Here is a 57,671-nt window from a genome sequence, read left to right on the forward strand (position 1 = left end):
GGCTATAGTTCGATGCTTATCCTGTAAGTGCCCACACAGATTGCTTGGCTTGATATATTGTTAAAGAACGTTGCTTCTGCTCGAAGCGAGGTGCGCATTCTACACACCCATTTTTTTATGTCAACTCATTGATGAAAACTTTTTTCATTTTTCTATGTTTGAGCTAACCATTTGCACCTGTTAAGTAAATGTTACCTTCTACTTTTGGGTGCTTTAATCTGAAATTTGGATAAAGCCGCTAATTAGTAGCTTTTAACAATCCTTAATTTTCCAGATAACTCTTCAATCGCTTGCTATTTCTAGCTTTGCTCCCGAAGAAGTGGGGCGCATTATATCGATCAATTTACAATTCACAAGGGCTTTTTTAAGGTTTTTGTCGATTTAAATGTCGAATGGATGATTTTCCACCAGGTTGGTGGAAATAAGCACACTATAAATGCTTAGAGCCAAGCGTTAGAATATAAGCACACATTATTATTGAGAGGATCAGGAATGAATACTGGCCGATCTTACAAAGGTATTAAGCCAACCTTAGGCAACAATGTTTATATAGACGAGTCTTCAGTTATTGTAGGTGACATTCAGATAGGCGACGACAGTAGTATATGGCCATTGGTAGCTGCGCGCGGAGACGTGAACTATATTCGCATTGGTACCCGAACAAATGTACAAGACGGATGCATTCTTCACGTCACCCGAACTAGCAATAGTAATGAAGAGGGCTTTCCATTGATTATTGGTGACGACGTTACGCTTGGTCACCAAGTAATGCTACACGGTTGTCGCCTTGGCAATCGCATCTTAGTTGGCATGTCTGCAGTAATTATGGACAACGCTGTCGTAGAAGATGACGTGATTATAGGCGCAGGCTCTTTAGTTCCGCCGGGTAAAACATTAGAGAGTGGATTCTTATATGTAGGCAGCCCAGTGAAAAAGGCGAGAGCACTCACCAAAGAAGAGCTCGCATTTTTACCGAAGTCTGCAGAGAACTACGTAGAACTTAAAAACGATTATTTAAACGAGCCTTCCTAATAAACATAGAAGCTCGTATTAATGAAAGTTGCGCGAACGAATGTGCGCAGCAGGAAGCCGGTCGGTGTAGTCTCGCATACGACCGGCGATAACATGAATAACATCCCCGTGAATTTCTAGAATTCCTCTCACTAACAATAAACGTGCATGTAACCACTCTTGCCGCTGCTCCCTAGCTCTGTCTTGCCAAAGCACCACATTAATATTCCCAGTGTCGTCTTCTAAAGTAATGAAAGTTACTCCTTTACTTGTGCCTGGTCTTTGTCTTCCTGTAACTAATCCTAATGCAGTAATAATTTGACCATGCCGAAGTTGAGGCAGTTCATTAGCTTTTCTATGTTTGGGTAAACTATCTTTGCCTTTTAAGTATTGGCGGAGTAATGCGACGGGGTGCGCTCCTAAGGTTAACCCCATAGAGTTATAATCTTCTTTCATTGACTCTATGGGATGCGGAGCAGGTAAATTTATTTGCGCCTTTTCATCTAAAGATTCGAGCAACGGCAATTGCTCGCCTAACTCAGTAAGCTCCCAACGACTTTGGTAACGATGATTCGCTAAAACAGAAAATGCATCTGCACTTGCTAACGCTTCAATACTTCCTTGTTGTATTTGGATACGCTGTATTTCACGCATACAAGAAAACCCAGCACTCGGACGACTCGCAAGCAGTAATTCTATGTCTTGGTACCGTACGCCTTTTACCAGTCGAAAACCTAGTCTAATTTCTGGTCCGCGACTGCCATGGTGTAATGCATGGTCCCAACCACTTTGGTTAATGCATACCGGGTGAATAACAACGCCATGCCTTTTAGCGTCTTGAATAAGCTGAGAAGGAGAATAGAAACCCATAGGCAAACTATTGAGTAGCCCTACGTAGAATGCGGCAGGGTAATGATACTTCAACCAAGCAGAAGCATACGCAAGAATAGCGAAACTAGCTGCATGAGACTCGGGAAAGCCATATTCACCAAAACCCAGAATTTGTGCGTACAAGCGCTCAGCAAATGACTCGGGGTAACCTCGCGCAAGCATGCCTTTAACTAATTTATACCGAAAAGGCTCTAGTTGACCGTGACTTTTCCAGCTTGCCATTGCTCGCCGTAATTGATCAGCCTCGCCACCTGAAAAACCAGCAGCAACCATAGCCAGCTTAATCACTTGCTCTTGAAAAATGGGAACACCTAGCGTTCTTCTTAATACATCAGCAACTTCATCGCTTGGATACTCGATAGGCTCTAGCCCATCTCGACGTCTTAAATAAGGATGAACCATGTCTCCTTGAATAGGTCCGGGGCGAACAATGGCGACTTGAATAACAAGATCGTAGAACGTTGCCGGCTTTAAACGTGGCAGCATACTCATTTGCGCGCGCGACTCTATTTGAAATACACCAATAGAGTCTGCTTTTTGTAGCATTCCATAAACTTGCTTATCTTCTTGTGGAATAGAAGCAAGATCATAGGAGTCACCATAAAACTCAGGTAACGAAGACAGCCCTTTACGTAAGGCCGTTAACATTCCTAAAGCCAAAACATCTACTTTTAACAAGCACAAACTTTCTAAGTCGTCCTTGTCCCACTGAATTACAGTTCGCTCTGGCATAGAAGCATTTTCGACCGGCACTAACTCGGACAGCGGACCTGATGAAATAATAAAGCCGCCTACATGCTGAGATAAATGCCTAGGTGTACCTAATAGCATGGAGACAAGTTTCACTAACATAGAGCCGCGAGGATGTTTTTCAATGCCTAATGCCATTAACTGCTGCGCCCAACCTTCCTGGCTATCTCGACGATCAAGCCTAGCAAGCAGTTCTGCCAACATACCCTCTGAAAAGCCTAGAGCTTTGCCGACATCTCGAATAGCACTACGCAAACGATAAGTAATCACCGTAGCGGCAAGCGCCGCCCGTTCTCTACCATACTTCTGGTAAATATATTGAATCACTTCTTCACGACGCTCGTGCTCAAAGTCTACGTCGATATCTGGTGGTTCATTACGTTCTTTAGAAATAAACCGTTCGAATAATAGGTCAGACTGAGCAGGGTTTACCGCAGTAATACCTAGGCAATAACACACCGAGGAGTTTGCTGCCGAACCACGGCCTTGATGCAAAATTCCTTGGGCTCTCGCGAAGCTTACAATGTCGTGAATCGTTAAAAAGAAATGTGCGTAACCAAGTTCTCGTACCAACTTTAATTCGTACTCAATTTGCTTTCGCACTTTACTAGGCAAGCCTTCAGGGTAACGATCCTTTGCTCCTTGCAAAGTTAACTTACGTAGCCATTGGTCTGGAGTGTAATCTGGCGGTACTACTTCACTGGGATACTCGTAACGTAAACTCCCCAAGTCGAAGCTACATAAATCAGCAACATTTAACGTTTCTTTTATGTACTCAGGCGCATATAAAGACTTAATGTCACCTAACGTTCGTAACGTACGTTCTGCATTTCTCTCTGCTTTTGTACCTAACTCATCAATTTTGCATCCTTCACGAATAGCCGACATAACTTCGTGAAGCGGTACACTACTAGAATGATGAAACAAAGCACCGGAACAGCTGACTAAAGGACATTTATATTGCTGACTTATGGTTATTAATTCTTTGTGCCGCTTAATATCGCTTTCTGCAAGACTTCGTAAATAACCTATCCACAACCTACCCTGGAACGCTGTAGACATTTTCTGCATAAAATGATGAGCACGAGTGTCTAGTTCAGAGGGAGGAAGCCAAATACATAAGCAACAAGATAAGGGCACTTGTAGTAGCCATTCAGGTATAAATTGATAACTTCCCTTTTCCGCTGCTCTACGACATTTTGTAATGAAGGCACTCAATTGCGCATAGCCTTCTCTGTTTTGACAGAGTAAAACCCAGCGCCCTAAGCTTTGTGTTCTAAACTCACTTCCTATGATCACTTTAATAGAACTATGTTTGGCCGCTTGCCAAGCCTTAACGGCGCCAGCTACTGAACACTCATCAGTAATGGCTAACGCTTGATAACCTAGGCTCTCAGCTTGCTTCACAAGTTGTTCTGGCGAAGAAGCACCCCGCAAAAAAGAGTAGTGGGACAAACAGTAAAGCTCTGCATAACTCATTAGCTAAACCATCCTTGCAACCACCAGCAGCTTTGACGGTAACAATAAAACACCCAGCCAAGCCGACCACTTAAGTGGCGCGCTTGATAATAATCTCGCGTACTTTCTTCGCCCGTTTGCCACCAGCTCGTTCTTATACGCTCGGGTCCTAAACCCAGCTGCCATTCATGAATATCAATTCGCTGGGCATGTAGGCATAACCAAGCAGGGCGACGAATAACCTCTTCTCGATCATGCGAAGGTTGTATGGGCTGCCCAGCTAACCGTCTCTGCCAACTCAGTTCTGGTAACCAATAATGCTGTGTTTGTATGGCATAAACCCGCTCGGTTCCCATACGAAGCTGCAACTGATTTAAAAGCTGATGCAAAGGAACTGACGTTGAAGTGTGCTGATTCCATAGATCGGCCATTACAGCTTCATGGTTTTTCCAACCCTTCGCATGAACACTTAATTCAACAACGGGCGCTTTCAACACTTCATGCTCTGCTTTTAACTGACATAACGACAAAAATTCATCTGTAGTAACACAGCCATGTGGAGCACTCACGACCAGTTCTTGTTTCGGCTGCTCTCTGAAATATAAATGAATAACTAACTTTGTAGCCGCTTTACCTCGACCTTGTAAAAAGCGTTCTAATTCTCGAAAAACGCGTTTCAATGAAAACTGTAAGCCTTGCCAACTTTCAGCTTCTGAAGGCAAAACAATACGCTGATAAAAACTATGGGGTGGTTGGTAGGGTGCTAAACGCATGCGATGGTGCCCTTCCAGTTGTGCCAATAAAAGCACAATGTCTTGCCCCAACTTTCTACCTATTTCCTTTCGAGGAATAGCTTTTAAGTCTTCTAACGTATGTAAACCGAAGCGTACTAATTTCTCGATTTGCTTATGCTCGCAGGGCAACTGCTCAATCAGAATTTCATCTATATGAGACGCTTCAAACCTTGCTAATAAACGTGCGGCGGCAGGTGACACATGCACACCTTGTTTTACATGAACGGCAAATGGATGTAGCTGAACATGTAAAGCTTTTTGCCAAGCTGCTGCGTTAGGGTATACACGACGCATAGGCTGCAAGTTCAGCCATAAGCCATCGGGCGGGTCGAGATAAATATCAGAAAAGCCTTGGTAGATGTGTGTCGCTAACTGCCGTAACTGCTGGTTCTGCTCTAACTCTTTCCATGGGTAGGCTGCCATATCTTCAGCTAACAACCATGCTCGCGCTAACGGAGTACCGCTGTATACGCCACACTCCCGCGCTTTCGTATTACTTTGAACGACAGCTTGTTTGCGGTCTTGAGGGTCATATAGAACCGTAGCTCTACTTTCTAAAGCAGGTGTTAGAGCTTGCAAACGATCAAGCTGCAACTGAGGAAAATAAAGATACAACCAATGCATAGGTTCACTACTAAGCCGTAGCTCGCAACCAGTGAAGAGGTTTATGTAGCTCTACCTGCACAGGCCAACCTTGTGCGCGTTTTATGACTTCGATATTACGACAGTCGGTAGACAAGCGCAGGCGTGTAGTGAAAGGCCTAGCCTCTTCTGGTTGTATGTCGCTGATGACAAAAGCAATAGCACCACTGTTTTGCACCGCAAGGTGAAGCCTGCGGCACGCCGGCTGGCTTAAACTTGAGCTCCATAAAATAACCATTCCCGCTGAGCCGGAACGCAATATATGCTCCGCAGACCATAAAGCGTCTGCTTCGGTTTGCGGCGTCAGTACAATGTGCTGACTTTGTGGGTCTACGTAGCGAGCTAACCCAGAAGCGCAGGGCAGAGCGGGCGGAGCAATCCAAAATACTGGACGTTTTTGCGCGCCACTCCATGCTAATGCATTTTTAAGTAACACCACCTCTCCCGAAAAAGGTTGTTTCACCTGTATTTCATGCAGCTTTTGCCATTGCCACCCGCCGTGTAGCTTGTCGTCGAGCTCGCCGACCCCCGTAGCAATATTGTGCCCGCCGCTATTTTCTGCCGAACCTTGCTGAACACGACCTTGCCACACGTCTCCGCGTGACATAAGGCGGTTAAGAGAAACACTATTTACAGCCATAAACCTCACCAATAACTGTATATTTATACAGTATATTCTAGAGGTATTTTGTGGATGATCAAGAGAATTCGCACGGCGAATTGAGAAGCGGTATGATATGCAGGTTTTTTACTAGCTAAGGCATTGAAAGCATGCTTCGTTTTTTACCCGGGCCAATCAAAGTTATTATTAATTTCACATGGGCAGCACTAGCAACCGCGATTATTGGGCTGCTTATTATTGTTGTAGGAATATTCAAGTTACTACTGCCTATTCCCCCTATAAAAAGGCTCACCAGTAGTATTGCCAACGGTTTGTTCCGACTTTGGGCTTATTCGGTTTCAGGGCTTTTCAGCCTGACACATAAAACCGAATGGGTTATTGAAGGCGACTTACCCGACAATAGAAATGGTTGGTACATGATTCTTTGCAACCATTTAAGCTGGGTCGACATTCCTTTACTTATGCATTTGTCTCGCAAGCAGCTGCCTATGCCGCGCTTCTTCTTGAAGCAAGAGTTATTCTGGGTGCCGGTTATTGGTTTGGGCTGCTGGGTTTTAGACATGCCATTTATGAAACGCTACAGCCGCGAACAAATTGCGAAAAAGCCTGAGCTAAAAGGCAAAGATATAGAAACCACGCGAGAAAAATGTGAGAAGTTTAGAGACATTCCCACAACCATCATCAACTTCTGTGAGGGTACTCGACTTACCCCTGAAAAGCACAAGCGCAAGCAAAGTGAATTTCAAAACTTGCTCCCGCCAAAGGCTGGTGGAACGTCTTTCACTTTGCAAGCCATGGGTGAGCAATTTCAAGAGATCTTAGATGTAACGGTGGTATACCCAGGCATTCAACCGGGCGAGTCGGTGGTTTACCCATTGCTTTCAGGTAAGTTAAAGAAAATCTATGTGCATATCGATCGCATTCCGGTAACACCAGACTTACGCGGTGACTACTTTAACGACGAAGCATTTAGAGGTCACTTTCAAGCTTGGCTAAACGAACGCTGGAAAAAGAAAGACCAGCGTATTAGTCAGTACCGTTCTGATCACGAGTAATTCCGTTCTCGCCTAACAACTGCCCAAGTTCACGCACGTCGCGTCCACTTGGGCTTTGGAATACGCGCAAACCAAACTCAGGAAGAATAGCGAGCAAATGGTCGAAAATATCCGACTGAATACCTTCATATTTTGCCCATTCCGTGGTGTTGGTAAAAGCATAAACCTGTAACGGCAAGCCTTCAGAAGTAGGGCTTAATTGCCGCACCATAACCAACATATCCTGATGAATACCTTGGTGGCTCTGCAAGTAACGACGAACATAAGCTCGGAACGTACCAATATTCGTAATTCGGCGAGTATTTACTGGCTCTTTGCCCGCTTCTTTCAGTTCAGCGTTCCAGGCATCAATTTCTTGCTGCTTTTCTGCCATATAATCATGTAGCAAACGAAAGCGTTGTAAACCCTTTTTCTCATCGGCGGATAAGAACCCAATACTTTGCTGGTCGAGCAGGATATTGCGCATAATGCGGCGCCCACCCGACTCTTGCATGCCTCTCCAATTCTTAAAGCCGTCAGTAATAAAACGTCGGGTTGGAATAGAACAAATGGTGCGGTCCCAGTTTTGAACCTTCACCGTATGCAATGCAATATCGATGACTTCGCCGTCGGCACTTAAGTGCGGCATTTCCACCCAATCGCCCACACGAATGATGTCGTTCGAGGAAATTTGCATACTTGCCACAAGTGACAGCAACGTGTCCTGGAACACAAGCAGCAATACTGCTGCCATTGCGCCTAAACCAGAAAGCAATATAAGCGGCGAGCGATCAATAAGTGTGGCGATCATTAAAATAGCGGCAATCACATACACTGCTATTTTAAAAACCTGGATATAACCTTTTATAGGTTTGCGGGCGGCGTCGTATTTACGCTCATAAACAAGATTCGCCAATGTAAGCGAGCCGTTAATCGCAAGCGCTATGGTTAATACAATAAAAGCGTTAACCACGTTATGCACCACGGTGATCACGACCTCCGGCATTTGCGGAACGCGGTGAACACCAAAATACAGCACAAGTGCCGGTATAATATTCGCCAAACGAGCAATGATGGTCGACTTCATTACTCGCTTGTCTTCTTCTAATTGCAGCGCATCCAAGCCTTTTACAATAACTCGAATTAAAGCGTGTTTAACCACGAAGTTACTCACCGCGGCAACAGTGAGTAACACAAAAATTCCAAAGGTCAGTTCAAGATTCGGGTGCTCGGCAATTTTCGCGTAAAAAGACTGCCAAGCTTCCGTTAATCCTTCCATTGAATGCGCTCCAGGGGTCGCTTATTGGTCTTTATTCAGCAAGAAGCGAGCAAGTTCCATGTAGTCGTTGAAGAAATTCGTGCTATCGCGGAAACCTTGCTGAATCATGCGGTATTTACCATTCACAACGAATGTTGGCGTGCTACGAATATTGAAGTCGCGTGATGCGCTGCGCATACGGTTTCCTAAGCTACGCGCCGCAAAGCTCCCATAAGCTTGCTCGAACTGAGGCCCTGCAATGCCCATTTGCTCAAAGATACCTTTCACATCTTCAAATGTATTACTTTGATTACGGTTTACGAAATGCTCGTGGAAAATACGTTGCTTATATTCGCTTGCAACGTCTAGCATTTCCGCAACAGCCCAAGCACGAACAATAACTTCACCCATGTCGCGCGGAGCAATAAAGTCTACTTGGTAAGCTTTGTATGCTTCTGGGAATTCACTCGCCAACTGTCTGCTGAACGGTTGGAACTGATAACAAGCACCACAGTAAACAGAGAAAAAGTCGATGATTTCCGGTTCACTGGTCGCTTCGTCTGAAATGACTTCGTAATGCACGCCTTCTTCAAAGTCCATCGCAAACGCAGGAATGCTTAACATGCTAAGTACCGCAGCGGCGGCCAATAAAAACTTCTTCATAAACGTTTATTCCATTAGTTTTTCAAAAAATCGGAGGCATTATGCCCACACACACATTAAGGCTGCAAGCGCAGAGGCGGTTCTTGCATATTCGCCAACTGCTCTTTTAATGCGAGAATTTGCTGCTCCCAATAACGAGCTTCGGCAAACCACGCAAAAGAGAACGTAAATGCAGGGTCTCCCCAGCGCTTTGCTAACCAGGCCATATATTGAATGATTCTAAAACTGCGCAAAGGTTCAATTAATCTTAATTGAGAAGCGTCAAAAGATGTAAATTCTTCGTAAGCCGACACCAAAGTGTCCAGTTGCAAAGTCTGTTGCTGCCGGTCGCCGCTAAGCATCATCCACAAGTCTTGAATTGCAGGACCTTGCCTTGCGTCGTCAAAGTCGACAAAGGTTAAACCATCGTCGCGAACCAACAAGTTTCCCACGTGGCAGTCGCCATGAAGTCGAATGGTGTCGTAACGCTCCCACTCAATCTCCAGTAACTGCTTCACTACTGGCTGTAAAATGGCTTCAAAAGCGGTACGCAAACTATCGGGCATTAAGGGGCAAGCTAAAAGCGTCTCTTGAATATCTTTCAGAATAGCTTTATCGATTAAAGTGGGGCGTTGCTGAAATTGTTTTACTTTTGCCACTTGGTGCATGCGCCCCAACTGTCTTCCAAGCTCGTCTAAATGATCAAGGTTGTCACTTTCGAGGGCTCTACCGCCAACACTTGGAAATACCGAAAACCGATAGCCCTGATACTCAAATAAGGAAACACCATTTTCTCGAATGGGCTGCACCACAGGGATGTCGACGTCATGTAGTTCACTTAAAAAGTCGTGCTCTTCTTGAATTTGTGCATTGCTCCAACGCGCAGGGCGGTAAAACTTCACCACGTAACGCTGCCCGCCGTCGTTCAAGAATTGGTAAACCCGGTTTTCGTAGCTATTAAGTGCCAGTAACCCCGAGCTAGGGTAGTAACCTACCGACTCCAAGGCATCCAGAATCAGCTCTGGGCTGAGCGAAGAAAAAGTAAAGTCACTCATGGGTTACCGATAAATAAAGTTCGATTCAACGGTCATATTCACGCGTTCTTCGTTTATCGACTGCACAGTGAAGGTCACTTCTTTCATGGGCGTATCAAGAAAATAGGGGTCTATGGCCAAACTAATCGGTATGGTTTCCGTACTTCCGCCCTCTAACGTAATTTCTGTTGGCCCGTGCCATTGCAGGTCTTCAACTCCCTCGGCTTGTGCACTCAACGTATATATTTGAGCTTCTTGCGACTTGTTGATCACACGTAGGGTGTACACGTTTTCAATATAACCTTGCTGATTTTCTCTAAATAGTGAGTTTCGATCACGAATAACGTCGAACTCGAGTGGAATGCGAAGCAGTATGTCGAGCACCAATAAGCCTGTTAATACGGTTAACGCCAACCCATAGCCTACACTTTTAAAACGAAATAACTTGGTGCGTTTACCTTCCAGCTGATTTTCCGTGGTAAAGCTAATCAGCTTGCGAGGGTAATTCATTTTATCCATGACGCCGTCGCAAGCATCAATGCAAGCACCACAGTTTATACATTCGTATTGCAGCCCATTTCTAATGTCGATACCCGTTGGGCATACCTGCACACATAATTGGCAATCGATGCAATGACCTAATCCGACTTCGTCTAAGTCCGCTTTACGCTTACGCGGCCCTCGTGGTTCGCCTCGCTTCTCATCGTAAGCCACTATAAACGTGTCTTTGTCGAACATTGCAGACTGGAACCTTGCGTATGGGCAAATGTGCGTGCACATGATTTCACGCATCCAACCCGCATTTCCATAAGTCGCAAAGGTGAAAAATAAAACACAGCCAGTTGCCCAAGCACTGCTGTTCCATAAGAAAAACTCTTGGAATAGGGCGCGTATGTCCGTGAAGTAACCAACAAAGGTCATCGAGGTGAGTACAGCAACAACCAACCAAGCAGAATGTTTGGCTGTTTTACGCCAGAACTTGTCGAAGTCCATGGGGCGAGCATCTAGCTTCATTCGTTGGTGGCGGCTGCCCTCAATTTTCCGCTCGAACCACATAAAAATAAAAGTCCATGTAGTTTGCGGGCAGGTAAACCCGCACCAAACACGACCATATAACGTCGTGACCAAGAACAGAGCAAAAGCCCCAATCATAAAAATCCACGCCAAAATAGTGAGATCTTGCGGCCAAAGCGTCAGTCCGAATATACGGAACTTCTGGTCAAGAATGTCGAGTAAAATGGCTTGTTCGCCATTCCAAGTTAGCCAAGGTAACAAAGCAAAAGCCGCCATAAGCGCGAAACCAAGCACTCGTCTTAGGGTTTCTACACGTCCTTTGACTTCACGAACGTAAATTTGATCTCGTGGTGCGTAACTGTTGTTACTTTTGCTGGGATCGGGCTTATGAATACGAACCGACTTCGGAGGCGCGTCTTGAACTTCTATTTTTTGTTCCATGGCAATACCACTTTTAAGCCATTAAAGGCGTTAGTATACGCCCCTTAACTACGAATTTCATGTACTGGCCCGCTCAATAGCGCAGTCAAGAAGCAAGTTTGTACCCATTTCAATATGGTGCCAATGCGACCATTCATCTGGTGCATGACTCACCCCACCCACAGACGGAATAAAAATCAAACCCGACTCGGTAATATGAGTAAAAAATTGCACGTCATGGCCAGCACCGCTGGGCATTACTTTATACTCCCATCCTCGCTCCTTCGCCTTGATCTCCATCAAATCAATCATACTTGGGGCGCAGTAATTCGGGCCTAACCAGCTCACTTCGTCATATTCGAAATGCAGTCTATGTCTTCGTGAAATCGCCCGAAGCGTTCGCTCACAAGCCTCCGACAAAGCTTTCATGACATCTTCGCTCATGTCTCGGCCAACGATAGTGAAAATGACTTCTCCTGGTACGGTGTGCGGATACCCTGGTTTTAAATCAACTTTACCCACAGTAATACGGCTCATGTCCGTGCCCCATTCATCAATAATTCTTTGAATTTCGTGCGCAAAGTCCGCCAACCCCATGAACGCGTCACTTCGCATATGCATTGGCGCCGTACCTGCGTGATCAGCTTTACCTTTGAGTTTCACAATCCACTTAAATACCCCCGAAATACCTTCTACAACACCCAATGGAATTTTCTCAAGGTCGAGCACAGGGCCTTGTTCTATGTGCAGTTCCAAATAAGCTTTCATTTGGTCTTTTTGCCACGCTGCATCTAACGCCCCCATCGGGTCGAGGCCTTGCTTTTTCATCTCATCGGCAAGGTAAACACCATCAGCATCATGTGCAGACAAGATCCATTCCGGCGTGAGATCTCCGGTAATGGCTTGCACTCCAAACATACCGCCGAAACGACCTTCTTCTTCTGCAGTTCCTAATACTTTAAGCGGGTGTTGCAGGTTGAGCTCGTGGTCGCGAACTGTACGCATCACTTCTAAGCCAGCCATTACACCTAAACTACCGTCAAACATACCGCCAGCAGGAACTGAGTCTAAGTGCGAGCCCATCACAACCGCACTATCTTCCTCATGTTTTCCTGTGTCGTAGCCCAACCATACGTTTCCAGCTCCGTCCATGTCCGCGCTAAAACCGTCGTTCTTGGCCAAATCAATAAGCCATCGCCTTGCTTCCATGTCTGCGTCTGTAAAACCCGAACGGTAGATACCTTTGTCATCAGGGTTAAAACCAATACGAGAAAGCTCCATTAGGCTTTCTTTGAGGCGAGGAAGATTGATGTTTGGCATGAAAACTCCTTGTTTTGTCTACCTAAAGACTAGAACAAGGCATGCGTTTAGCAACTTAAGTTGGCGTGATATTCAGAATAGTTGTGGCGAATCCGAAGTAGATAAGAACACCACTGGTGTCTGCAATTGTGGTGACCAGAGGTGTACTTGCTGTAGCAGGGTCCCAACCTAAACGGTTAAGTACAAACGGCAGTAGTACCCCAATTAAACTACCCACGAGAACAATACAGAACATACTGATCGCAACAACCAGAATAATTTCCGGACCGGCGCGCCACCAGCCTACGACCATAATGGCAACCGCCATAGTTACACCAAGACCAATTGAAACCGTAAGTTCCTTGAATAGCATCCGGAACCAGTCGGTTCTGGCAATTTCACCTGTGGCAATACCACGAACCATAAGCGTAGCAGCCTGCGCACCCGTGTTACCGCCGGAAGCAATAAGTAACGGTAAGAAGAACAATAAAGCGCCATACGCTTGAATGGTCGCTTCAAAGTAGGCGATTCCTGCTCCCGAGAAGATATTGGCAAACACTAACAAAACCAACCAATTAATCCGTCGGCGGTAAAGTAGGATAGGGCTTGCGTCTTTCAAACCGCCATCAATTTTTCCGACCGTTGCCGATTTGTGCATGGTGTCGGTGTCTTCTTCTTCCACAACGTCCATCGCGTCATCGAAGGTCACCATGCCCACAAGAATATTGTCGTGGCTAATAATAGGAATCGCAATAAAGTCGTAGCGGCTGATAATTCTGGCTGCTTCTGCTTGTGGCATATCGGGTGTCAACGTCACTACGTCTTTCACCATTATGTCGTCAATCGGGTCGTCCGGTGACGCGGTAATTAAGTCACGCAAAGACACTACGCCATGCAGTTTATGATCGCTGTCGACTACATAAGCCTGATAAATAGTTTCCTTTTCTGGGGCACTCTGGCGAAGCCTACGTAACGCAGTTTCAACCGTGCCTCCCATAGGAATGGCGGCATAGTCTGAGGTCATCACAGCCCCGACCGAACCCTCTTCATAACTTGCCAACCGCAGCATATCCTCGCGCTCACGCTTTGCCATTCTGCGCATGAGTGCATCTTGCAGTTTTAGGTCCAACATGGCGTACACGTCGGCACGTTCATCTGAACTCATGTCACGGAATAACTTGGCGAGTAAACCAATTTCCATGTGGGTAGCAAGTTCTTGCTGGTTGTTCGGGCGAAGGTAGCCAAAAACGTCAGCCTGTTGCTCAGGCGTCATTTTTTCAAGTAAGGCGAGGGCGTTATAAACTTCGAAGTGTTCGTCGATATACTCTGCAATATCCGCTGAAGCCATGTCTGACAGCATGGTGCGCAAGGCTTTTTCATTGCCTTGTTCGATCATATCTATCAAATGTTCTTGTGACTCAACGGCCATGACCAATCTCCTGTGTCATGCGACGGTATAGCTTATTTTACAATGAAATCAAATTGTAACGCCAAATAATTATACATACTTATAGTACAGTTGGAATTTCTAGCTGTGCTTCATGATTAGCTTTAAAACTATTCGACATTAAGGTCGCAAAATCATTACCTTCGCGGTAAATGAAAACAGCATCAATACCCAACTCGTTTGCTAGCGATAACCCACGCTGCTCTCCCAACACAAGTAACGCGGTGGCCCAAGCATCAGCCTCTGCCGCAGACTCGAGCAACACATGTACAGCGGCCAACCGGTGAGCAATCGGGCGACCGTTTGTCGGATTTATAGTATGCGAATAGCGCACACCATTTTCTTCAAAATAATTTCGGTAGTCTCCGGAGCCTAAAATTGCCATATTGGTAAGCGGCAAAATATGTTGCGCCATTTGTCGTTGGTCTGTAGGAACTTCAATGCCCACACGCCACATAGCATCTTCGCTGCGTTTACCTTGGCTGCGCAAGTCTCCGCCTATATTCACTAAGAAGTTCTCGATGCCTAAATCTAGTAAATACTCACTAACTTGGTCTACCGCATAACCCTTAGCAATACCTGAAAGGTCAATGAACACATCAGCAAGTCTTGTGGCGGTTTGGTTTTGCGCATCTAGTTCTACTTTGTTGTAACCCACCCGCGCTAGGCGTGTTTGCAACAATTCATTTGGTGGGGCCGAAGTTACCCGACCTTCAGGACCGAACCCCCACAAATTAACAAGACCACCTACGGTGTTGTCGAACGCTCCACCCGAGGCTTCAGACACGTCTAATGAAAGTTCTAATACTTCAAATAGCTCAGCTGGAACTGGAAAAGGAACACCCACTGGCGCTTGGTTAAGCTGCATTAAATTCGACTGTTCTTTATAGGTCGACATTTGCATGTCTACTCGATTAAGAACTTCAAGTACACCTTGCTCTACTTCTTCTCGCTCATAACGCTCAGAGCCTGCAATAGTCACCTGGAAAAACGTTCCAAAAATATTGCCTTGTAGTGTTTCAGGCTCTTTTGAACAAGCGCTAAGGAATATACCTAAGCAAAGTAAACTTACCCATTTGAATACTGTTTTCATCACCAAACTGCTCCAATAATCAGTAAGCCTAATAACACACGATAAATAACAAACGGCTGCATTCCGATACGCTTTATGAATGCTAAAAAGTAATGAATACACGCATAGGTACTCACCACCGCGACAATAAAGCCTACCAACAGCGGACCTAACCCCATAGTTGTGCCTTGTTGCACAAGCTCTATGGTGTAAAGCAGTCCCGCGGCCGCAATCACAGGTACTGACAACAAGAAAGAAAAACGAGCAGAAGCTTCCCTAGACATACCTAAAAACAATGCGGCTGTCATAGTAATGCCCGAACGAGAAGTTCCTGGGATAAGCGCCAGCGCTTGAGAAAAGCCAATCACGATAACGTCTTTTAAATTTAAGTCGTATTCAGTGCGTTTGCCGCGACCTTTCCAGTCCGCTAATCCTAAAAATAGCCCGAAAACAATAAGCGCTGTTGCCATAATCCATGGGCTTCTTAGAATTGTTTCAGCATAGTCTTTCAGTAAAATGCCCAGCGCCCCCGCAGGGATAGTGCCGATAATAACCCACCACGCTAGCTTCGAGTCTTTGGTGCGTTCACCGCCCACCAGCGAACCAGTCCAGTCTTTTGCCATGGCAAATAACTCGTGCCGGAAATAAGTCACAACCGCTACCAACGAACCCGCATGTAAAATTACGTCGAAGTCTAAACCCTGGTAAACCTCACCGAACCATTCGCCAGCTAGCACTAAATGGGCTTGACTAGAAACAGGTAAGAACTCGGTAATCCCTTGCACCAACGCTAAAATAATTGCGGTAATGTATTCCATGAAATGGTCTCTGATTATAATTTTTATCGAAGAAAGAGAGTCTTTTAGTAGGCTGAAAGTTTAGCAGAAACGTTGCTTAGAAACAGCTAGCGCCAACATGAATAGATAAAAAAACAACAGGCAAAAAAAAGCCCGCTATGGGGAATAGCGGGCGCAATGTTACGGTTTAAATTAGCAACAACCGTTCCCAGGGGGAAACTGAAAGGAATGATACCCCCTAAAAATGAACCTTTTGTGACAAAAGATCCGTTTGAGCAAGAAAATGTTAGCCCAAACCCTGCGTGGACAAAATCGAATAAAAGGAATTATACTAATCGAATTATAAGATTAAGGAGCGATTTATGGCGAAGCTACCCAGCCTCAAGAATCTGACCTATTTACTTGCCTTGCATCAACACCAGAACTTCAACCGTGCCGCGCAGGCTTCGTTTGTGAGCCAATCCACATTAAGTAGCGGCATTCAAAACCTTGAGGAGCAGCTCGGCTGTCAGCTTATTGAGCGCGACCATAAATCGTTTCTGTTTACTGCCATGGGTGAGGAAATTGTCGACCGAGCAAGGAATATTCTTACTCATACCGAAGAATTGGTAAATTATGCGCAAAGCAAGGGAAGCATAATGGAAGGCCCTTTGCGTGTGGGTTGTATTCCTACTATTGGCCCGTTTCTTCTAGGGCGGTTAACACAAACTTTACGGGCCCAGTATCCAAAGCTTCAACTTCATATTCGCGAAGACACCACCCAGCAGCTACTTAACCTACTTCGAGACGGCGAACTCGATATGCTTATTCTTGCCGTTCCGGTAGATATTCATGGCAACCAACAATGGGTAGTCGGTCGTGATCCTTTTAAGTTTGTAGTACACCCTAAAATTTACGACCAATTAGGCGACCCGTTCGACTACAACAACTTGCCGGACCAAAGCATTTTCCTACTTGAAAGAGAGCATTGCCTGAGTGGGCACGCGGTTACAGCATGCCGACTGGGAAATACCAAGAAAATAAATCCGTTTACTGCGTCGAGCATTCATAGTTTGGTGCAAATGGCAGAGTCGCTAGAGGGTGCCACATTTATGCCGCAACTTGCCATAGACCAAGGTATTTTAGACAACAGTGAAATGATTATTACCAATCCAGTAGACGGTGACGCATATCGGGAAATTGGGGTGGTATTTCGCCCCACCACTAGCCGCCGCCAAACCTTTAGAAAAGTGGCGGAAACCTTGGCAGAACTCATGCCTATAAACACGTTGAAGTAATGAATCTCAAAATGAATGTATTGCGTATAACTAGCAACAACGCAACAGGGAGTGAACATGAAAAAGTTAACATTAAGTTTATTAACGACAGCACTAATGAGTACAACTCATGCAGCTAGCGCGGACGACCACGGAACAACCATTGAAACGCGCTGGGCAGACATTGAAGTAGAAACGGTAGCTTCTGGCCTTGTACGCCCTTGGGGTATTTCATTCATGCCAGATGGTCGCATGCTCGTTACGGAACTACCCGGGCGGATTCGTATTGTGGAATCCGACGGCACATTAGGAGAGCCCCTAGCAGGCTTGCCTGAAGTAAAAGTGAGAAACCAAGGTGGTTTATTAGACGTAGTTCTGGCCCCCGACTTTGAAACGTCACAGCGTATTTATATTAGCTACTCAGAACCCGAGTCTCCGGGAAGCACTATTACCAGTACAGCCGTTGCCCATGCGCGTATTGTTGGCAACGAACTACAAGATTTCACCCGTGTATTCAGTGGCGAGCCAAAAGTAGAAGGCGGCAGACACTATGGCGGTCGCATGACTTTTAGTGACGACGGTCAGTATTTATTCCTCGGTTTAGGCGATCGCGGACACCAAATGATGCAAGCCCAAGAGCTCGACAGCCATACCGGGACGATCATTCGTATTCACGCTAATGGCAGCATCCCTTCCGACAACCCGTTTGTGAATGACGCAGACGCACAGTCAGAGATTTGGTCCTATGGCCACCGCAACGTTCAAGGTATCGATATTCAGCCAAGCACAGGCACCATGTGGTCTGTAGAGCATGGTCCGCAAGGGGGTGACGAAATTAACCACCCAATGGCAGGGCACAATTACGGTTGGCCACTGATCACTTACGGTGAAGAATACGGCGGCGGAGAACTTGCTGTTTCTCAAGGCACTCACAAAGACGGTTTAGAACAACCTATTTGGCACTGGACACCTTCTATCGCAGTGTCTGGCATGACTTTTTACCAAGGTGATGTATTCCCACAATGGCAAGGCAACATTCTTGCGGGCGCATTGCGTGGACAACAAATTGCTCGCATGGAAATTGAAGACGGTCGAGTGATGCACTACGAACCAATAGCTATGGACTACCGAATTCGCCAAGTTGCAGTAGGGCCACAAGGCTATGTTTACGCGCTTACCGACGAGCGTGAGAATGCGAAAATATTGAGACTAAGTCCAAAGGCTGAATAATGCGTTGTAACTCAAAAAAAATGGGGCTTGCGATTCTCGTAAGCCCTTTTCTTTTCAACTCCAGTGCCGTGGTTGGTCAGTCTGAAAATGACAGCAACGACAACATTGAAACCATTACGGTAACGGCTTCAAGAACAGAAACACCTTGGCTCAACACGCCTGCTTCGGTATCACGTGTGGAGGTGGAGCAACAATTACCGGGGCAGCGCTCTGACGTCGCCGAAATTCTCGAAGGTATTTCTGGCTTACAAGTAGATACTCGCTACAATTTCGCTCAAGACACGCGCATTACGCTAAGAGGTTTTGGAGCTCGAGCAGCCTTTGGTGTGCGCGGTGTGCGTTTGCGCTTAGACGGTATCCCGCTATCCATGCCAGACGGCCAAGCTCAAACCTCCAGCATACTTATTGACGAGCCTGAATATGTTGAGGTTCTGCGTGGTCCGCTCGCCGCTATTTATGGTAATGCCGCAGGTGGTGTTATCGACTTAAGAAGCCAAATGCCTTTAGTATCTTCCGCGTTCGTTCACTTTAGTCAAGGCAGTGCGAGCCGAGAGAAGTCGCGGTTTCAAGGAACATATCGCCGAGGTGAACAAGCTTTTCGTGTCGACTATGCCGAATTTAGCAGTGCGGGTGACAGACAGGTTGGCGCTATTGAGCGAGAGCAATTGGCGCTGCGCGGTTTTCACGACGGCGAAAATATTCGTATAACGATCCGAGTCGATGATAATGACGCCCCTGAAATCGAAGATCCACTCGCACTTACAGCGTCAGTTTGGCGCGAAAACCCCTCTCAGGTTCACCCGCGAGCATTTCAATTCAAAACACGCAAGTCAATCGCTCACCAACAACAGTCTATTACTCTTGAGGGTGTATCTATCCCGTGGCAAGTCGCATTTTGGAATGGAGAACGAGAAATTCTTCAATACCTACCTTTTGCGGGCGACGACCCGACAAGTTCAGGTGCTGTGATTGATTTAAGCCGCGCCTTTTATGGCGTTTCTGCGACATATGATTGGAACGTACCTAGCTCAAACGATTGGGTACTGACATGGGGAGCGGACTTTGCGTCACAAGAAGACACCAGAAAAGGGTATGTAAATAACGAAGGCGTTATTGGTGATTTGCGAAGAGACGAAACCGGAGAAGTGGAAAGCTCAGATCTATCTCTCATTTCCAACTTTTCGCTCACTGAACGCTGGCACTGGACCGCAGGTGTCAGAACCTCATCCATGACCTTTTCCGTGTCCGATCGCTACATCACCGCACAAAGCCCGGACGACAGCGGGCGTGCAAATATAGATGAGTGGTCTTGGAGCCAAGGACTTAACTATCAAGTGTCATCGGCTGTCAGTGCGTATATCTCTGCCGGACAAGGGTTCGAGTCACCAACACTCACAGAGATGGCCTATCGGAATACGGGCACGGGTTTAAATACCGACTTAAGACCTAGTCTTATAGAGCAAACCGAAATAGGGTTAAAATGGTACAACCCAAACTTCCGTGGGCAAGCCAGTTTATTTCTTATCGACAGTGAAGACGACATCGTTGTTGATCAAAGTAACGATGGTCGCACAACTTATCGCAACGCAGCCCAAACAGAGCGTACGGGTTTTGAATTCGAGTCGAATTGGAATTTAAGCGAACAATGGGTTTGGGACATAAGCTATACCTATCTTGACGCCACATACCAAGGCGCTGTAGCAGAATCTGGAAACCGACTACCGGGTATCGCACAAACCAACCTTTATAACCGGGTCACTTGGTTCTCGCCTTTTGGTTTACAGTTCAAGCTCAATCAAACCTATCGGTCTAAAATCGCTACGAATGATGACAACTCAGAGTTTGCACCGTCTGCCACAGTATACGACTTAAGTATCTCGTCTCAGTACACGCAAAACCGGTGGGTGATAGAGCCATGGTTCAGAATCGATAACCTCACAGACAAAAAGTACGTCGGCTCTGTAGTGGTTAACCAAGGAAGCGGGCGTTCTTTTGAGCCTGCCCCAGGCAGAGTTTGGATGATTGGTTTTAACGCCAGATTTGAGCCGTAAGTCTTATCGTCTCTTCTTTAATGGAGCGCTTTTCGCTATGATGCGAGGCGTTCCATTTTTTATATAGCGACAACTTAAAATTACATAAGAGGCTCTATCATGCGCAACATGCTACTTTGCGCCTCAGCCATAGCCTTAGTTACTGCGTGTAGTCCTGCTACTGAGGACACTGAAAACACAGCAGCTATGGTTGATGCTGACGGTATCGTAGATTACCAATTTGACGAATCGTACCGCGAACATTTACGCACCTTAAGTTCTGATGAATTTGAAGGACGTGCGCCTGGTACACGTGGCGAAGAACTTACTATTGAGTATGTGGCGAACCACTTCAGAGAATTAGGCGTTCAGTCATTTACGAATGAAAACTACACACAACCATTACCTCTGGTTCGTATTGCTCCGACACGTATTACCGATATGGCAGTGCAAACTGAGTCTAGCGAATTTACCTTGGAAAACCGCACAGACTTTACCGGCTGGACTAACCGTATGGTCGATGGAATCAGTATCGAAGACAGTGAACTTGTGTTCGTTGGCTACGGTATTGTTGCGCCAGAATATGACTGGAACGACTACGAAGGGTTAGACGTAGAAGGTAAAACCGTGGTGATGTTTGTAAACGACCCAGGTTATGCCACGCAAGACGAAGACCTTTTCAAAGGCAACTCCATGACCTATTACGGCCGTTGGACTTACAAGTTTGAAGAGGCTGCGCGTCAAGGCGCTACCGGCGCTATCGTCATCCACGAAGACGGCCCTGCAGGTTACGGCTGGGGTGTAGTTGCTGGCGGTTCACCGGCGCGCTTCACCATGAAAGCAGAAAACAACAACATGCACCGCGTTGAGTTAGAAGGTTGGTTCTCAGCTGAAACTGCAGATCGCCTTTTCCAAAACATCGGCATGTCACTTGAAGAAGCTCATGAACAAGCGCTTTCACAAGACTTTGCTGCAACAAGCCTAAATGCGTCTGTTTCTATGGAAATTGAAAATGAATTTTCAGAGCTAGACACCTATAACATGGTGGGCTACATCGAAGGTTCTAAATATCCAGAAGAGCACATTATTTATATGGCCCACTGGGACCACTTGGGTATTGAGCCAGTCAGTGGTGAGGTATTTAATGGCGCGCAAGACAACGCTACGGGTACTGCAGGACTGCTTTCAATGGCTGAAAAGTTTGCTGAAGGTGAACAACCTGAGCGTACTGTAGTGTTTGCGCTTGTAGGTGCAGAAGAGCGTGGCCTACTGGGTTCTGCATGGTATGTGGAAAATCCATTGCTACCTTTAGAGCAAGCTGTTGCAGGTATCAATATCGATATGCTTTATGCTCACGGTCCAGTGCGTGATTTCGTAATTGTGGGTTGGAACAACTCCAATATGCAAGAATTCGCTGAACCTTTCGTACAGGCTCAAAATCGTTATTTAGCACCAGAAACGAACCCTGAAGCGGGTATTTTCTATCGCTCTGATCACTTCAGCATGGCGAAGAAAGGTGTACCGGTGCTTTACGCGAAAGGTGGTGTTGACCACTTCTTGCGAGGCGAAGAGTACGGCCGTGAACAGGCAAGTGACTTCCTAGCAAATCGCTACCACAAAGAAGGCGACGAATATAACCCAGACTGGGATTTACGCGGCATTCAACAAGACTTGTGGGTGTTCTACCGTGTAGGTGAGCAACTCGCGAACAGCCGCGAGTGGCCACAATGGGCGGAAGGTAATGAGTTTGAAGCACTTCGCTTAGAGAGCGAAGACCAGCGTCAGCCTTAAGCCACTGCTTGTACAAACTGTGTTTGCTGCCAGAGCTGACGACTTAGCTCAGTGACTGGCAGTTGCGCACCAGAAGCTAACCATTGGGTAATAGCCGGAGCTACATCAGGCCAGTCGATGCGAATCGGCTGGCTTTCTTCTAACCAGTCTTCAATGGCAGAAACAGAAAGTTCCGGCATACTTGTTGCCAAATTTCTGTCCATTAAACAATTTGCATTCGCCAACTGTTCAAACTGACCATGCAATGGTTTTACTAGCAAACGTTTACCCTGCGATAGAGCTTCGCTGCTCGTTTCAAAGCCAGCATTGGTAAGCACTCCGCTGCTTGAAGCAAATCGTTTTGGAAACTCGCTTCTGGAAGGTGGATGAAAATGAATATGACCTTCACTTTTAATTTCTGCGTTAGGATGAAAAACGTGAAATTCGTATTCAGGAAAGTTCTTCAATAGCGTATGTACTTCATGCAAGTCTTCAAATGGAAGGTAAACCAATATTTGATTACTATCGACCATGTCGCCGCTAATGCCGCCGTGAATGAGTGGAGGAATAACATGTTCACCTCCCGCTTCCCAATGCATGCCTAAGGTCGTGTCGCACGGCGCGAATTGCTTGAGCATGGCGCGCTGTAACGGGTTAATCGCTACACCTTGTAGGTCTTTAAAAAAGGCATACTGACGACCCATACCAATACAACGAACACCTTGGCGACGGGCGGCCCAAGCAGTTACGGGCTCAAAGTCAGTTACCACTAAATCGTATTGGCTTAAATCTAAGCTACGCACGTCGTCCCAAAATTGTAACCACGGGTTTTGGCTTATCGTATCTATTATTGAAACCTTCCCATCGCGAACTTGAAAGCTTAAACCTTTGCGCCATTGGTAATCGCCGAAGGCTTCCATATCAAACAGTTTGTCTTGGGCGCGGCCAGAAATAAGATAATCAGCTTGAATACTAGGTTCATTTTTAAGTGCCGCAGCTAACGCATGACAGCGGCTTAAGTGGCCATTTCCTGTACCTTGAACACCGATCAAAATTCGCATGATTAACCTCTATCTTAATTATCCAATCCAAGGCACGCCCAACTGCAGCACCGCGTAAGCCAAGCCAGAACCCAACAACGCACCCGCAAAAATGTCGCCCGGGTAGTGCACACCCAAAGCAACTCTAGACAGGCCAATCGCACTTGCCCAGACATACACCAACAAGGTCCAACTTGGCATCACCACATGGCATAGGCCTGCAAACATAAAGGCTGCTGTAGTGTGACCAGAAGGGAAACTGAATTGATCGTGAGCAATAATTACGGCTTTAAAGCGGGCAATTCTTTGATACGGGCGCTGTCGGCGAAGACTATTTTTAAGCACCCAATACACGGGAAGCTCTATAGCAAAGCCAATTAACAACAACGAGAGGAGCCAAAATGCATCGGGATCTCCCCACGCAAATGCGGCAATACAAGCAAAAAGATAGCCGTAGCCGTCACCACTTTTAGAAACCCAGCGAGCAATACGGTAACGGGTAATGTTTTTGAGCGCGTCGTACACGACAAAAAACATCCATTCATCAAATCGTTGTAATTGTGCTAACCAGCTCATAGGATTCTCCACGGCTTGATTGCAGTGAAGTCTAGTTGGGCAGTATGAAAGTTTTGTTACAGCGAGGTGATGATTTAGTGAACAATGCTCAGATGGAACTGAATTGCCCTTCCGGTATCAAAGTGACATGATGCAGCTCGCGTCATATATTCAATAGAAGTTATGAAACATAAGGAACTCCCATGAAATTGTTCGGCAGTTATACCTCGCCCTTTGTTCGCCATTGTCGGATTGCACTTGAAGAGTCCGGTGAACAATTTGAATTTGTGGAAACAGACTACGCACAAAGCGCCGAAGGAAGCCCAGCAAAGCGCGTGCCCTATTTAGAAATAGGCTCGTTGAAATTGCACGACTCGTCGGCCATTTTGAAGTATGTTCGCGAGCATTCTGGCGGTGACTTTCTTTCTAACTTAGAAGACTTCGACATGTATTGTTTGGTTAATACAGCCATGGATACCTGTATTAACCTATTTCTATTGGAACGCGATGGCATTACACCGGAGCAAGCTCCTTATTTAGAGCGCCAGCAACAGCGTACTCATGCTATCTTGAAGAGCTTAAACGACACGCCTTGGGACTTCGACAAACTGCCATGGCACGACGCTACCATTCGACTAGCTTGCTTTCTCGACTGGGCACTCTATAGAAAACGCCTAACATTAGACGCATACCCACAATTACAGAAGTTTTTAGCCGCCGCTAACCAGCACGAGAGCTTCGTACGAACAGCGCCTCCGAAAAACTAGTTGTTTTCCATACTGGCCGTGTAGAGCTCAGCGCGATTACGGCCACTTTTCTTGCTCTTATAAAGTGCAATATCAGCACAGTGCATCCAATGATCGAGCGGCGCTGTTACATCCTCACTCAAGTAAATGCCGAAGCTTGCGGTCACATCAAGATCAGCCCCTTCGTAAACGACACTAATATTCTCAATAGACTGTCTTAGGTTCTCACAAACCACTCTAGCACCGTGTTCGTCAGTATCTGTGAGTAAAATAGCAAATTCTTCTCCCCCCCAGCGCGCCGCTACATCTTGGGCCCGCAGCCTGCGTCCTAATTCACTCCCCAACGCCATAAGAACCTGATCACCTGCTTCATGCCCGTAGTTGTCGTTGAATGATTTAAAATGGTCTATGTCGCAAACAATCAGCGCCATCGGCTGCATACTTCTTTGAGCCTGGGCTTGTAATAATTTAAAGCGCTCTGTAAAGCCACGACGATTAGGAAGTTTCGTTAAATAGTCAGTTTGAGATTGTGCTTTCAACTGGTTATTCAATACTTCCAATTCTTGAGTACGTTCCTTAACTAACGTATCAAGTCTAGCATTGACCCTTTCTAATGATCTTAGACGCCATTTCAAAATACTTTGAAACACCGCAATAATAAGTGCACCTAATATGGTCCAGAACCAGAACGTTCTCCACCATGGTTTAGCCACATGAATCGGAATGCGTAACGTAGACTTCGCCATAATTCCTAGGCTGTTTCTACCTTGCACTTCTAACGTGTACTCTCCCGGAGCTATGCTACCGAAGGTAATTTGGCGTTGGTTATTCCAATTACTCCATTGGTTGTTCAAGCCTATAAGTCTGTATCGCAAAGCATTCCTAGTTGTATCGTGGAAATCTAAAACACTGAACTGAACGGTGAAGGATCTGTCGGTGGGGTTCAAGTTAAGTTCTGGTGACTCAAGTCCTACTTGACCTGTTACCTCAATTTCGTTGATCCAAATTCGGCTTAACCCAATAGACGGAGCTGACTGATTAAAATCTAAATCAGACGGATTAAATTCAACAGCTCCCCTTACCGAACCAACTGCAATCACGCCGTTGGCATTGCGGTGAATTGCTTGGCGCACAAACTCTGTAGCCGGCAAACCGTCGTTCAATCCAAAGGTGACCACTGACTGATCTTGGAGATTATAACGGGTAAGTCCCCAACTGGAGAGCATCCAAAGTCTGTTATTAAGGTCATGAACCATACCTATGACACGCACGTTCCCAAGGCTTCCTGAAACGGGTTTAAGTTCATACGTAGACGTATCAATTCTCCACACGCCTTCAGTCGAGCACAACCACAACTCATTAGGTCGCCAAGCATATGCACATAAAAATGAGTCGTCATTCAAAGGCAAAGACTCAGGCAAGTTAAAGTGATGCCACTCATTAGAGCCATGCTCTCGATAAAACAAACCAGAATAACGAGTAACCATCCACTCGCCATGCTCAGGAACATGTACAATGTCGTAAACTAAGTCGCCCTGCAGCTCTTCAAAACCTTGGAAAACCCACTCGGCATTACCGGTATTCAGGTCGTACTCTGCTAACCCCAAGCCCCAAATCCCTAACAGCAGCGTTTGCTCGTCTGTTTCAAAAATCTCGGTAATGGAGTTTTCGTCAAGCAATAACTGATCATGAATATCAGTAAATCTCAGGAGCTCGCTATTCATAGAATTCTGTCGATACAAGTTACGATTTGCAGCAACCCAGTAAGCGCCTAAACTATCTTTCAAAATCGACTCAACTCGTCCTAATGCCTGACCTTCAGCCTGAGCAACCCGTCGCCAATTACCACTGCCCTCTTCGCGAATAACAATACCATTGGAGGTACCAAGCCAAAGTTCTTCCCCAGCACCTTCATGAATAGAAAAAACAGCACGGTCCAGTTCTAGCTCTTCCACTACATTTGGATTTTCTTCAGCAACAGACCGGAAAGACTCACTCTCATTTCGAGTATAAAACACGCCTAGGTCTCGGGTGCCGGCCCATACACCACCCGTACCGTCTTGCTCAAGCGTTCGAATATCGACATCGTGCAGTAAACGCCACCTACCGTGCTCTATTGCGCGATATGCTTTTTGTTCTGGGTCTATAGCGAACAAACCGTCTGTGGTGCCTACTAAAAGAAGCTCCTGGTTGGTTTGACCAAGTTGGATAGCCTGAAATGTATTCACTCTAACTTGGGCAATATAATTCGCATCTTCAGGCACATTGATATGCTGAAAAGCTGAGCTAGCAGGATCGAACAGAAAAGAACCTTCGTCTGTTCCCACCCAAATCTTCTCGTTGTGAATGTAAACCGTACGAATCTCATTTAGCCGGTTTTGCCCTGAAGCTTCCGGAGAAATCAAATGTTTCTGCCATTGCGTGAGGTCTTTCGACAATTCAAACAAGCCTTGAGTTGTAGCAACCCACAAACGACTATCTGATTCTGCCACCCTCCATATGCGTTCATCATGCAAAGGATGGCCTGCAGGTAAAGTCTCTAATGTTAATGCATCCAAATTAACGTCATTTGACGCTTGCAGGTAATTGAGCCCAGAAAGCGTGCCCACCCACAGTCGCCCTCTAGAGTCTTCATAGAGTGTTTGCACTCGGTCATTGGATAAACTTTCAGGGTTCTCTTGTTGATGAAGGAATTGTTTATATTCGCCAGAAGCGTGGTCCCACCCCATTAGGCCATTACCCCATGTGGCTGCCCAAAGGCGGCCGTCTTGAGTTCGGCGAACATGTGCGAAGCTAACCCGAGCGTCTGCTCTTAGAACATCTGAAGACCAAAGAGCGAATTCATAGCCGTCATATCTAAGCAACCCGTCGGTGTCGGAGGCAAACCATAGAAAGTCTTGTTTATCTCGGTAAATTTCATAAACCGAATTCTGACGACCGCCTATTGTGTCTGAAATACGCTCAAAGGAAAGATGCTCGTCGGCTAACACGGGGGTAGAAAAAGACAGTTTTGCCCACAGCAATGCTGCAATCAAAAAAAGGTTCACAACTGCTTTCAGGGTAAAACGGCTAAACTTCATAGAGTTCCAAAAAGGATTATATCAGCTTAAGAATCAAACAATACATGTCCCATCTTAATCTAATGAGCTCGATAACAGAACCTTGATTATTGGCGTTTTTCGATATTATCGAGCATCATTAGGGGGTGTATTTAACAGCTCAGGTTTTTATGACTACAGTTTCCCAATATTTAAATCAGATTTTACATGTAGAGAACGCTTGGCAAGCCACGTTTATTGTTTTCGCTTTCGGTGTTGCTGCCGCGGTTCATTTTGCTTGGAAAAAACAGCAAAGTGAACGTACAGAGGCAGCGAAAGGCTTTGCTCGTGTGCTACTACGAAGCGTAGAGCGCGTAGCATGGCCACTTACAGCGCTGTTTATACTGCTACTCGGCGAGTTGGTATTTCAAAGGTTTCAGCTTCCCCATCAAGCTATGTCTGTATTAATACCGCTAGTTGCTGCGCTAGCCGGTATTCGCTTTATTATTTATTTACTCCGCAAGAGTTTGAAAGGCGGCCCACTTCTCAAAGCGCTCGAAAGTGTAGTAGGGCTCATCATTTGGTTAGTCATAGGCTTACACCTACTTGGGGTACTACCACAAACACTTAGCACGCTAGATAGCGTGGGCTTAGATATGGGTGACTTCAGGCTATCGCTGTTAAGCGGACTGAAAATGGTAGTGATGATTACCCTTGCATTAGCCATGGCCGGTATTATTACCAATGTCATTGAGGGACGAATTAGCGAAAGCACGGTGCTTAACCCGTCTACACGGGTAGGCTTAGTTAAATTCACCAAGTTTGCAGTCATCACCATAGCTATTCTCGTCGCGCTGAGTGCTGCGGGTATTAACATGTCTACCTTTGCCGTATTTGGCGGAGCACTGGGTGTTGGCTTGGGTTTTGGCTTACAACGTATCGCGGCAAACTTCATCAGTGGGTTTATTGTTATTTTCGACCGCTCGGTAAAACCTGGCGACAACATTACCGTGGGCGACCGGTTTGGTTGGGTACAAGAGCTGCGATCTCGCTATATTGTATTGCGAGATCGTAATGGCGTAGACATTCTGATACCCAACGAAAACCTGATTACTAATGAGGTTATTAACTGGAGTTACGCCGACACTAATGTTCGCTTACGTGTAGATGTCGACATTAGCTATGAAGATGACGTAGAAAAGGCGCTTGAAATCGTTAAAGCATGTGGCGCGGTTTCAGACCGCATACTGCAGGATCCACCTCCGAATGCGTTGCTCACCGAATTTGCAGACAGCGGCATAACCATACAGCTTCGTTTTTGGATAGCCGATCCGCAAAATGGTCGAGAGAACGTTTCTTCTATGGTGCGCGTAGCTATTTGGAAAGCATTCAAAGAAAACGGTATTACGATTCCTTTCCCACAGCGCGACTTACATTTAAAAAGTGTCCCTGAAGGCTTTCGGTTGGAAGACAAGTCCTAATGCTGAAGTGGTTCGAATCTAGATTACCCCCGTTTCCGGCGGAGTCTTTAGAGCAGCCACCGAAGGGTTTTTTCGCGTTTTGCTGGCACTTTACCCGTGGCGCTACGCCATTCTTAGTCGTTAGCGCCATACTAATGGCTCTTACCGCACTGGCTGAAGTTTGGCTGTTCGCTTTTCTAGGTAATATTGTCGATTGGCTTTCTGTTCAAGAAAGACAAACTTTTTTAACAAACGAAGGCATGAAGCTGTTAGGCATGGCTTTGTTGGTGCTGGTCGGCTTACCCCTCATGGTGTGGTTCAACTCTTTGCTTACCCACCAAACACTTTTGGGTAACTACCCGATGCGTATTCGTTGGCTGGTGCACCGCTATTTATTGCGCCAGTCGATGAGTTATTACCAAGACGAGTTTCCGGGTCGTGTTGCCACCAAACTGATGCAAACGGCCCTCGCTGTTCGCCAAGTGGTTATTACGTTTATCGAAGTGGTGAACTACATTGCCGTGTACTTCCTTGGCATGTTCCTCATCATTAGCCAAGCCGACTGGCGACTCACTCTGCCGTTAGCCGCATGGATTTTAGTGTACGGCACACTAATGTATTTCTTTGTACCCAAACTGGGAAAAGTTTCAGCAGAGCAAGCTGATGCCCGTTCGGTAATGACCGGCCGCATTGTAGACAGCTACACCAACATTCAAACCGTAAAGCTGTTCTCTCATTCGCAACGTGAAGCAGACTATGCTAAAGAAGGTATGGACGACTTTTTAGTCACCGTGCATAAACAAATGCGTTTAGTCACTTGGCTGTACGGCGCGCTATACCTTATTAATTGCTTATTGCTATTTTCCTCTGCCGCCGTCGCCATTTATTTATGGCTCCAAGAAAGCGTGTCTTTAGGTGCGGTTGCCGTAGTTATCGGTATGGTTCTGCGACTCTTTGGCATGTCGCAAATGGTAATGTGGCAGCTCTCTACTTTGTTTGAAAGCGTTGGCACAGTACAAGACGGCATTCAGTCTATCGCTGTTGAACAAACAGTGAGTGACATTCCTGATGCAGCACCTTTGAGCGTTACCCAAGGCGCGATAGAGTTTGACGCTGTTCACTTCCATTACGGCAAACAAAAAGACGTAATGTCAGAGCTTTCCCTAGCTATTCAAGCTGGAGAAAAAGTGGGTATAGTCGGGCGCTCTGGTGCGGGCAAGTCAACCTTAGTCAATTTACTCCTTCGCTTTTACGACGTTGAGTCAGGCGAAATACGTATCGACGGGCAGAATATTGCCAAAGTACAGCAAGAAACTTTGCGCGGTAATATTGGTATGGTTACCCAAGACACCTCTTTACTCCACCGCTCGGTTAAAGAAAACATAGCCTATGGAAGGCCCAACGCTACCGACGAAGAAATAGTCGAAGCGGCAAAAAGAGCCCACGCCCATGACTTTATTTTAGAACTTGAAGACAGCAAAGGGCGTAACGGCTATGACGCTCATGTGGGCGAACGCGGCGTGAAACTTTCCGGCGGTCAACGTCAACGCATAGCCATTGCGCGTGTCATGCTCAAAGACGCGCCTATTCTCATACTCGACGAAGCAACCTCAGCGCTAGATTCTGAGGTAGAAGCTGCTATTCAAGAGAACCTCAACGAGCTGATGCAAGGTAAAACCGTAATTGCCATAGCGCATAGACTTTCGACTATTGCCGAAATGGACCGCTTAGTGGTTATGAATAATGGCCAAGTTGTTGAACAAGGAAGTCATGACGAGCTGGTGGCTAAGCAAGGAATATACGCGCAGCTGTGGCAACGCCAATCTGGCGGCTTTATCGCAACCGACCATTAAGTCACTGAAAATTAAGGATTGTCGTAAAACTGTCAGGTGCCAGTTTTACGACTGACACACAACTGTCGGCGAATCAAAAACTCTTTTCCGCTTCAATGAAGTCGACCGGCGAGACTTAGCCGCGATATCATTTAAATCAAATAATGAGGTTTATTTTTCATGAACGATCAAAATAAAAAGGCACCTTCGGCAACTTGGAAGCAAGCGGAAGTATATTTCGACCACGAAGACCACCAAATTACAGTATGGTTTTCAACTTATAGCGGACTAGAGAAAATTTACGTAGACGGCGAACTCGTGTCGCAAGCTAGAAGCTGGCACATGAGAAACACGCATAACTTCAAGGTCGACGACAAAGAATACACTGTTGAAGTCGCGGTAAAGAGTTGTAAAAACCTTTTGCTCGGTATTTATAATGTGTACTTCAGCGTAGACGGTCAGCGTGTAGACCAAGACGAACTCGAGTTCATGAAGTACATCGGGCAAGGGCACAAAGGGAAACCATTCACATGGAAGCGTTTCATCTTAACCTTTATTCCATTCTTACTCGCAGGCTTTGCTGTAGGGTATTTTTCTGCCAAATACTTAATTCAGTGGTTCGGAGGATAACGCTGTGCAAATAGATGTGCATACTGTTAAATCTTCCCGAACTCAGAAAGGGTGGACACAGCAACAGCTTGCTGAAGTTGCTGGCTTAAGCCTAAGAACGGTTCAGAGAGTGGAAAGCCAAGGGCAAGGCTCAATAGAAACATGTAATGCGTTGTGCGCTGTACTTGAGCTCGAGCGCGAGCAACTGCTTGGGGAATCCAAAACGTCAGCGAAGAAAAACCGCTCGGTTGTACTTTATATTTTACTCGCCATGTTTTGGGGCTTCTTATGCGGAGTTGCCGCCACACTCATGTTAAATTAATACGTAACCAACGAATAATTTGGAGAGTTTTATGAAGTATTTACACACCATGGTTCGTGTTGAAGATTTAGACGCATCACTTCGCTTTTACCGTGACGGTTTAGGGTTAGAAGTTACGCGTAAAGTAGATGTGGAAAAGGGGCGCTTTACGCTTGTATATCTGGCAGCACCGGGGCAACCCGAGGCAGAGCTAGAGTTAACCTATAACTGGGACCGTGAAAGCTACTCAGGCGGAAGAAACTTTGGCCATGTGGCGTACCAGGTTGAAGACATTTACGCCCTATGTGAACACCTACAAAGTATGGGCGTAACCATTAATCGCCCACCTCGAGATGGTCACATGGCATTTGTACGCTCGCCAGACGGTATATCTGTGGAATTACTTCAAGCAGGTGAGTCATTACCGCCACAAGCACCTTGGGACACCATGGAAAATACAGGAACTTGGTAAGTCTATTTAGTCTTAGGTAATGAGTTGTCAATAATTGTCAGCTCTAGCTGCGCAGTAGTTTCCGGTTTGCTAGAGTTTTATTGCAATATGAGGGCATTTCCCCAGTGAAACTATTGAAACATTTAAATAATACAATTCTGGCAGTAAGCCTTAGCCTTCTAGGTTCTGGTTTTGTCATAAGCTCAAGTTACGCAAGCGACCACCTGAGGTATTGTGAACGAAACGGTCAGTGCATCACGCCTGGTAACGTCGGTGTAGGTTTCGCAATTGGCTATGGTCAACGCTCTAGCTCTTTGGTCGACGTTCACGACATGGACATTTTTATACTGCCAGAGCTTTATTATTACGGCCGTCATTTCTTTTTCGACAACGGAACTGCTGGCTGGCGCATAGACCCGTCCACCAATGTTGAGTGGAGCGTGGTAGCAAGAGTAAACCCAGAGCGTAGCTTTTTCGACGAACACTACCTGGGTATGTGGTTAGAGTCACCGTTTCAATCGGGCAACTCAGACGCTGTGCATCTGCCTTCTTTCACAGACCCTGAGGACGATCCTGTTGGCGGCTCGAGCGGTGGACAAGGCGTTTCTGTGCGGTCAGTGTCGGAGCGAGAATACTCCATAGACTTAGGGTTTCAGTTCGACACGAATATTGAAAGTTGGCACGTGAGGGGACAACTTTTTAATGACGCGCTTAGCCGCCATAAAGGTTACTCTGCAAATGTTTCACTGGTTCGAAACTACTATTTAGAATCGAGTATATTTTCAGTACGCATGGCAGCTGCGTATAAAAGTGAAAAGCTTATCGATTACTACTATGGCATTTCATTCGAAGAGTCACCTTCTCATCACTACGAAGCAGAAGCTTCTTGGCAGCCCTCTGTCTCTCTTTCCTGGCAAAAACCGCTGAGCGGCCATTGGCGGTTATTAGGTATATATCAATACCTTCAGTTAGGGAATGGTATTAGTAATAGTCCGCTCGTTCACTCTGACTCGGTAACGACCTGGTTCTTGGGGGTGGGTTATCGCTTCTAAACCGGTTTCCTTTTGCTTCATGCTGGTCAGCCTTTGCTTTGGGGCGCCAGTAGTTGCTCAAGACAAGCTTAATAAGCAGACGCCTAGTCAGCAGTCTGATGCACCCGTATATGAAATTCCTTGGGTGGAGTGTGAAACCGAGTCTTGTTTGGAAGTATTCCCTACAGTTTGCGTTACGGTAGAAGCCGAAGCAATTTGCGAGCAGCCTTTGCTTATTCGTTGGCAAAGCTCCGTATTACAGCGACCATGTATTTACCAAGATAACCAACTTTTACAATGTTGGGAAAACGCAGAAGCGGGTGAGTGGAGTGGTATTATCGAGTGGCCCGAGCGAGGCAGTATAAGTTTAACCGACGAGAGTGGCGCGATCATTCATGAAGTAAGCATCGCCGTTCATAGCTTAAAACCGAGACGCCGTTTAGGCAGCCCTTGGAGTGTCTTTTAATGAAAAAACGCATTGTATTAGCAGAGGACGACCAAAAGCTCGCCCAACTGATCAAAGACTATTTAATTCAAAATGACTTCGAAGTGGTTCACGAAGTTCGAGGCGAGAAGATTGCCGGTTTGGTGCAAAAACACAAACCCGACATTGTTATTCTCGACATTATGTTACCGGGTAAAGACGGGTTCGACATTTGTAAGTCTCTCAGGGAATTTTACAGAGGTCCTATTCTTATGTTCACGGCGCGTGAAAGTGACATAGATCAAGTTGTTGGGTTGGAACTTGGCGCTGACGACTACGTGGTAAAACCGATTGAACCTCGTGTTCTGCTTGCTCGTGTAAATGCTCTATTGCGCAGAGCTCAAAGCGACAGTAGTAGCAAACAGTCTAGCGCCGCAACCATGACCTTTGGTGCGCTAGAGCTAAAACCAAAGTCTAGAACCGCAAGTATTGGCAGCAAAGAGGTCGATTTAACCAGCCACGAATTCGACTTACTTTGGTATCTTGCAGAGCGTTCTGGGCAGATTGTTACGCGCGAAGTTATCCACCGAGACATTATCGGGCGTGAGTATGATGGACTAGACCGCACGGTTGATATGCGAGTTTCTCATTTGCGTAAGAAATTGGGCGACGACAACCAAAAACCTGAACGTATAAAAACAGTTTGGGGCAAAGGCTACTTATTCGTTCCTGAAGGTTGGGATTAAAGCTTAATGCGTCGTCTCTATGTTCATTTTTATGGTTTCATTTTACTAGCCGTTATTGGCCTAGGTTGGAGCCTTGAACAAATATGGAGAATGCAGGCCGATACAGTGCCCGAAATCCCAGCATGGGTTATTCCATTCTCGGAAGCAGCTGTTGAAGCGAGCAAGTACCACCAAAGTGCACAAAGCTTTTCCCAAGCCATAAACCAGCCCGTAAATACGCTTATGGTAGCGAGTGTAGGGTGGCTACCCGATCAGCGCGAAGCACTTGCCAACGGCAACGCAGTACCCCTTTTTAATAGTGACCAGCAGCTTTATTTGTACCTACAAAAAGGTCCTCAGCTTTGGCAAATAGGTCCCATTGGAGACCCCGCGCCACAACCGCAATATTGGTATCAAGCGGCTTTTGTCGTGTTGCTCGTAGTGCTTGCTACCCTCTGGATTGCACCACTTGCAAGAGACCTACGCCGGCTAGAACTACAGTTAAAACGCTTTCCAAAAGAGCCGAACGAGCAACTCAGCTTGCCTAAACGCTCTTTGGTGTCGAACATTGGCCAGTCATTTAATGCTATGCGCCAGCAAATTCAGCACTTGTTAGGACTTCAACGAGAATTAACTCGTGCCGTTTCACACGACCTGAGAACACCCTTAGCGCGATTAAAATTTGCCATTTCAATGCGGAATGAGCGCGGAGAAGACCTGACAGCACTTGCTGAAGACGTCGCGGAAATGGAGCAGTTAGTGGGTACGTTACTCGACTATGCAAAAATGGAAGGGCAAGAAGAGTTGCTCTCACTAAGCCAGGTCAATATTACCGAGCTTTGTACAAACCTTGCCGACAAGCTTAACACCATGCCCGGCGTAACCATAGAAAACAAACTTCAAGGTAGCGTAGTATGCGACTGTGACGGTCATTACATAGAACGCGCCATTCAAAATTTGGTCGTTAACGCAAAACGCCATGCTAGTACTCGGGTCGAATTATCGTTTACGCAAACAAAAGGTACTTTAAATATACATGTCGACGACGATGGCCCCGGCATCGCGCCTGAGCAACGCAAGCGCATTCTCGACCCTTTTGTACGTTTGGAGTCTAGCCGTTCAAAAGACTCCGGTGGTGTAGGCCTTGGGCTAACCATAGTGGCACGCATTATGGACTGGCATCATGGCTCTATCGAAATTTCTGAAAGCCCCATAAAAGGCGCTCGATTCACATTAGTTCTACCTTGTAGAAAAACCGTCTAAAACGATCCTTCAGTCTAATACTCCTCGTATAGTAAGCTAAGCTCTAACACTCAAACCTCGAGGAGTTACACATGGCAGCACCACAAGGCAGTAAACTGAAGTTGTTAGCTTTTGCAGGTAGTTTGCGCAAAGACTCACTCAATAAAAAGCTTATCCAAGCTTGGGCAAGCATCGCTCAAAAGCAGGGTGTCGAAGTTACATTAATTGAACTTAACGACTACGAGTTACCCATTTACAACGGCGACATAGAAGAACATGCCGTACCTGAAAACGTGCGAAAGCTTCAAGAGTTGTGCAGTGAGCACGACGGCTTTCTTATCGCCTCTCCAGAATACAATGGAGCCGTTCCCGCGCTGATCAAAAACACCCTAGACTGGATTAGTCGTCCGCTAGAAAACGGAGATTCCGGTGTGAGTGTTTTAAAAGGTAAGGTTTGCGGTATTGCCGCGGCGTCTCCGGGCGGGCTTGGCGGATTGCGCGCGCTTTTATTGCTTCGCGATCAACTCGCCAAACTTAGCTTATGGGTTGCTCCGTCACAGTTTGCATTAAGCAAAGCGCCCGATTCGTTTTCAAACGGAGAGCTCACCAACGAAAGCGCAGAAAAGGCGCTCGCGAACATTGTTCAAGAAGTTAGAGGATTTTATGAGTAACGAATATACACCGCCCAAAGTATGGAAATGGGACCCGAAAAATGGCGGCAAGTTTGCCAATATTAACCGCCCCATCGCTGGCGCTACACACGACAAAGATCTACCCGTAGGGAAGCACCCGTTACAGCTGTACTCTTTGGCCACCCCGAACGGTGTGAAAGTAACTATATTGCTGGAAGAATTGCTGGCTATGGGGGTTAGGGAAGCCGAATACGATGCATGGATTATCGATATCCTAGAAGGAGAGCAGTTTAGCAGTGGCTTTGTAAGTGCGAACCCTAACTCGAAAATACCTGCGTTAGTTGACCACAGCACAGAAACGCCAACACGTGTTTTTGAATCAGGTTCTATCTTGCTCTATCTCGCAGAAAAATACGGTCACTTTATTCCTCAAGACCCGGCCAAGCGCACTGAATGCCTAAACTGGCTGTTCTGGCAAATGGGGAGCGCGCCGCTGTTAGGTGGAGGCTTTGGTCATTTCTATGCATATGCGCCAGAGAAGTATGAATACCCCATCAACCGCTACACTATGGAAATTAAGCGTCAGCTCGACGTGTTAGATAAGCAACTAGAGCATAACCCTTATATTGCTGGTGATGAGTACACTATAGCCGATATGGCTATTTGGCCTTGGTATGGGGCACTCGTGAAAAATGAGGTGTATGAAGCGGCTGAGTTTATCGAAGCGCACACATACAAAAACGTTTTACGCTGGTGTGAAGACATTGGCAAACGTAATGCGGTTCAACGCGGCAAAATGGTAAATCGAGCTTGGGGTGAGCCGTCTTCACAGCTTCGTGAACGCCACGATGCCAGCGACTTCGACACCCAAACTCAAGACAAGCTAGAGCAGGCTAGCGAATAATTTCAATTTCAGGGGCATTGCGTTCTAGCCATGCCCTTACTTCTTCCATCTGCTCTAGCGGAAACAAATAGTTCGCAGGTATTTTACTGGTATACGGGAATTGCATTGTGGCGTACGTGTCATCGAATTTGTCGAGTGCAATTTTCTTAATCGTCTCTTTTTCTACCCACTCCATACCCACGCGTAGTTTAGAGCCGTCGACAGAGAGTAACTGCAGCATATCTTTGGTTTTGTCACCTGCGTAACTAGAATTAACCATTACTTCAGGAAACAGCAACCACAACAACAGCGCTCCACCACCCATATATTTAGCGGCGTCTTTACCCAACACTGCAAAAAAGAGCCACAACAGGCCGATTAATATAAGTACACGCTGCTGTTTTGAAAAACGCTCAACCCAATACTTACCCACAGACATCCTCGTCAAAAGTGCAATTCATACCAAGGAGAGTAAGGATATAAAAACCGTTTCTGATACGCCAGTTGAGTATTGGTATATTCTGTTTCAATTCTTTTCGATAGAGCTAAGTGGGCTTTATAAAGTGTTTCCGGTGTAATCGAAATGCCTAAACTATTAATGGTTTTGCAAAACTCTCCCACAAAAGAAGAGCGGGGAATATCCGAATCGTGAAACCATGGCATCTCAGGTGATTTGCTAGTGAGCTCCTGAAGACCCAACGCAAATGCACAACACTGAGAAATAACTTTGCCTAAGTTCATTGGCTTACTAGCAACATCATTCCATAGCCAATACATATTCGAATGATGTCCACCTAACCTAGCTAAGCATTCAAATGGCTCTGTTGTAGCAAATTTTGGCGCTAAATCCACAAATAAATCCTCATGCTCAAAGTTTTGTGAAGCAATACTTAACACTCGCTTTCCTAAATCAGTCGTAAAAAGCAACTGGCTCACATCTACCGAAGCAAAAGGGTTATTAGGCTTCTTATCTTGCACCAACATAATGTCTTGGTACCAAGTCGCAGCCATCATTCGTTCGAACTCCGAGAGCAACAGATAGCGCTCTGCGAGAGCGTTAGCCGAAGTTACCTGGTTATTTAAGCCATTTACCTTCGACGACTTTAACCAGCCCTGCTGAGCTCCGTATACCAACAGGTCAGTTAGCGCATGAGAATAAACGGCAAAGAAGCAATGCCAGCTTAAGTGGCAGAGCCATGTTGTTGGTATGTCTTTTAAATTGAGTTGCGGTGAACGCACTAAGACTTCCGCTGTTGCGGTTACTTTATCTTCCCTTAGGTTTTGCGATGCAATAGCGTCTTGTAGCAATCCATCTGCAACACTTACCGGATATTGATAGAGCTCCGCGGCAGTCTCCCGAACTTCCTCAGACTGATTCGCAACCATACCAGCCTTAAAACAGATACGGTTAGGAAGATTTTCGTAGGCATGAACCTGAACCAAGCATAAGGTGTAATGTTGCTCAGCTGTTGTTAAGTCTGGTGTGATTTCTAGCATTTTTTTAGATAGCTCACGCAACCACGCTACGTAACTGGAACCACCATAAATTAAGTATGCGTGCGCACGCATGCTTGCACCGATTGCCGGATATAGCCGGGAAAATTCCATATGAAACTTTTGTTTCCTTTTTTTATATATAGAAATACCAATAAAAATAAACAATAAAGGTGTTTATGCTGTTTCTCAAGTTCAACACTAAGGAGAAACAACATGGCTAATTCAATTCGTAAACATCATGCAGTGGCTACAGGCGGAACAATTGCGACTGTTGGAACCGGAGCATCAACCGCAGCAACTGTAGGAGGCGCTAGCGCTTCCGGTATTATGTCTGCCACAGCAGGTACTAGCGGTGCGGCGTTAGCATCGTCCTTCGGAGCTGCAGGAACCAGTGGGGCAGCCGCGGTATCTTCCGGTATGGCTTCTGTAGGCTCCATTGTTGGTGGTGGAATGGGGGCTGGCGCAATTATTACCGCTGCGGCTCCCGTTGCCGTTGCTTCACTAGCGGTTTGGGGGCTGGTGAAGTGGTTTGATTAATGACCAATAAACTCCTGCGCAAAGAAAAGCCCACTTGTTTAATCTCCGCAAGTGGGCTTTTTATTCTGTCTTGCTCAGCTAATTTGAACTTCGCAACCGCAACTCAAGTCTTCGGATTTCTTTGCTGGTATGGTTGCGGTTGGTTTCGATGAATATCCATAGCTTCACCGCAATAAGCCCGTTAAAAACCAGTATCAGCAACACACCCCAAAATATTTGCCGTTGCGGTTCTGCGTTGAAAAACTGATAACCAAACGTAAACATTAATACTGTAAATACGATGGCGTAAATGTACCCAATCACCATGACCCACTTCATACCTGAACGAAATCCGGTTTTTAAGTAGTCACCCAAACCCTCTTTTTCTTGCATCATTTGATCAAGCTCTTGTGCCTGCTCTGCTAAGTCTTTCTTAATTTTGTCGTCAATGCTCATGGTCTGTTTCCTCTCTTTCGTAATTCGCTTTCAATGTTTGCCTTGCTCTATACAATCTTGATTTCACCGTTCCAAGCGGGATACCAATCGTTAAACTCATGTCTTCAATGCTCATTTCATGAAGATAAAAAAGCTCAACCACCTCACGTTCGTCAGGGTTCAGTACCTCTAACATCGGTAACAGGGGTGAACTCTCCTGCTCTATTGCAGCTACCGGCTCAGGAACGTTCTCCAAAGTATCGGTTTGGCGTTGCGCGCTGTGTTTCACCCAGTCGGCAATTTCCCAACGTAAAGCGCGGTATATCCAACTTTTAAACACGCGAACATCTTTTAATTTTTGAATATCTCGGTCTATTCGAATCCAGACGTTATGCACTAAATCATCAGAAGCATCGCCAACACGGGCAACTGCATACCGTTTCAACTGTGGAGAGAAGTACCGGTATAGCAACGAAAACGCTCTACGATCGCCGTCTTGCATAGAAAGAACGAGTAATTCAATTTGTGCATTTTGCATTCATTACTCCATACTGATACTCACAAGACGACTGAGAAAAAGAAAAGGTTCACGAACCAAGAACTTTTTTACTATGGCACGCTCGAATTAAAAAGGCATGGAAATTACAGGGTGGTAGTTACAATGAAAACATTCTTAACAGCGCTACTGATGACGTTCAGCTTTGGCGTGCTCTTAACTGGCTGTACAACTCGAGATATGTACGAAGCAATGCGTGAAAACCGTATTAACGAATGTAAAACGATAATGCCGGGCATTCTAAGAGACGAATGCATGGAAAAGCAAAGTAGAACCTACGAGCAATATAAATCCGACAGAGAACGAGCGCGTCGCCAGGGAGAAGCTGGCGAGCACTAGTTTTACTGAGGCGGTTTAAGCTTGCGCTGCTAACGTCTGGAGAATATCTTCAACTAACTCGTCATCGGGGTTTTGTTCAAGTATAGCCTCCAGTTTTACAACTCCTTTGTCACGCAGTTCTTCATCACCCACATTTAAAGCCAGTGTGATAGCAGCCCTGCGTTGGTTTTCGTCGCTACCGTTTATAAGCAGATAATCAAGCCAAAGCGGTTGATACCAGAACAGAGCTAATCCAATTTCAGCATTTACACTCCCCTGACGGGCAGCACGCTCTAGCCAATATAGCTGATGAGAGCCAAGATCGTTTTCAAATACATCTAGTAGTTCACTGCCCTCTGCTCCCCAATACTTAGCTCTCGAATGCACTTCGAGCGCTTCATAAATTAAATACTGTGATTCTCTATTACCACTTTTAGCGACACCAAAATGGGACTCTATATTTCTTCGAGCGACTTCAGAAATATAGTTTTGTTCATAACTCCCATACATAAGCAACCTATGTACCGTGTAATTCTCTGAGTCATGGAATCTAAAGTCCCTAACCATATCTTCTAGGTTATGCATAAACTCTGAGTCGTAACCCTCTTGTGTCCAAAAATCAACAACACGGCCTCTTGGACTAATTAACAGAGTAACTCGTAAGTTAAGGAAGTAGTCGTTACGATTGTAATCGACAGGCATTTCAAACTGCCCTCTACCAACACCGCCGCGCGTTCCTCCACCATAGTCTCGTATTTCATGTCTTTCTCTTGATTCGAAATTGATCGTAGTTTCTTGGTTAACATTGATAACGGGTAATATGAGGTCGTGCTCAATAAACTGCTCTACAAACTGCTCAAATTGAGATATCTGCTGCTCTGTTAACTGAGGTAGTATTTGATCAAGAGCCTCTTGGGCTAAGTCGGAGTGGAAACGTTTGGCAAGCATAAAATGAAAAATAGCTTGGCTAAATTCAGAGCGGTCTAAATAATATTTCCCGAGATCGTATGCTGCGTCGGGACTAGCTTTATATACATTCTCATTCCAATATTGAAGTAAACCTTCCTCAGAATCAGGTACATCTTCAAGCTCCAACACCTTAAAAATCTCTATGAGTTCATATTCTGTGCCATTCGTATGCTGAGCGGAAGGAACTGCCGGCCCTTGCATAGGTGTCATAGGTGGAAGAGGCTCTGGTGAGACTACTTGCGCCATGCTGGGCATAGCAACGCAAAACATCACACCTAAAATTAAACTTCTCATTCTACTTCCTGTTCTAATATTGCTTGTACCAATTCATCGTTTGGATTTTGTTCTAGGTGGCGCTGCAAATAATCTATTACGGGCTGTCGATACTCAGAATCATTCAGCCTCAACAGTATGCTTATAGCTGATTGACGCTTTAATTCGGAAGAACCATGCTGGAATAAAAATAATGTCCATTCTATACGACCATAGCCAATGCCGAGGCGAGCCTGCGCTCCCTCAAAATTTTGTCTGGCGGCTAACTCAAACCAACCCATTGACCGGCTTGGCTTTAGCATCTCTGGAATATCTAAAGCTTCTTCATCAAGAATAGCCAAGGTTCGGGTAAGTTCAGCAACCGCACGTTGTGAAGGTCGGTGTCCATTTTGAGCAGGTGTTGTGAAGGTATTCAACGCGTCTACCACATCGTCTATGCCTGTTTGAAAATGAATTTCAGAGAATTGAATTGTGTACTGGTCGCCTTCCTCATAACGAAACCTTTCATATTCGTCTTGCGCTCTGCGCTCTATTCTTTGCTGCAAATCAGGAGGCGTCCAAGCCTCCGCGATACGTCCGTCGGGCGCAACTACAAATGCAAAAGGAAAGGAATAAATAATTGGACGTCTGCGTTCAGTAAGGCTAATACTGTAACCGTTAGGGGCTATGCGTGTTAGCCTAGTTTGACGTGTCTCGTAATTCTTTTCGGCTTTCTGTGGCGCAACTAAAAGTTGAGATGCTACAAACTCTTCCACCGCATTTTCAATTTGCGAGAGGGCAGACTCTGACAATAGCGGCAGCAACTGCTCTAAAACAGGCGCAGCTTTGTCTGAACCAAATCTGTCTGCTAGTAACAGATGAAAAATAGCGGGGCTCATTTGCGCACTTTCCAAATCCATAACCGCCAAGGCGTAAGCAGCATCTGGGCTTGCCAATTTCAGGCCTTCTAAGTGATATTCACGCAAATCTTGTTCTGCTTCCGGGAAGTCGAATTCATCTGCTTCATGATAAGCACGAGCATCTAAGTCTAATTGCGACTGACTGTGGTGACTTGGAACACTTAACCTTTCCGTTGGAAGCCATTCTAATTCAGGAAGGTTTACCGAGCTTGTAGTGGCCATGGCGCTGGAGGAACAAACAAAAAGCGCTAAGACAAAAGCTGATTTCTTCATCATAGTCCCTTATATTTTTTGTTATTATTTTGTGAACTTTATCAGAAAAATCCCCTGCCTGTCAGCATTGCATACGGTTATTTACTCGGTAGAATACCCGCATGGCTAAACCTCGTAAAAAACTACCTCTTCGCTCTGTCGACATCTTTTGCGCCAGCTGCCGAGCTCCGCTTTTCAAATATAGAAAGGGCGGGAAAGGCTCCTTGGTGAAATGCTTTTTAGAGCGCATCACTGAAAACCATACGAAAGAACCTTGTATTTGCCCAGGCTGTGGGCAGCAGTTTGCACGCGAAACCATGATACGTGGCGCACCAGCTTACAAAATGGTGGGTGGCAAGGTTAGAATGAAGTAAAGTGCAAACAACACCTTAACTAGAGTACCGCTCATGTTTATGCGCATTTTGACCCTGCTTTTGGCGCCCTGGTTGCTATACCAGGGAAAACAAGTGCGAGCCCAAACAATTAGACTGCCAGAAGCAAGTGGGCCCCGAGAAGGTTTGCGGCAAGAGCAAGTGGGGGAACATATTTCTGTGTTGGTGATTGGTGACTCAGCAGCCGCTGGAGTGGGCTGTGAGAGTCAAGCCGACGCGGTATGTGGTCAATGGGTAAAATTACTAGAGCACCATCATCAAGTACATTGGCAGCTCATTGCTAAGTCGAGCTTAACCTGCTCCGGCGTGCTTGAGCTTGTGAAGCAAGCACAAATAGGCCCTAGCAAACCCATCAACCAAGTGCTTGTTTCAGTAGGTGTAAACGACGTCACCCAACGAACTTCGCTTGGCCAATGGAAACGCAATTTAACCGACCTTACAGAATATTTAACTGAAACATTAGCAGCGGAAACCATTATTTTTTCAAGCTTACCCCCTATGCAGCACTTCCCGGCGCTGCCGCAACCGCTTCGGTGGTTTGTGGGTCTACAAGCAAAAAGATTAAACAAAGCACTAAAACGACATTGCGAAGCGCATCATCGTTGTATTTATTTACCGTTAAATATACCTTTTGAATCCAAGTATATGGCTGAAGACGGGTTTCATCCTTCAAAACACGCAGCAACCCTATGGGCCGCAAACGCATTTCAAGCAGTGAACTTAAATAAAGGTTAGTCGTCGGGGTTTAGTCATCACCGTAGTACTGAACGCCAAGCTCAATACGGTCACGACCATTTTCTAAGCGCCAGCGATTGGTGTCGCGCAATGAGTAAACACAGCCACAATATTCTTGTTGGTAAAAGCGCTCTCGTTTTGAAATCTCAACCATACGCGCAGCGCCACCTTGCTTGCGCCAATTAAATGTCCAGTAATGCATGCCTGGATATTTAGCCGCAGCGCGAGTACCACAGTCGTTAATTTGGTCCATATTCTTCCAGCGAGAAATACCTAAGCAGCTAGTAATGGTGTCGAAGCCATGTTCGTGTGCATAAAGAGCGGTGCGCTCGAAACGCATGTCGAAGCATTCCGTACAACGAGCTCCGCGTTCTGGTTCCCACTCCAAGCCTTTCACGCGTTCAAACCAGTTTTTCGAGTCGTAATCACAGTCGATAAACGGCACGCCTAGTTTTTCGGCGAAGCGGATATTCTCTTCTTTACGCAGCAAGTACTCTTTTTCTGGGTGAATGTTCGGGTTGTAAAAGAAAATAGTGAACTTGATGCCAGCTTCAGCCATTCTTTCCATAACTTCGCCGGAACAAGGCGCGCAGCAAGAGTGCAACAGAACGTGATCCGAACCTGTTGGAGTCTCGAGTACAATCATTTCTTTCTTAGCCATTATTTACCTCTAGCTGCAAGCTCTTACTGCTTTTTCAGGCCGCAGATCTTGCTTAAAGAAGCAGCAAATTGCAAGTTAGATTGCCCATAATGCTGTGAGTTATTGGTTATTCAACTAATATTTCGCTTTGCGTTTTTGTTTAGCAAGGTACATTGCGCTGTCGGCTTGGTTGAGTAAGCGGTCGACGGTAATGTCGTCGCCTTCATAACTCACCACTCCTACACTTGCGCCTTCGTATGAAAGCTCATAGTCGCCGAGGTCGAACAGGCCTTGGGTAAATTGCTCCACGCGGCTTTTAAGTGTCTCTTTAGACACTAAGTTGGGTTCTTGTCCTTTTATGCCAAAAGCTAAGAATTCGTCGCCTCCTAGTCTGCCTACAAAGTCTGAGTCTCTTAAGTTTTGAATCAGCACCTTCGCAATTTCAATAAGAAAGCGATCGCCCGCGTCGTGCCCGAAGTTGTCGTTAATCTTTTTAAACCCGTCTAAGTCGATATAGGCGACAAGTAAAGTACTACCAGACCGTTTAACCTGGTTCATCGCCCGACTTAACTCGATAATTGAAGCTCTACGATTGGGAATGCCAGTAAGTTGGTCTGTTAACGCAAAGTGTTTATAAGTAATGTTCTCGCTTTGCAGACGCTTTAACATGCGCTCACGCTCTATTTGGTGCGCAATAAGCTCTGCAAATAAATTCAGAATTTTTCTCGACTCTTGGTTAACTTTTACGCGGTCGGCAGAAGCGCCGCACAATGTGCCGTAAAATGTACCGTCAGAAAGGTTAATAGGTTGGCTAATGTAGGTTTCTATACCTATTTCTCTTGCAGCACCCGAGTCCGCCCAAATTTCTGAAACGCGGTCGGTATAGAAGATTTGGTCGTCTAACGCTCTTTTACATAGCGTGTCGTTCCATGGAACCTGTAGTCCTTCAGTCACAAAAGGCTTCTTTTTATGTTCGGCATATATAACGTTTTGGATGCTCTCGTGGTTATTCACTCGAGTCATATAAGTAGACTCTAATCCTGTAATAGCCTCCATCATTTTAAGTAAAGGGCGAACGAAAGACTCTAGGTCTTCGCTGTCAGAAACAGCTATCGCTAACTCTTTTAACATTTTTTCCATGAAGTCATCCTGTGCAAAACGGTATGTGCTCTTTGGCAACTTAAGCTTAGTTCAATAACTGGCTATTATTAAAGATTTACAGTTATACCTGTAAAACCCCGCTAGAGGTCATGCGACCAGTTCGATAAACTATTGTCAAAATTTATAAAAAGAGAATTTCCGTGAATACTTTCCGTTGGTTGGCCTACCTTTCATTTGTCTTACTTGTATTTCCATTAGGCGCTCAAGCTTCTGAACCCGAGCATGAAATAGAAGCAACAGTCCAAGGCGTTCCATTACGAATTTCATTACCCGAGAGCTATTTTCACTCCGATGAATTTAAATATCCGCTACTTGTCGTGTTCGACGGCTCTAATCAACATGATCACGTTCAAGGAAACGTTCGATTCTTAAGTACCTTCGCGGTCATTCCTGAGATGATCATCGTAAGTTTAGACGCAACAAGTCGGCTTAAAGACTTTTCTCCCACAGTAATAGAAGGGTACGAAGAGCGTTCTGGAGGTGCTCAACAATTCTCTACATTCATTCAAGAAGAGGTTTTAAACAATCTGGCAAACCAATATCGAGTTGCTGACTATCGCGTGGTAAGTGGGCACTCACTTTCAGGGTTATTTACAAGCTATTTGGCATTGGAAAAGCCTTATTTATTTAATGCTGCGATATCAATAAGCCCGAGTTTATGGTGGGACAATAATTATCTGAGTCGCAACCTTGAACAATTTCAAATTGAGGATCGTCCGCATGTACGATGGTTCCTGAGCATTGCTAACGAACCCGGAGAAATGGCTGAGGGCTTCAACCTAATGAGCAACGCCCTTAGCGCTCAAAGCATCACAAACCTTGAATGGTTTACAGAATCTTTTGAAAACGAAACCCATGACACCGCGCCCCTGTATGGAAATGTAGAAGGGCTTCGGCAGATATTTTCAGGGTATAACGCAGTGCCGAACATTGAAGTGAAGTCATTGGCTACGCTAAGGGAATTCTATCAAGACCTATCAGAGGCTTTCGGTTTTACCTTTCAAATGTCTGCACACCAATATAACGTATACGGATTAAAAGCAGCATACGAAGGCCAGTTAGACTGGGGCATTGAAATACTAGAACAGGGTACAGAAACGTTCCCACGCTCTGACATGCTTTGGGACAGCCTAGCCACCGCGTACGATATGAACAGGCAAACTGAAGCCGCAATGGCGGCCTCAACTCGCGCTCTGCAATTGGCTATCGCAAATAACTCTAAATATTTACCGGCTATACGCAGACAAAATGAGAGTTTGCGAGATTAACGCTTTAATGCGCTCATAAAACCCAAAATAGCACTAACCACAAGGCTACAAAGCCCAACAAAAATAAGCGTCGCTAGAATTGCAACTACGGAGTAGCCCACAATTCCTGCTACTTCAAAGCCAAACAACGTAAGTAGGTATTGCGCAAAAAGGAAGCTTGGAATGCCCACAACAATAAGCAAACCAATGGATAGTGAGAATCTTATTAATAATTGTCGCACGTGCTGCCTTCTAACCGTTTAGGGTATTGAAGGCAGCAAGGCTACTAAACCCAAGCGGGTTTTACCACCATGGCGAACTAACTCCAACTCACTAACGCAATTTCACCGTTTCCGATGTATTCAAAAGTAATACTCACCACTCCACCACTATTGTTCATAGCCAATAGGCCTTCACAATCAGACTCTGCTAAGCACTCAAAAGGTTGTCCCAAAAACAGATAAGTATCGTTTTCAAACGTGATGGTGTTTTCTAATAGATCTACTGACTCATAGCCAAAACGAGAACCTTCCGTAGCCTCGGTTTCGTTAAGTATCTCTATAAGCTCATACCTAAAACTTGAACCGTCTGCGGGTGGGTTCGAGATTCGTGTCACCCGAACAGACAACTGATAAGCGGTACCCCAAGCATACTGAAAGCCTACGATATTGTTGTAGAACAAGTCGCTTTCGGTGTCCGACTGCCCAGTTACGTAGCACAGCTGCTGACTTACGCCTGTACAAGGCGCTTTGTAGGGAAAAATAGATAAGTTTTCTACCCAAGAATTAGAGCTGTCGTCACAGGCGGAAAGCAACATAACCGCAGATATTACGAGAAGGAGCTTTTTCATCACACGTTCCTTAATGTTTAGGTGAAAGCAAATACACTCATTTGCTTGGCATAACCTTAGACGGAATTTAAAGCTGAAAAAGCAGGAAAAATGGCTGTTTTTTGTAAAAGATTGTCGTGGATAAAAGAGCAGTACAAGCTAGCTTATGGCCACTCTTTCTTGGAGTGAAGAATTCTTAATATATGAATTTGGTCGCTTACCAACTGATAAACCAGCATGTAGTTTCTATGAACCACTAATTCTCTAGTTGCCTTAACACGCCCTTCACGACCAATATGAGGGTTCTCAATGAGCTTTACACAAGATTCCGAAAACAAATCGTCCAAATTGATAGCAGCGGTGGGGTTTCTAGATTCAATATAATTATAAATATTTTCGCGATCTCCTATCGCAGCATAAGTCCAAAACAAATCCATTTATTCTGATGAATCCTCAGCAGCATAGGAAGCAGCGCGCCGCGCAGCAAATAGAGCCTCAACCTCTTTAAAGGGAACAAGCTCGCCTGCTTTTGCCGAATCCATGCCTATTTCAACCTGACGACGAAAACTTTCTTCGTTATCAACGGTTACTTGATGTTGGTTCACAAATTCACGCATAAAGTCACGAAGTAGTTGAGCACCACTACGATCTCTGGACTTCGCTGCATGAGTGAATTTGCTCTTAAGATCATCGTCTACGCGAAAGGTAAAAGTAGCATCCGTCATCATCAAACCCTATGTGTTACATCGTAACTACAATGTAGCACATCAATCCCATTTTTCTAATTGCTAGACGGCATATATGTGACTCACCAAGATAGACGTACCGACACCGATAAGCACGAAACCACCAAATACTTCTGCGCGTTTGCCAAACACAGAGCCCAACACGCTACCAAGCATCACACCCAGCGTAACCATTAGGAATGTCGCAAACCCAATTAACGTAGCCGCGAGAGCAATATTAACTTCAACAAAAGCGAGGCCAACACCGACAGCCATAGCATCAATACTCGTGCCTACAGCCGTTAACACAACAAGTCCTAAACTTTGGCGTTTAACAGGGGACTGCTCACTGTCATCTACCGGCTGCAAACCCTCATAAATAATGTGCACACCCAAACCGGCAAGCAAAGCAAATGCTATCCAATGGTCGAATGCTTCAACATAAGAGGCTGCAGCATGACCTATAAACCAACCAATAACAGGTGTTAAACCTTCAATTACACCAAACACCAACCCGGTTTTTAACGCCAAAACTAGCGTAGGCTTATGCAATTTGGTTCCTTTTCCAATTGCCGCTGCAAACGCGTCTGTCGACATTGCAAATGCAATAAGAATTAGGGCAATAAAGCTCATGAACACTCCATGTACAAAGGGTTATGCGTTTGGGGTGGGGATTATATCATTGAAAACAACACGAGACAGAGTGTCTTCTATTGCTGGTTACCTGACTGCATCGGCAATATTAGCCTCACTTCAAGACCACCCGACTTATTGCGTATATTAATAGTTCCACCGTGTCCTTCGATAATGTCACGACAAAGCGTTAAGCCAATACCTGAGCCTTTAGTCTTCGTGGTGTAAAAAGGTATGAGCGCATGTTGGAGTTGCTGGCTACTCATTCCACCACCTCGGTCTTGCAAAACGATTTCCAAGTAATGATGATTTTCGAGAATTTGAAGGGTGATTTCCTCTTTCGCAGACCCACTCTCGTGTCCATTTTTCAACAAATTCAATAGTAGCTGGTGAAGTTGATTAGGATCCGCTTGCCATTCCCGTTGTGGTAAGTCTCCAAGCAATTCAAATTCATATAAGTTTTGGAGCTGATTAATTAATCTCGGCCAATTCATAGTGCTCATTTTTGGCGGAGGTAGTTTGGCAAACTGAATATAAGCTTGAACAAACTCATTGATCTCGGACGCCCGCTCACTAATAGTTTCAAATACGTTGGCAAGCTCGAATTGATCTAATTGCTTAGCTCTTTCACGACCAGAAAAGCCTAGAGACGATAACGGCGCTAACGAATTATTTAACTCATGGCCTATCACTCTCAATAATTTTTTCCAAGCGGTTAGCTCTTCACGTTGGATCTCTCGAGTTAAAGGTTTAAGTAAGTAAAGCCAGTGCTGGTTATGGTTCAACTTGAATTGATTAATGGACAGGTGCCAAACACTTTGGTCTGGTAAGCGCAATAAACCTTGCTGTTTTTTGCATATTGCGTTTTCTAGCGGTGTTATGGTTGAGCTGACATCAGCAAGTTTACTGCCGTCAATTGCACGTCCCCCAGTGAAAAGCTGACGAGCTGAGGGGTTGCTCATAATTATCGTATCGCGGGAATCGGTTAACACTAAGGCCAGCGGGCTACTTTGTAATATGGTATCAAGCAACAGCTCTCGCTGGTTTAAAGCCGCACGCTCTTGGCGAAGCTGCTTAGACATGCTTTGTAAGCTCTCAGCTAAATTATCTAATTCACGTATCTTCAGCTGGTTTGCACTCGTATTAAAACTACCGTCTTGTAGATTTTGTGCATGTAAATTAAGTGCTTGTATTTCCTTCAACAACGGACGTATGGCCCAGCGGAGTAAACCCCCTAAAAATACGCCGGCACTGCAGGTCGCGATAATAAATACAGCGGGAACTTCGACTCCTTTAAAGTCGAAGTAGATATATTGAATGCCAATAGCTACAAATGTTAGCAACGCACAAAGCAAGTAAAGCCGATACTTTGTACTCAGTTTAAATCGGAGTGAAGTCAAACTAAGGCGTCTCAATGCCGTAAAACTCCATGCGTCGATAAAGCGCCTGACGGCTAATACCAAGATGTTGAGCGGCACGTGAAATTACTCCACCTGCCTGCGACAATGCTTGTTCAATGGTTTGACAGTCGATGTCGTCTAATGCCCTTTTACCTGTTACCGGAATATCAGGTAAACCCAATTCAGCGGCTGCAATTTCACGACCTTTACTCAGTATAAGGGAGCGCTGACAAACATTTTGTAGTTCACGCACATTTCCCGGCCAAGAATAACTGAGTAGCAGTTTCTCAGCTTCTTTTGTTAAGGATTTTTCCCCCTTAAGAAACAGCCGTGCCAGCGGGAGTATGTCATCTGTTCTTTCAACTAAAGCAGGTAAAGCCAACTGAACGACATTCACTCGGTAATACAAATCTTGTCGAAATTGACCTTGTGCAATTGCGTCTGCTAAATCTGAATTGGTTGCACTGATTAACCGCACATCGACACGACGTGTATTGCTTGAACCCAATCGCTCATACTCACCAGTTTGAAGTACACGTAACAACTTCGCCTGCCCCGAAAGGGGTAAATTACCTATTTCGTCGAGAAATAAAGTTCCACCATCTGCTGCTTCAAATCGACCAACACGAGTTTTATTTGCGCCGCTGTATGCGCCCGCTTCAGCGCCAAATAATTCAGCTTCCATGAGATCGGCGGGTAGAGCCCCCATATTTACTTTAATGAAAGGTTTGTTACGGCGCGATGAGTTCGCATGCAGCACGTTAGCAATACCTTCTTTACCCGCGCCATTTGGCCCTGTGATAAGTACGGCAGCATTGGCAGGCGCCAATTGCAGTGTCATTTCCATAAGTTGCTGCATCTGGCGACTGGCAAATACCAATCCACACAAATCTTTACCTTTGAATGCAGCTTTTTGCTCTGCGTCCCTGCGAGCTTGCTGTTCACTTAACTGTTTGAATTTAAGTGCATTGGCAACGGTGAGTAGTAAGCGCTGATCGCTCCAAGGCTTTGCAACATAATCGGTTGCGCCTGCTTTCACCAATTCTACAACCATATCTAACTGAGCCCAGGCGGTCATCAATATAATGGGAACCGTTGGATATTGCTCATGCAATTGATAGAACAAAGCTCGGCCCTGGTCGCCGTCCATTTCACCCGAGGAAAAGTTCATGTCTTGAAGAATCAAATCAATTGGCTGACTCCCCAGTATCTGCCATGCCATTTCCGGTGTATCTGCACTGTGTACATCATAGCCCTGCAATGAAAATAGAGTTTGCAGGGCTTGGCAAATAGCTGGGTTATCATCAATTACTAATAGATTAAACATGCTCTATAAAGCTTTAGTGGCAGTGGCCGGAGACACTCGAATAGCGATAGCCGCAGGATACCATGTGGCCAGTGTCACAGAAAGCAACAAAATTGCACTGGTTACGAGAGGTAGCCACCAATTAAGAGAGGGCAAGCTAATCACTTGTGACAACGATTGATTGAGTATCAGCGCGCAACCCACACCAAGAATTGCCCCAGCTAAAGTACATATCCAGCCTTCACTTAGTAACTCTAGGAATATTAAACCTTTGCTGGCACCCAGTGCACGTTTCACACCGATTTCTTGATTCCGCTTTAATACATGGAAGTGAGTGCTGCTGTAACTTGAAATCATGGTGACCAATAACATCAACGCCGTCAGAATCGCTAACAGTGAAGCTAAGCCATATTCATTGCTGTATAACTCGCGTTGCTGCTCCGCTAAAGTGCGAATGTAATAGACTTCAATATTCGGTTCTACTTGCTGCAAAGTACCAGTTAACTGTTCACGAACACTATTAGCCTGCCCCTGCGTTGTTCTCAGTATTAAGGTGTAACCCCAGTCGACCGATTCTGGTGGAATAACTTGAATGCTATTTAATGTTTCATTTCCCGGCGAGCGTTTGCGTTGGCCATAAAAGTCGCTTACCACCGCACGAACAGGGCCACGGTTAAGCTGAAGGCCAACAAAAGACGTTTGCTCAGGAAAAAGTGCTTTTGCCAAACTCTCAGTCAACACTATGCCTACGTGGCCATTTTCGTCTGGAGCGTCTGAGTAACTAGGTAATTCTCCCTGCAATACCTCCACATTGAGTACATCAAAAAACTCAGGTGAAGTGGTGTAGATAGGAACGCTTTCAATATTAGACGTGTCTTCACGTTCTACGTCGTAAAGATTTCCGTTACTTCCCCCTTGGGTAAGCAGTGCTTGGTTACTATATGAAGCGGCAACAACATTAGGAATATTCTGCAGGGCATCAATTTGCCGTTGCATTAAATCTTCAAGCGCTGGGTGCTGTCGAAGCTGTGGTGTCGTGGGTTTCAATTGAACCAGAAGTGTATTTTCCAACTCGAGACCTGTAGGTTGGTTAAGCTGCTGGTGTGTTTGATTAGCAAGTAAAATGCTGTTTAAAAGCAAAGCCAATGTTATCGCTAATTGCACCAGCAATAGAGTAGTAACAATTTTCCGATGAAGAATAACCTTAAGTAAAAGTGATAACGACATGGATTTATTCCTTTAATTGCTGGTTCAATGAGCCAAAAGAAGCGCGCAAAGATGGATACAAAGTAACGATATAACTGCAAATAAGCGCTGCCATTACAAGCGCAATAATCAATGCAATGTCCCAGCTAGAAAATAGACTATTCTGTGGAAGCAATGCGTTCATAAGAACTACCCCGGCATAGGCGATCAACAAAGCTCCAGCTAGCGAGAAAATAGTCATGAGTAACACATCTGCAAGCATTTGAAGTTGCAGTTGACTGCGGCTAGCCCCCAGTGCCCGACGTAAGCTAAATTCGTATTGATTACTTAAGTAGCGGTTTAGTGCAAGGTGAATAGCGTTCAGCAAACACACCACTAAAAAGAGCAAGGTAACTAACGCAAACGCTTCAATATCACCAGAAGCATCACCGAAATAATCCACGATTTCGGTGATAGGAACTAACTGATTATTGATAGGTGCAGGATGTCTTCCAGCAGATTTCTCATCTTCTGCCAGTCTTAACATAAACTGCTGATAACGCTGTTGATCTGCTGGCGTATCCAACTGCACCCAAAATTGCAGTTGGTGCAGCGCGCCAGCACGCCCTTCCGTAGCCAATTGCCTATAGTCGGTATCGTCATAAGATACTGAATTGGTATTCGACAGGTAGTTCAGATCGTAACCGGTTTCCAGTGGCAAATAGATGTCTGCGCCTTCACTAAGGTGGTTACGGCCATTCGCGTCATATAAGCGCGGTAGCATTTGCCAGTCGTTAAGTACGCCGATAACACTGAAGGTTATGTCATCCAGTAAAATTGATTCGCCCACTACATCGGTACGCCCAAACAAACTCAACGCCGTAGCTTTGGTTACTAAAACTTGGTTTTCAGCACTGCCATCTGACCATACCGTACCGTGCAATATTGGCACTTCGAACATCTCAAAAAAGTCACGTTGTGTTACTCGCAAAGATACCGGTGTAGGCAAGTTCTCTAAAGTTAAGCGAGCATATCCAGCAGAGCTATACATAGCGGCTTGAGCTGAGGGAATGCCGCTATTCGATAGCTTTTGCACATTGCTATAGCTAAGAACTCTAGGCGGTAAGCAGTTATTACATTCGTATGGCGTGATTAACGTCATAGGAAAAAACAATTTGTCACTTTTGTCTGGTAACGGGTCTGAATTCAGTCGGTAGTAAAACGTTGCGTTCGCGAAAAACACACCCAGGCCCACACTTAGAATAAGTATAGTTAAAGCGTAGGGTAGTGGTGCACGCTTAATGCTTTTTAAGCTTACTTTTAAATAGTAAATGAACTGTTCCATGACTTGCCCCTTAAGCGCTTTGCGACGCTAACGGTTCATACAAGGTGCTGTCATGAAGTTGTCCGTCAACAATTTGAATATTGCGACTAGCGCGGCGTGCTTGGTCGGGGTCGTGAGTCACCATTAAAATGGTACAACCTTGCTTATTTATTTGCTCTAGCAACTCCATAACTTGGCGAGCCATTAAAGAGTCGAGGTTACCTGTCGGTTCATCGGCGAGCAGAATACGAGGTTGTCCGGCAATTGCACGTGCTATAGCCACACGTTGCTGTTGCCCACCTGAAAGCTGACTCGGTAAATAATTGCGTCGAGCTTGCAAGCCTACTAGTTCTAATGCACTTTCTATACGGTCTTTGCGCTCTTTAGCTTTCAATCCTCGGTAGCGCAAAGGCAGTTCTATATTGTCGTATATACTGAAGTCTTTGATTAAATTAAAACTCTGGAAAATAAAACCAATTTTCTGGTTACGTAATTTAGACAATTCGCTGTCTGGCAAACCATTAACCGACTTCCCGTCGAGAAGGTAATCACCTTCGTCAAAGCCTTCTAAAGTACCAAGAATATTAAGTAGCGTTGACTTACCCGAACCTGACGGTCCGGTTAATGCGACAAACTCCCCTTCATTCACTTGTAAATTAACGTTTCTCAAAGCATGGGTTTCAATCAATTCTGTACGAAAAATTTTGCTTAAATTAGTTAGCGTTATCATGATTCAATTCCTGTTTAATTCAGATTAACTCTGTTTTGATTATTGAATTCGGTAAGGTTTGATATAACCCACTGTTCTCCTTCTTCTGCGCCGTCTAATATTTCGACCCATTGCACAGAGAGAGCGCCAAGCTGTACTTGCTTGCGAACAGCTTGGTTGTCTATAACTTGATATGCCTGCCGACCACCGCCCGTGCTCACAAAGTCACCACGCGCTATTTTCAGCACATCGGTTTTATGCTCCAGAATCACCCTTGCGGTAAGGCGTTGGTTTTGACGCAACTGGCTATTGTCTACTTCAGTGAATCGCACTCGAGCACTCACTTGGTTATTGCGCACTTCAGGGGCTATGTAACTAATCGAGCCTCTTAGTTGCTGATTACCCAACTGAATTTCCACTTGTTGTGAAGGCATGAGGTCTTGCGCATGACTTTCCTGAATCAACAATTCAGCCTCATACTCGCTTAAATCAATAACCGTAAGCAGGGGTTGCCCCGGTATAACATGGCTTTGCTGCTCAACTAGCCAGGTTCCCAATTGACCATTAACCGGAGCGGTAACATTAAGCTCTTCTACCTTGCGGCGTAGTTCGTCCACTATGAGTTGCTGGCGGTGAATTGTTTGCGCTCGCGAATTCTGCTCAAAGTTAAGCATGTCTTCAGCCAACTCAACTTTGCGTTTAGCGTGATCAAATGCAAGCTCAGACGTCATCAAGTTATCTTCGGCGATATCAACATCCAGTTGGCGAATAACACCCAGCTCAATAGATTGTCGCGCGCGTTGCAGCTCTCGTTGCGCAGCCATTAAATTAACCTGCGCAGTATTCATAACCTGCTCCATATCTAACTGCTGATTGCGAGCTTCTAATTCAGCACGTTCAGCGTCACTTCGCATTCCAGCAAGCACTGCTTCTTGTTGCTGTAAGTCGTTCTGTAACGCTGGGCTCGTAATCGTCGCCAGCAAATCACCCTCTGAAACAGCCTCACCGGGCTGTTTTAACAAATGAACCTGACCGTTCTCTTGGCTATACAAAGTAGGGGCGTTCGCAGCAACAATACGGCCTTGCACGGAAATGTCTCGAATCAAATCGCCGCGTTGAACTGTAGCGAATTGCAATTGGTCCCGGTCGAGAACTAAATTAGCCCCTTTACCGAATGACTGAAAAATTAAAATCACAAACATTATTGCTGCAACTATACCCACAGCGCTTGGCATGTAACGGCGCAGCGCGCTTTTAGGCTTACGCTGAATAATATGATCTTGTTGGTCGGTACCTTGAATCATCTAAGTTTGTCCTAATGATGCAATTTATTTATTCGTTTACCTCCAACTGCAGAATTGATGCCAACATTTAAGGTGTTGATTTAAATTGATTAATTTATAGGTCGGTGTGTCCGCGGACAGTCAATGTGTCCGTTTGCAATGTGCGGACACAAGTAGATACAGTAGTTCGATTATATGGGAGAGATTCATGTAGCGAACGCTACTGTTTTTGAGCGGGGTAAGTTTGTGGTAAAGGCTAAATGGGGTCAGGGGTAAAATACCCCTGACCCCATTTTGTTATTCCACAGTTACCGACTTGGCCAAGTTTCTTGGTTGGTCTACGTCGGTGCCTTTGATGATGGCGACGTAGTAGCTAAGAAGCTGTAACGGTAGGGTATAGAGTATCGGTGCGATGATTGGATCGACATGAGCGATATTAATCACGCGCATGGTGCTGTCGCTTTCGAAGTGTGCGTCGCGGTCTGCGAACACATACATAATACCGCCACGTGCACGTACTTCTTCTACGTTAGACTTCAGCTTTTCCAGTAATTCGTTGTTTGGAGCAACAACAATAACGGGCATTTCCGCATCGATAAGCGCTAACGGACCATGTTTCAATTCACCCGCAGCGTAAGCTTCGGCGTGAATGTAACTGATTTCTTTCAGCTTTAACGCACCTTCCATTGCAATAGGGTACTGGTCGCCACGGCCTAAAAACAAGCTGTGTTCTTTATCTGCGAACTCTTTCGCCAGCACTTCGATTTCTTCGGTGATACCCAGTGCTTCTTCAAGCTTGCTTGGCAACGAAGAAAGGGCATGTGCTATGCGCGCTTCTGTTTCTGAAGATACACCGTTTGCACGGCCTAGCGCGCCAACTAACATGAGCAATCCAACCAATTGCGTAGTGAACGCCTTCGTTGAAGCTACACCAATTTCCGCACCTG

Annotated in this window: 56 protein-coding genes (1 of these 56 running past the window's edge); 22 read left to right on the forward strand and 34 right to left on the reverse strand. The window is 45.6% G+C overall.

The genetic code is table 11. The features are described 5' to 3' along the window. Window positions 1-492: 492 nt before the first annotated feature. On the forward strand, window positions 493-1,032 hold the full coding sequence (locus tag EYQ95_RS07575; protein WP_111915643.1) for a gamma carbonic anhydrase family protein: 540 nt from the start codon (window positions 493-495) through the stop codon (window positions 1,030-1,032). 18 nt (window positions 1,033-1,050) lie between these two features. On the opposite strand, the gene EYQ95_RS07580 is transcribed toward EYQ95_RS07575, so the two are convergent. The 3 genes from EYQ95_RS07580 to EYQ95_RS07590 are packed head-to-tail and all read right to left on the reverse strand — an operon-like array spanning window position 1,051 to window position 6,186. Continuing rightward, window positions 1,051-4,131 carry an error-prone DNA polymerase gene (locus tag EYQ95_RS07580; protein WP_111915642.1) on the reverse strand — a complete coding sequence of 1,027 codons (3,081 nt, stop codon included), beginning with the start codon at window positions 4,129-4,131 and terminating at the stop codon, window positions 1,051-1,053. Continuing rightward, window positions 4,131-5,528: a DNA polymerase Y family protein gene (locus EYQ95_RS07585; RefSeq protein ID WP_111915641.1), complete on the reverse strand. Its 1,398-nt coding sequence runs from the start codon at window positions 5,526-5,528 to the stop codon at window positions 4,131-4,133. Before EYQ95_RS07585 ends, EYQ95_RS07580 begins: the two co-directional genes overlap by 1 nt. Before the next feature lie 10 nt (window positions 5,529-5,538). Then, window positions 5,539-6,186, reverse strand: a complete 648-nt coding sequence (locus EYQ95_RS07590; protein WP_111915640.1) for an ImuA family protein — start codon at window positions 6,184-6,186, stop codon at window positions 5,539-5,541. A gap of 131 nt (window positions 6,187-6,317) precedes the next feature. Between EYQ95_RS07590 and EYQ95_RS07595 the strand changes: the two genes are divergently transcribed. Then, window positions 6,318-7,223 (forward strand): acyltransferase, encoded by a 906-nt coding sequence (locus tag EYQ95_RS07595; protein ID WP_111915639.1) that lies wholly within the window; start codon window positions 6,318-6,320, stop codon window positions 7,221-7,223. Here EYQ95_RS07595 and EYQ95_RS07600 read toward each other — a convergent pair. The 8 genes from EYQ95_RS07600 to EYQ95_RS07635 form a co-directional block, all read right to left on the reverse strand. Beyond that, window positions 7,195-8,481, reverse strand: coding sequence for a mechanosensitive ion channel family protein (locus EYQ95_RS07600; protein ID WP_111915638.1), 1,287 nt, complete (start codon window positions 8,479-8,481; stop codon window positions 7,195-7,197). The two genes, EYQ95_RS07595 and EYQ95_RS07600, sit on opposite strands and share 29 nt — an antisense overlap. Window positions 8,482-8,502: 21 nt before the next feature. Next, window positions 8,503-9,123 (reverse strand): thiol:disulfide interchange protein DsbA/DsbL, encoded by a 621-nt coding sequence (locus EYQ95_RS07605; protein ID WP_111915637.1) that lies wholly within the window; start codon window positions 9,121-9,123, stop codon window positions 8,503-8,505. 56 nt (window positions 9,124-9,179) lie between these two features. Next, complete coding sequence (locus EYQ95_RS07610) at window positions 9,180-10,157, reverse strand: serine/threonine protein kinase (protein WP_111915636.1); 978 nt, start codon at window positions 10,155-10,157, stop codon at window positions 9,180-9,182. Window positions 10,158-10,160: 3 nt separating this feature from the next. Beyond that, a complete protein-coding gene (gene ccoG, locus EYQ95_RS07615) occupies window positions 10,161-11,591 on the reverse strand; it encodes a cytochrome c oxidase accessory protein CcoG (protein WP_111915635.1) in 1,431 nt (476 codons plus the stop codon). 57 nt (window positions 11,592-11,648) lie between these two features. Further along, on the reverse strand, window positions 11,649-12,890 hold the full coding sequence (locus EYQ95_RS07620; RefSeq protein WP_111915634.1) for a Zn-dependent hydrolase: 1,242 nt from the start codon (window positions 12,888-12,890) through the stop codon (window positions 11,649-11,651). Window positions 12,891-12,945: 55 nt separating this feature from the next. Next, on the reverse strand, window positions 12,946-14,298 hold the full coding sequence (gene mgtE, locus EYQ95_RS07625) for a magnesium transporter (RefSeq protein ID WP_111915633.1): 1,353 nt from the start codon (window positions 14,296-14,298) through the stop codon (window positions 12,946-12,948). 79 nt (window positions 14,299-14,377) lie between these two features. Further along, window positions 14,378-15,409 (reverse strand): FAD:protein FMN transferase, encoded by a 1,032-nt coding sequence (locus EYQ95_RS07630; protein WP_111915632.1) that lies wholly within the window; start codon window positions 15,407-15,409, stop codon window positions 14,378-14,380. Continuing rightward, window positions 15,409-16,206, reverse strand: coding sequence for an undecaprenyl-diphosphate phosphatase (locus EYQ95_RS07635; RefSeq protein WP_111915631.1), 798 nt, complete (start codon window positions 16,204-16,206; stop codon window positions 15,409-15,411). The genes EYQ95_RS07630 and EYQ95_RS07635 overlap by 1 nt, the downstream gene beginning before the upstream one ends. A 341-nt stretch (window positions 16,207-16,547) precedes the next feature. Between EYQ95_RS07635 and EYQ95_RS07640 the strand changes: the two genes are divergently transcribed. The 4 genes from EYQ95_RS07640 to EYQ95_RS07655 all read left to right on the forward strand — a co-directional run bounded on the left by EYQ95_RS07640 (window position 16,548) and on the right by EYQ95_RS07655 (window position 22,492). Next, window positions 16,548-17,462, forward strand: a complete 915-nt coding sequence (locus EYQ95_RS07640; RefSeq protein WP_111915630.1) for a hydrogen peroxide-inducible genes activator — start codon at window positions 16,548-16,550, stop codon at window positions 17,460-17,462. A 57-nt stretch (window positions 17,463-17,519) separates the two neighbouring features. Then, window positions 17,520-18,671, forward strand: a complete 1,152-nt coding sequence (locus EYQ95_RS07645; protein ID WP_111915629.1) for a PQQ-dependent sugar dehydrogenase — start codon at window positions 17,520-17,522, stop codon at window positions 18,669-18,671. Continuing rightward, entirely contained in the window at window positions 18,671-20,722 is a 2,052-nt protein-coding gene (locus EYQ95_RS07650; protein WP_111915628.1) for a TonB-dependent receptor, read from the forward strand. Before EYQ95_RS07645 ends, EYQ95_RS07650 begins: the two co-directional genes overlap by 1 nt. A 99-nt stretch (window positions 20,723-20,821) precedes the next feature. Continuing rightward, window positions 20,822-22,492: a M28 family metallopeptidase gene (locus EYQ95_RS07655; RefSeq protein ID WP_111915627.1), complete on the forward strand. Its 1,671-nt coding sequence runs from the start codon at window positions 20,822-20,824 to the stop codon at window positions 22,490-22,492. On the opposite strand, the gene EYQ95_RS07660 is transcribed toward EYQ95_RS07655, so the two are convergent. Together EYQ95_RS07660 and EYQ95_RS07665 are read right to left on the reverse strand one after the other, a co-directional pair. After that, window positions 22,489-23,532: a glycosyltransferase family protein gene (locus EYQ95_RS07660; RefSeq protein WP_111915626.1), complete on the reverse strand. Its 1,044-nt coding sequence runs from the start codon at window positions 23,530-23,532 to the stop codon at window positions 22,489-22,491. The two genes, EYQ95_RS07655 and EYQ95_RS07660, sit on opposite strands and share 4 nt — an antisense overlap. An 18-nt stretch (window positions 23,533-23,550) precedes the next feature. Further along, window positions 23,551-24,087: a phosphatase PAP2 family protein gene (locus EYQ95_RS07665; protein ID WP_111915625.1), complete on the reverse strand. Its 537-nt coding sequence runs from the start codon at window positions 24,085-24,087 to the stop codon at window positions 23,551-23,553. A 182-nt stretch (window positions 24,088-24,269) separates the two neighbouring features. Here EYQ95_RS07665 and EYQ95_RS07670 point away from each other — a divergent pair, with 182 nt between their 5' ends. After that, entirely contained in the window at window positions 24,270-24,833 is a 564-nt protein-coding gene (locus EYQ95_RS07670) for a glutathione S-transferase family protein (protein WP_111915624.1), read from the forward strand. Here EYQ95_RS07670 and EYQ95_RS07675 read toward each other — a convergent pair. Beyond that, the gene (locus EYQ95_RS07675; protein ID WP_111915623.1) at window positions 24,830-27,892 is read right to left on the reverse strand and encodes a ligand-binding sensor domain-containing diguanylate cyclase; all 3,063 of its coding nucleotides are present in this window, start codon (window positions 27,890-27,892) and stop codon (window positions 24,830-24,832) included. The two genes, EYQ95_RS07670 and EYQ95_RS07675, sit on opposite strands and share 4 nt — an antisense overlap. Before the next feature lie 149 nt (window positions 27,893-28,041). Here EYQ95_RS07675 and EYQ95_RS07680 point away from each other — a divergent pair, with 149 nt between their 5' ends. The 11 genes from EYQ95_RS07680 to yghU all read left to right on the forward strand — a co-directional run bounded on the left by EYQ95_RS07680 (window position 28,042) and on the right by yghU (window position 37,461). Next, on the forward strand, window positions 28,042-29,331 hold the full coding sequence (locus EYQ95_RS07680) for a mechanosensitive ion channel family protein (RefSeq protein ID WP_111915622.1): 1,290 nt from the start codon (window positions 28,042-28,044) through the stop codon (window positions 29,329-29,331). After that, on the forward strand, window positions 29,331-31,163 hold the full coding sequence (locus tag EYQ95_RS07685) for an ABC transporter ATP-binding protein (RefSeq protein ID WP_111915621.1): 1,833 nt from the start codon (window positions 29,331-29,333) through the stop codon (window positions 31,161-31,163). The genes EYQ95_RS07680 and EYQ95_RS07685 overlap by 1 nt, the downstream gene beginning before the upstream one ends. 159 nt (window positions 31,164-31,322) lie before the next feature. Beyond that, window positions 31,323-31,772, forward strand: coding sequence for a hypothetical protein (locus tag EYQ95_RS07690; RefSeq protein WP_111915620.1), 450 nt, complete (start codon window positions 31,323-31,325; stop codon window positions 31,770-31,772). A 4-nt stretch (window positions 31,773-31,776) separates the two neighbouring features. Continuing rightward, window positions 31,777-32,073 carry a helix-turn-helix domain-containing protein gene (locus EYQ95_RS07695; RefSeq protein WP_111915619.1) on the forward strand — a complete coding sequence of 99 codons (297 nt, stop codon included), beginning with the start codon at window positions 31,777-31,779 and terminating at the stop codon, window positions 32,071-32,073. Window positions 32,074-32,104: 31 nt separating this feature from the next. After that, entirely contained in the window at window positions 32,105-32,524 is a 420-nt protein-coding gene (locus EYQ95_RS07700) for a VOC family protein (RefSeq protein WP_111915618.1), read from the forward strand. A gap of 104 nt (window positions 32,525-32,628) precedes the next feature. After that, entirely contained in the window at window positions 32,629-33,555 is a 927-nt protein-coding gene (locus EYQ95_RS07705; protein ID WP_165831977.1) for a MipA/OmpV family protein, read from the forward strand. A 19-nt stretch (window positions 33,556-33,574) separates the two neighbouring features. Continuing rightward, window positions 33,575-34,000, forward strand: a complete 426-nt coding sequence (locus tag EYQ95_RS07710) for a DUF3019 domain-containing protein (RefSeq protein WP_111915616.1) — start codon at window positions 33,575-33,577, stop codon at window positions 33,998-34,000. Then, window positions 34,000-34,704 carry a winged helix-turn-helix domain-containing protein gene (locus tag EYQ95_RS07715; RefSeq protein WP_111915615.1) on the forward strand — a complete coding sequence of 235 codons (705 nt, stop codon included), beginning with the start codon at window positions 34,000-34,002 and terminating at the stop codon, window positions 34,702-34,704. The genes EYQ95_RS07710 and EYQ95_RS07715 overlap by 1 nt, the downstream gene beginning before the upstream one ends. Before the next feature lie 6 nt (window positions 34,705-34,710). Beyond that, on the forward strand, window positions 34,711-35,946 hold the full coding sequence (locus tag EYQ95_RS07720) for an ATP-binding protein (RefSeq protein WP_111915614.1): 1,236 nt from the start codon (window positions 34,711-34,713) through the stop codon (window positions 35,944-35,946). Window positions 35,947-36,017: 71 nt separating this feature from the next. Beyond that, window positions 36,018-36,596 (forward strand): NADPH-dependent FMN reductase, encoded by a 579-nt coding sequence (locus tag EYQ95_RS07725; RefSeq protein ID WP_111915613.1) that lies wholly within the window; start codon window positions 36,018-36,020, stop codon window positions 36,594-36,596. Then, the gene (gene yghU, locus EYQ95_RS07730; RefSeq protein ID WP_111915612.1) at window positions 36,589-37,461 is read left to right on the forward strand and encodes a glutathione-dependent disulfide-bond oxidoreductase; all 873 of its coding nucleotides are present in this window, start codon (window positions 36,589-36,591) and stop codon (window positions 37,459-37,461) included. The genes EYQ95_RS07725 and yghU overlap by 8 nt, the downstream gene beginning before the upstream one ends. Here the strand turns inward: yghU and EYQ95_RS07735 are convergent. From EYQ95_RS07735 to EYQ95_RS07755, 4 genes are all read right to left on the reverse strand, one after another. Continuing rightward, entirely contained in the window at window positions 37,451-37,873 is a 423-nt protein-coding gene (locus EYQ95_RS07735) for a hypothetical protein (protein WP_111915611.1), read from the reverse strand. The genes yghU and EYQ95_RS07735 overlap by 11 nt on opposite strands. Before the next feature lie 11 nt (window positions 37,874-37,884). Further along, complete coding sequence (locus EYQ95_RS07740) at window positions 37,885-39,102, reverse strand: hypothetical protein (protein WP_132327477.1); 1,218 nt, start codon at window positions 39,100-39,102, stop codon at window positions 37,885-37,887. Window positions 39,103-39,552: 450 nt separating this feature from the next. Continuing rightward, window positions 39,553-39,909 carry a DUF6768 family protein gene (locus tag EYQ95_RS07750; RefSeq protein ID WP_111915608.1) on the reverse strand — a complete coding sequence of 119 codons (357 nt, stop codon included), beginning with the start codon at window positions 39,907-39,909 and terminating at the stop codon, window positions 39,553-39,555. Then, complete coding sequence (locus EYQ95_RS07755; RefSeq protein WP_111915607.1) at window positions 39,899-40,426, reverse strand: RNA polymerase sigma factor; 528 nt, start codon at window positions 40,424-40,426, stop codon at window positions 39,899-39,901. The genes EYQ95_RS07750 and EYQ95_RS07755 overlap by 11 nt, the downstream gene beginning before the upstream one ends. A gap of 123 nt (window positions 40,427-40,549) precedes the next feature. Between EYQ95_RS07755 and EYQ95_RS07760 the strand changes: the two genes are divergently transcribed. Beyond that, window positions 40,550-40,783, forward strand: a complete 234-nt coding sequence (locus tag EYQ95_RS07760; protein WP_111915606.1) for a hypothetical protein — start codon at window positions 40,550-40,552, stop codon at window positions 40,781-40,783. 15 nt (window positions 40,784-40,798) lie between these two features. Here EYQ95_RS07760 and EYQ95_RS07765 read toward each other — a convergent pair whose 3' ends face one another. Further along, window positions 40,799-42,025, reverse strand: coding sequence for a hypothetical protein (locus EYQ95_RS07765; RefSeq protein WP_111915605.1), 1,227 nt, complete (start codon window positions 42,023-42,025; stop codon window positions 40,799-40,801). Then, window positions 42,022-43,179, reverse strand: coding sequence for a hypothetical protein (locus EYQ95_RS07770; protein WP_165924698.1), 1,158 nt, complete (start codon window positions 43,177-43,179; stop codon window positions 42,022-42,024). Before EYQ95_RS07770 ends, EYQ95_RS07765 begins: the two co-directional genes overlap by 4 nt. A 98-nt stretch (window positions 43,180-43,277) precedes the next feature. Between EYQ95_RS07770 and EYQ95_RS07775 the strand changes: the two genes are divergently transcribed. Together EYQ95_RS07775 and EYQ95_RS07780 are read left to right on the forward strand one after the other, a co-directional pair. Next, window positions 43,278-43,529, forward strand: a complete 252-nt coding sequence (locus EYQ95_RS07775) for a hypothetical protein (RefSeq protein WP_111915603.1) — start codon at window positions 43,278-43,280, stop codon at window positions 43,527-43,529. A gap of 33 nt (window positions 43,530-43,562) precedes the next feature. After that, window positions 43,563-44,282, forward strand: a complete 720-nt coding sequence (locus EYQ95_RS07780) for an SGNH/GDSL hydrolase family protein (protein ID WP_111915602.1) — start codon at window positions 43,563-43,565, stop codon at window positions 44,280-44,282. A 10-nt stretch (window positions 44,283-44,292) separates the two neighbouring features. Here EYQ95_RS07780 and EYQ95_RS07785 read toward each other — a convergent pair whose 3' ends face one another. Both EYQ95_RS07785 and EYQ95_RS07790 read right to left on the reverse strand, forming a co-directional pair. Beyond that, entirely contained in the window at window positions 44,293-44,943 is a 651-nt protein-coding gene (locus tag EYQ95_RS07785; protein WP_111915601.1) for an epoxyqueuosine reductase QueH, read from the reverse strand. A 114-nt stretch (window positions 44,944-45,057) separates the two neighbouring features. Further along, window positions 45,058-46,062: a sensor domain-containing diguanylate cyclase gene (locus tag EYQ95_RS07790; protein WP_111915600.1), complete on the reverse strand. Its 1,005-nt coding sequence runs from the start codon at window positions 46,060-46,062 to the stop codon at window positions 45,058-45,060. Window positions 46,063-46,223: 161 nt separating this feature from the next. On the opposite strand from EYQ95_RS07790, the gene EYQ95_RS07795 reads away from it, so the two are divergent. Beyond that, window positions 46,224-47,351 carry an alpha/beta hydrolase gene (locus EYQ95_RS07795; RefSeq protein ID WP_207916279.1) on the forward strand — a complete coding sequence of 376 codons (1,128 nt, stop codon included), beginning with the start codon at window positions 46,224-46,226 and terminating at the stop codon, window positions 47,349-47,351. Here EYQ95_RS07795 and EYQ95_RS07800 read toward each other — a convergent pair. From EYQ95_RS07800 to glmS, 12 genes are all read right to left on the reverse strand, one after another. Then, window positions 47,348-47,572: a hypothetical protein gene (locus tag EYQ95_RS07800; protein ID WP_111915599.1), complete on the reverse strand. Its 225-nt coding sequence runs from the start codon at window positions 47,570-47,572 to the stop codon at window positions 47,348-47,350. The two genes, EYQ95_RS07795 and EYQ95_RS07800, sit on opposite strands and share 4 nt — an antisense overlap. Window positions 47,573-47,649: 77 nt before the next feature. Then, a complete protein-coding gene (locus tag EYQ95_RS07805; RefSeq protein WP_111915598.1) occupies window positions 47,650-48,180 on the reverse strand; it encodes a DUF4377 domain-containing protein in 531 nt (176 codons plus the stop codon). Between the two features lie 143 nt (window positions 48,181-48,323). Next, window positions 48,324-48,596 carry a type II toxin-antitoxin system RelE/ParE family toxin gene (locus EYQ95_RS07810; protein WP_111915597.1) on the reverse strand — a complete coding sequence of 91 codons (273 nt, stop codon included), beginning with the start codon at window positions 48,594-48,596 and terminating at the stop codon, window positions 48,324-48,326. After that, window positions 48,597-48,776 carry a hypothetical protein gene (locus EYQ95_RS26750; RefSeq protein WP_243699884.1) on the reverse strand — a complete coding sequence of 60 codons (180 nt, stop codon included), beginning with the start codon at window positions 48,774-48,776 and terminating at the stop codon, window positions 48,597-48,599. A 171-nt stretch (window positions 48,777-48,947) separates the two neighbouring features. Continuing rightward, window positions 48,948-49,517, reverse strand: a complete 570-nt coding sequence (locus tag EYQ95_RS07820; RefSeq protein ID WP_111915595.1) for a manganese efflux pump MntP family protein — start codon at window positions 49,515-49,517, stop codon at window positions 48,948-48,950. 77 nt (window positions 49,518-49,594) lie between these two features. After that, on the reverse strand, window positions 49,595-50,995 hold the full coding sequence (locus EYQ95_RS07825) for a PAS domain-containing sensor histidine kinase (protein ID WP_207916281.1): 1,401 nt from the start codon (window positions 50,993-50,995) through the stop codon (window positions 49,595-49,597). Continuing rightward, window positions 50,919-52,244 carry a sigma-54 dependent transcriptional regulator gene (locus EYQ95_RS07830; protein ID WP_111915594.1) on the reverse strand — a complete coding sequence of 442 codons (1,326 nt, stop codon included), beginning with the start codon at window positions 52,242-52,244 and terminating at the stop codon, window positions 50,919-50,921. Before EYQ95_RS07830 ends, EYQ95_RS07825 begins: the two co-directional genes overlap by 77 nt. A gap of 3 nt (window positions 52,245-52,247) precedes the next feature. Next, entirely contained in the window at window positions 52,248-53,450 is a 1,203-nt protein-coding gene (locus EYQ95_RS07835; RefSeq protein WP_111915593.1) for an FtsX-like permease family protein, read from the reverse strand. A gap of 4 nt (window positions 53,451-53,454) precedes the next feature. Next, complete coding sequence (locus EYQ95_RS07840; RefSeq protein ID WP_111915592.1) at window positions 53,455-54,753, reverse strand: ABC transporter permease; 1,299 nt, start codon at window positions 54,751-54,753, stop codon at window positions 53,455-53,457. A gap of 10 nt (window positions 54,754-54,763) precedes the next feature. Continuing rightward, entirely contained in the window at window positions 54,764-55,462 is a 699-nt protein-coding gene (locus EYQ95_RS07845; protein ID WP_111915591.1) for an ABC transporter ATP-binding protein, read from the reverse strand. Between the two features lie 14 nt (window positions 55,463-55,476). Continuing rightward, entirely contained in the window at window positions 55,477-56,745 is a 1,269-nt protein-coding gene (locus EYQ95_RS07850; RefSeq protein WP_111915590.1) for an efflux RND transporter periplasmic adaptor subunit, read from the reverse strand. Between the two features lie 276 nt (window positions 56,746-57,021). Beyond that, window positions 57,022-57,671, reverse strand: partial view of a glutamine--fructose-6-phosphate transaminase (isomerizing) gene (gene glmS / locus EYQ95_RS07855; protein ID WP_111915589.1) — the final stretch only. 1,180 nt of this gene lie beyond the right edge of the window; only the last 650 of its 1,830 coding nucleotides appear in the window; its start codon lies off the right edge, out of view; it ends in the stop codon at window positions 57,022-57,024.

The organism is Lysobacter sp. N42 (assembly GCF_004344885.1).

Coding starts and splice junctions, on each gene's coding strand:
- EYQ95_RS07655 (WP_111915627.1), top strand. CDS start 20,822: ATGCGCAACATGCTACTTTGCGCCTCAGCCATAGCCTTAGTTACTGCG.
- EYQ95_RS07715 (WP_111915615.1), top strand. CDS start 34,000: ATGAAAAAACGCATTGTATTAGCAGAGGACGACCAAAAGCTCGCCCAA.
- EYQ95_RS07620 (WP_111915634.1), bottom strand. CDS start 12,890: ATGCCAAACATCAATCTTCCTCGCCTCAAAGAAAGCCTAATGGAGCTT.
- EYQ95_RS07775 (WP_111915603.1), top strand. CDS start 43,278: ATGGCTAAACCTCGTAAAAAACTACCTCTTCGCTCTGTCGACATCTTT.
- EYQ95_RS07605 (WP_111915637.1), bottom strand. CDS start 9,123: ATGAAGAAGTTTTTATTGGCCGCCGCTGCGGTACTTAGCATGTTAAGC.
- EYQ95_RS07830 (WP_111915594.1), bottom strand. CDS start 52,244: ATGTTTAATCTATTAGTAATTGATGATAACCCAGCTATTTGCCAAGCC.
- EYQ95_RS07840 (WP_111915592.1), bottom strand. CDS start 54,753: ATGGAACAGTTCATTTACTATTTAAAAGTAAGCTTAAAAAGCATTAAG.
- ccoG (WP_111915635.1), bottom strand. CDS start 11,591: ATGGAACAAAAAATAGAAGTTCAAGACGCGCCTCCGAAGTCGGTTCGT.
- EYQ95_RS07785 (WP_111915601.1), bottom strand. CDS start 44,943: ATGGCTAAGAAAGAAATGATTGTACTCGAGACTCCAACAGGTTCGGAT.
- EYQ95_RS07725 (WP_111915613.1), top strand. CDS start 36,018: ATGGCAGCACCACAAGGCAGTAAACTGAAGTTGTTAGCTTTTGCAGGT.
- EYQ95_RS07770 (WP_165924698.1), bottom strand. CDS start 43,179: ATGATGAAGAAATCAGCTTTTGTCTTAGCGCTTTTTGTTTGTTCCTCC.
- EYQ95_RS07810 (WP_111915597.1), bottom strand. CDS start 48,596: ATGGATTTGTTTTGGACTTATGCTGCGATAGGAGATCGCGAAAATATT.
- EYQ95_RS07670 (WP_111915624.1), top strand. CDS start 24,270: ATGAAATTGTTCGGCAGTTATACCTCGCCCTTTGTTCGCCATTGTCGG.
- EYQ95_RS07755 (WP_111915607.1), bottom strand. CDS start 40,426: ATGCAAAATGCACAAATTGAATTACTCGTTCTTTCTATGCAAGACGGC.
- EYQ95_RS07685 (WP_111915621.1), top strand. CDS start 29,331: ATGCTGAAGTGGTTCGAATCTAGATTACCCCCGTTTCCGGCGGAGTCT.
- EYQ95_RS07765 (WP_111915605.1), bottom strand. CDS start 42,025: ATGAGAAGTTTAATTTTAGGTGTGATGTTTTGCGTTGCTATGCCCAGC.
- EYQ95_RS07635 (WP_111915631.1), bottom strand. CDS start 16,206: ATGGAATACATTACCGCAATTATTTTAGCGTTGGTGCAAGGGATTACC.
- EYQ95_RS07660 (WP_111915626.1), bottom strand. CDS start 23,532: ATGCGAATTTTGATCGGTGTTCAAGGTACAGGAAATGGCCACTTAAGC.
- EYQ95_RS07680 (WP_111915622.1), top strand. CDS start 28,042: ATGACTACAGTTTCCCAATATTTAAATCAGATTTTACATGTAGAGAAC.
- EYQ95_RS07630 (WP_111915632.1), bottom strand. CDS start 15,409: ATGAAAACAGTATTCAAATGGGTAAGTTTACTTTGCTTAGGTATATTC.
- EYQ95_RS07590 (WP_111915640.1), bottom strand. CDS start 6,186: ATGGCTGTAAATAGTGTTTCTCTTAACCGCCTTATGTCACGCGGAGAC.
- EYQ95_RS07665 (WP_111915625.1), bottom strand. CDS start 24,087: ATGAGCTGGTTAGCACAATTACAACGATTTGATGAATGGATGTTTTTT.
- EYQ95_RS07700 (WP_111915618.1), top strand. CDS start 32,105: ATGAAGTATTTACACACCATGGTTCGTGTTGAAGATTTAGACGCATCA.
- mgtE (WP_111915633.1), bottom strand. CDS start 14,298: ATGGCCGTTGAGTCACAAGAACATTTGATAGATATGATCGAACAAGGC.
- EYQ95_RS07845 (WP_111915591.1), bottom strand. CDS start 55,462: ATGATAACGCTAACTAATTTAAGCAAAATTTTTCGTACAGAATTGATT.
- EYQ95_RS07835 (WP_111915593.1), bottom strand. CDS start 53,450: ATGTCGTTATCACTTTTACTTAAGGTTATTCTTCATCGGAAAATTGTT.
- EYQ95_RS07820 (WP_111915595.1), bottom strand. CDS start 49,517: ATGAGCTTTATTGCCCTAATTCTTATTGCATTTGCAATGTCGACAGAC.
- EYQ95_RS07690 (WP_111915620.1), top strand. CDS start 31,323: ATGAACGATCAAAATAAAAAGGCACCTTCGGCAACTTGGAAGCAAGCG.
- yghU (WP_111915612.1), top strand. CDS start 36,589: ATGAGTAACGAATATACACCGCCCAAAGTATGGAAATGGGACCCGAAA.
- EYQ95_RS07675 (WP_111915623.1), bottom strand. CDS start 27,892: ATGAAGTTTAGCCGTTTTACCCTGAAAGCAGTTGTGAACCTTTTTTTG.
- EYQ95_RS07585 (WP_111915641.1), bottom strand. CDS start 5,528: ATGCATTGGTTGTATCTTTATTTTCCTCAGTTGCAGCTTGATCGTTTG.
- EYQ95_RS07610 (WP_111915636.1), bottom strand. CDS start 10,157: ATGAGTGACTTTACTTTTTCTTCGCTCAGCCCAGAGCTGATTCTGGAT.
- EYQ95_RS07760 (WP_111915606.1), top strand. CDS start 40,550: ATGAAAACATTCTTAACAGCGCTACTGATGACGTTCAGCTTTGGCGTG.
- EYQ95_RS07720 (WP_111915614.1), top strand. CDS start 34,711: ATGCGTCGTCTCTATGTTCATTTTTATGGTTTCATTTTACTAGCCGTT.
- EYQ95_RS07650 (WP_111915628.1), top strand. CDS start 18,671: ATGCGTTGTAACTCAAAAAAAATGGGGCTTGCGATTCTCGTAAGCCCT.
- EYQ95_RS07750 (WP_111915608.1), bottom strand. CDS start 39,909: ATGAGCATTGACGACAAAATTAAGAAAGACTTAGCAGAGCAGGCACAA.
- EYQ95_RS07640 (WP_111915630.1), top strand. CDS start 16,548: ATGGCGAAGCTACCCAGCCTCAAGAATCTGACCTATTTACTTGCCTTG.
- EYQ95_RS07580 (WP_111915642.1), bottom strand. CDS start 4,131: ATGAGTTATGCAGAGCTTTACTGTTTGTCCCACTACTCTTTTTTGCGG.
- EYQ95_RS07805 (WP_111915598.1), bottom strand. CDS start 48,180: ATGAAAAAGCTCCTTCTCGTAATATCTGCGGTTATGTTGCTTTCCGCC.
- EYQ95_RS07600 (WP_111915638.1), bottom strand. CDS start 8,481: ATGGAAGGATTAACGGAAGCTTGGCAGTCTTTTTACGCGAAAATTGCC.
- EYQ95_RS07780 (WP_111915602.1), top strand. CDS start 43,563: ATGTTTATGCGCATTTTGACCCTGCTTTTGGCGCCCTGGTTGCTATAC.
- EYQ95_RS07645 (WP_111915629.1), top strand. CDS start 17,520: ATGAAAAAGTTAACATTAAGTTTATTAACGACAGCACTAATGAGTACA.
- EYQ95_RS07790 (WP_111915600.1), bottom strand. CDS start 46,062: ATGGAAAAAATGTTAAAAGAGTTAGCGATAGCTGTTTCTGACAGCGAA.
- EYQ95_RS07575 (WP_111915643.1), top strand. CDS start 493: ATGAATACTGGCCGATCTTACAAAGGTATTAAGCCAACCTTAGGCAAC.
- EYQ95_RS07850 (WP_111915590.1), bottom strand. CDS start 56,745: ATGATTCAAGGTACCGACCAACAAGATCATATTATTCAGCGTAAGCCT.
- EYQ95_RS07710 (WP_111915616.1), top strand. CDS start 33,575: ATGCTGGTCAGCCTTTGCTTTGGGGCGCCAGTAGTTGCTCAAGACAAG.
- EYQ95_RS07595 (WP_111915639.1), top strand. CDS start 6,318: ATGCTTCGTTTTTTACCCGGGCCAATCAAAGTTATTATTAATTTCACA.
- EYQ95_RS26750 (WP_243699884.1), bottom strand. CDS start 48,776: ATGCGTGAATTTGTGAACCAACATCAAGTAACCGTTGATAACGAAGAA.